Origin of the sequence: Acinetobacter sp. ANC 5414 (genome assembly GCF_013004295.1) — a bacterium.
Taxonomy (GTDB): domain Bacteria; phylum Pseudomonadota; class Gammaproteobacteria; order Pseudomonadales; family Moraxellaceae; genus Acinetobacter.
On record NZ_JABERM010000017.1, the window covers coordinates 1 to 57,671 of the forward strand.

General features: G+C 40.8%; 51 protein-coding genes (1 of these 51 running past the window's edge). 26 read left to right on the forward strand and 25 right to left on the reverse strand.

Annotated elements, in window-relative coordinates:
* Positions 1-82: 82 nt before the first annotated feature.
* The 3 genes from HLH18_RS10600 to HLH18_RS16255 all read right to left on the reverse strand — a co-directional run bounded on the left by HLH18_RS10600 (position 83) and on the right by HLH18_RS16255 (position 4,116).
* A complete protein-coding gene (locus HLH18_RS10600) occupies positions 83-643 on the reverse strand; it encodes an AbiTii domain-containing protein (RefSeq protein WP_350643065.1) in 561 nt (186 codons plus the stop codon).
* Between the two features lie 131 nt (positions 644-774).
* The gene (gene acnD / locus HLH18_RS10605) at positions 775-3,381 is read right to left on the reverse strand and encodes a Fe/S-dependent 2-methylisocitrate dehydratase AcnD (RefSeq protein WP_171546802.1); all 2,607 of its coding nucleotides are present in this window, start codon (positions 3,379-3,381) and stop codon (positions 775-777) included.
* A 351-nt stretch (positions 3,382-3,732) separates the two neighbouring features.
* Positions 3,733-4,116, reverse strand: coding sequence for a hypothetical protein (locus HLH18_RS16255; RefSeq protein WP_350643069.1), 384 nt, complete (start codon positions 4,114-4,116; stop codon positions 3,733-3,735).
* Between the two features lie 91 nt (positions 4,117-4,207).
* On the opposite strand from HLH18_RS16255, the gene HLH18_RS10610 reads away from it, so the two are divergent.
* Positions 4,208-6,073 (forward strand): multicopper oxidase family protein, encoded by a 1,866-nt coding sequence (locus tag HLH18_RS10610; RefSeq protein ID WP_350643072.1) that lies wholly within the window; start codon positions 4,208-4,210, stop codon positions 6,071-6,073.
* Between the two features lie 120 nt (positions 6,074-6,193).
* On the forward strand, positions 6,194-6,919 hold the full coding sequence (ygfZ, locus tag HLH18_RS10615) for a CAF17-like 4Fe-4S cluster assembly/insertion protein YgfZ (RefSeq protein ID WP_214647323.1): 726 nt from the start codon (positions 6,194-6,196) through the stop codon (positions 6,917-6,919).
* 54 nt (positions 6,920-6,973) lie between these two features.
* Here the strand turns inward: ygfZ and HLH18_RS10620 are convergent, their stop codons facing one another.
* A complete protein-coding gene (locus HLH18_RS10620) occupies positions 6,974-7,225 on the reverse strand; it encodes a hypothetical protein (protein ID WP_171546804.1) in 252 nt (83 codons plus the stop codon).
* Between the two features lie 350 nt (positions 7,226-7,575).
* On the opposite strand from HLH18_RS10620, the gene HLH18_RS10625 reads away from it, so the two are divergent.
* Entirely contained in the window at positions 7,576-8,382 is an 807-nt protein-coding gene (locus HLH18_RS10625; RefSeq protein ID WP_171546805.1) for a tetratricopeptide repeat protein, read from the forward strand.
* 75 nt (positions 8,383-8,457) lie between these two features.
* Here HLH18_RS10625 and HLH18_RS10630 read toward each other — a convergent pair whose 3' ends face one another.
* The 4 genes from HLH18_RS10630 to HLH18_RS10645 form a co-directional block, all read right to left on the reverse strand.
* On the reverse strand, positions 8,458-9,384 hold the full coding sequence (locus HLH18_RS10630) for an AEC family transporter (protein WP_171546806.1): 927 nt from the start codon (positions 9,382-9,384) through the stop codon (positions 8,458-8,460).
* Positions 9,385-9,476: 92 nt separating this feature from the next.
* The gene (locus HLH18_RS10635; protein ID WP_171546807.1) at positions 9,477-10,586 is read right to left on the reverse strand and encodes an NADH:flavin oxidoreductase/NADH oxidase; all 1,110 of its coding nucleotides are present in this window, start codon (positions 10,584-10,586) and stop codon (positions 9,477-9,479) included.
* Positions 10,587-10,597: 11 nt separating this feature from the next.
* Positions 10,598-12,739: a TonB-dependent receptor domain-containing protein gene (locus HLH18_RS10640; protein WP_171546808.1), complete on the reverse strand. Its 2,142-nt coding sequence runs from the start codon at positions 12,737-12,739 to the stop codon at positions 10,598-10,600.
* A 20-nt stretch (positions 12,740-12,759) separates the two neighbouring features.
* Complete coding sequence (locus HLH18_RS10645; RefSeq protein ID WP_171546809.1) at positions 12,760-14,034, reverse strand: carbohydrate porin; 1,275 nt, start codon at positions 14,032-14,034, stop codon at positions 12,760-12,762.
* A 398-nt stretch (positions 14,035-14,432) separates the two neighbouring features.
* On the opposite strand from HLH18_RS10645, the gene mutM reads away from it, so the two are divergent.
* Both mutM and HLH18_RS10655 read left to right on the forward strand, forming a co-directional pair.
* Positions 14,433-15,287 carry a bifunctional DNA-formamidopyrimidine glycosylase/DNA-(apurinic or apyrimidinic site) lyase gene (mutM, locus tag HLH18_RS10650; protein WP_171546810.1) on the forward strand — a complete coding sequence of 285 codons (855 nt, stop codon included), beginning with the start codon at positions 14,433-14,435 and terminating at the stop codon, positions 15,285-15,287.
* Complete coding sequence (locus HLH18_RS10655) at positions 15,284-15,565, forward strand: peptidylprolyl isomerase (protein WP_171546811.1); 282 nt, start codon at positions 15,284-15,286, stop codon at positions 15,563-15,565. The genes mutM and HLH18_RS10655 overlap by 4 nt, the downstream gene beginning before the upstream one ends.
* A gap of 62 nt (positions 15,566-15,627) precedes the next feature.
* Here the strand turns inward: HLH18_RS10655 and HLH18_RS10660 are convergent, their stop codons facing one another.
* The 3 genes from HLH18_RS10660 to typA all read right to left on the reverse strand — a co-directional run bounded on the left by HLH18_RS10660 (position 15,628) and on the right by typA (position 18,494).
* Positions 15,628-15,912, reverse strand: coding sequence for a hypothetical protein (locus HLH18_RS10660; protein WP_214647324.1), 285 nt, complete (start codon positions 15,910-15,912; stop codon positions 15,628-15,630).
* A gap of 93 nt (positions 15,913-16,005) precedes the next feature.
* Positions 16,006-16,437: a large conductance mechanosensitive channel protein MscL gene (mscL, locus tag HLH18_RS10665; RefSeq protein ID WP_171546812.1), complete on the reverse strand. Its 432-nt coding sequence runs from the start codon at positions 16,435-16,437 to the stop codon at positions 16,006-16,008.
* A 218-nt stretch (positions 16,438-16,655) separates the two neighbouring features.
* Positions 16,656-18,494, reverse strand: a complete 1,839-nt coding sequence (gene typA / locus HLH18_RS10670; RefSeq protein ID WP_171546813.1) for a translational GTPase TypA — start codon at positions 18,492-18,494, stop codon at positions 16,656-16,658.
* Between the two features lie 173 nt (positions 18,495-18,667).
* Between typA and HLH18_RS10675 the strand changes: the two genes are divergently transcribed.
* The 3 genes from HLH18_RS10675 (at position 18,668) to HLH18_RS10685 (ending at position 22,604) form a co-directional block, all read left to right on the forward strand.
* A complete protein-coding gene (locus HLH18_RS10675; protein WP_171546814.1) occupies positions 18,668-20,038 on the forward strand; it encodes a uracil-xanthine permease family protein in 1,371 nt (456 codons plus the stop codon).
* 65 nt (positions 20,039-20,103) lie between these two features.
* Positions 20,104-21,138, forward strand: coding sequence for a methyltransferase (locus HLH18_RS10680; protein ID WP_171546815.1), 1,035 nt, complete (start codon positions 20,104-20,106; stop codon positions 21,136-21,138).
* Positions 21,138-22,604 carry an amino acid permease gene (locus HLH18_RS10685; protein WP_171546816.1) on the forward strand — a complete coding sequence of 489 codons (1,467 nt, stop codon included), beginning with the start codon at positions 21,138-21,140 and terminating at the stop codon, positions 22,602-22,604. Before HLH18_RS10680 ends, HLH18_RS10685 begins: the two co-directional genes overlap by 1 nt.
* A 59-nt stretch (positions 22,605-22,663) precedes the next feature.
* Here the strand turns inward: HLH18_RS10685 and HLH18_RS10690 are convergent, their stop codons facing one another.
* Positions 22,664-23,491 (reverse strand): alpha/beta fold hydrolase, encoded by an 828-nt coding sequence (locus tag HLH18_RS10690; RefSeq protein ID WP_171546817.1) that lies wholly within the window; start codon positions 23,489-23,491, stop codon positions 22,664-22,666.
* A gap of 141 nt (positions 23,492-23,632) precedes the next feature.
* Positions 23,633-24,769, reverse strand: a complete 1,137-nt coding sequence (omp38, locus tag HLH18_RS10695) for an outer membrane protein Omp38 (protein WP_171546818.1) — start codon at positions 24,767-24,769, stop codon at positions 23,633-23,635.
* A 378-nt stretch (positions 24,770-25,147) separates the two neighbouring features.
* Here omp38 and HLH18_RS10700 point away from each other — a divergent pair, with 378 nt between their 5' ends.
* The 3 genes from HLH18_RS10700 to HLH18_RS10710 all read left to right on the forward strand — a co-directional run bounded on the left by HLH18_RS10700 (position 25,148) and on the right by HLH18_RS10710 (position 27,621).
* Complete coding sequence (locus HLH18_RS10700) at positions 25,148-25,669, forward strand: GspH/FimT family pseudopilin (protein ID WP_171546819.1); 522 nt, start codon at positions 25,148-25,150, stop codon at positions 25,667-25,669.
* A 114-nt stretch (positions 25,670-25,783) separates the two neighbouring features.
* Positions 25,784-26,959, forward strand: coding sequence for a thiolase family protein (locus HLH18_RS10705; RefSeq protein WP_171546820.1), 1,176 nt, complete (start codon positions 25,784-25,786; stop codon positions 26,957-26,959).
* 212 nt (positions 26,960-27,171) lie between these two features.
* Positions 27,172-27,621, forward strand: coding sequence for a VOC family protein (locus tag HLH18_RS10710; protein ID WP_171546821.1), 450 nt, complete (start codon positions 27,172-27,174; stop codon positions 27,619-27,621).
* A 76-nt stretch (positions 27,622-27,697) separates the two neighbouring features.
* Here the strand turns inward: HLH18_RS10710 and HLH18_RS10715 are convergent, their stop codons facing one another.
* The 6 genes from HLH18_RS10715 to HLH18_RS10740 form a co-directional block, all read right to left on the reverse strand.
* On the reverse strand, positions 27,698-28,183 hold the full coding sequence (locus HLH18_RS10715) for a DUF934 domain-containing protein (protein ID WP_214647325.1): 486 nt from the start codon (positions 28,181-28,183) through the stop codon (positions 27,698-27,700).
* A complete protein-coding gene (locus tag HLH18_RS10720; RefSeq protein WP_171546822.1) occupies positions 28,176-29,819 on the reverse strand; it encodes a nitrite/sulfite reductase in 1,644 nt (547 codons plus the stop codon). Before HLH18_RS10720 ends, HLH18_RS10715 begins: the two co-directional genes overlap by 8 nt.
* Positions 29,820-30,136: 317 nt before the next feature.
* The gene (locus HLH18_RS10725) at positions 30,137-32,542 is read right to left on the reverse strand and encodes a glucose/quinate/shikimate family membrane-bound PQQ-dependent dehydrogenase (protein WP_171546823.1); all 2,406 of its coding nucleotides are present in this window, start codon (positions 32,540-32,542) and stop codon (positions 30,137-30,139) included.
* A gap of 350 nt (positions 32,543-32,892) precedes the next feature.
* Positions 32,893-35,301, reverse strand: coding sequence for a glucose/quinate/shikimate family membrane-bound PQQ-dependent dehydrogenase (locus HLH18_RS10730; RefSeq protein WP_171546824.1), 2,409 nt, complete (start codon positions 35,299-35,301; stop codon positions 32,893-32,895).
* 165 nt (positions 35,302-35,466) lie between these two features.
* On the reverse strand, positions 35,467-36,729 hold the full coding sequence (locus HLH18_RS10735) for a carbohydrate porin (protein WP_171546825.1): 1,263 nt from the start codon (positions 36,727-36,729) through the stop codon (positions 35,467-35,469).
* A gap of 124 nt (positions 36,730-36,853) precedes the next feature.
* Positions 36,854-37,972 carry a CaiB/BaiF CoA transferase family protein gene (locus HLH18_RS10740; RefSeq protein ID WP_171546826.1) on the reverse strand — a complete coding sequence of 373 codons (1,119 nt, stop codon included), beginning with the start codon at positions 37,970-37,972 and terminating at the stop codon, positions 36,854-36,856.
* Between the two features lie 243 nt (positions 37,973-38,215).
* Between HLH18_RS10740 and HLH18_RS10745 the strand changes: the two genes are divergently transcribed.
* The 4 genes from HLH18_RS10745 to HLH18_RS10760 all read left to right on the forward strand — a co-directional run bounded on the left by HLH18_RS10745 (position 38,216) and on the right by HLH18_RS10760 (position 43,301).
* Positions 38,216-39,226: an AraC family transcriptional regulator gene (locus tag HLH18_RS10745; RefSeq protein WP_171546849.1), complete on the forward strand. Its 1,011-nt coding sequence runs from the start codon at positions 38,216-38,218 to the stop codon at positions 39,224-39,226.
* A gap of 163 nt (positions 39,227-39,389) precedes the next feature.
* Entirely contained in the window at positions 39,390-40,595 is a 1,206-nt protein-coding gene (locus HLH18_RS10750; protein ID WP_171546827.1) for an acetyl-CoA C-acetyltransferase, read from the forward strand.
* Between the two features lie 11 nt (positions 40,596-40,606).
* Positions 40,607-42,742 (forward strand): 3-hydroxyacyl-CoA dehydrogenase NAD-binding domain-containing protein, encoded by a 2,136-nt coding sequence (locus HLH18_RS10755; RefSeq protein WP_171546828.1) that lies wholly within the window; start codon positions 40,607-40,609, stop codon positions 42,740-42,742.
* A gap of 289 nt (positions 42,743-43,031) precedes the next feature.
* Complete coding sequence (locus HLH18_RS10760; protein WP_171546829.1) at positions 43,032-43,301, forward strand: hypothetical protein; 270 nt, start codon at positions 43,032-43,034, stop codon at positions 43,299-43,301.
* Positions 43,302-43,386: 85 nt separating this feature from the next.
* On the opposite strand, the gene HLH18_RS10765 is transcribed toward HLH18_RS10760, so the two are convergent.
* Both HLH18_RS10765 and HLH18_RS10770 read right to left on the reverse strand, forming a co-directional pair.
* Positions 43,387-43,818, reverse strand: a complete 432-nt coding sequence (locus HLH18_RS10765; protein WP_171546830.1) for a GNAT family N-acetyltransferase — start codon at positions 43,816-43,818, stop codon at positions 43,387-43,389.
* A gap of 57 nt (positions 43,819-43,875) precedes the next feature.
* On the reverse strand, positions 43,876-45,102 hold the full coding sequence (locus tag HLH18_RS10770; RefSeq protein WP_171546831.1) for a class I SAM-dependent methyltransferase: 1,227 nt from the start codon (positions 45,100-45,102) through the stop codon (positions 43,876-43,878).
* A gap of 102 nt (positions 45,103-45,204) precedes the next feature.
* Between HLH18_RS10770 and trhA the strand changes: the two genes are divergently transcribed.
* Together trhA and HLH18_RS10780 are read left to right on the forward strand one after the other, a co-directional pair.
* Complete coding sequence (trhA, locus tag HLH18_RS10775) at positions 45,205-45,846, forward strand: PAQR family membrane homeostasis protein TrhA (RefSeq protein WP_171546832.1); 642 nt, start codon at positions 45,205-45,207, stop codon at positions 45,844-45,846.
* A gap of 144 nt (positions 45,847-45,990) precedes the next feature.
* Positions 45,991-47,307: an MFS transporter gene (locus tag HLH18_RS10780; protein ID WP_171546833.1), complete on the forward strand. Its 1,317-nt coding sequence runs from the start codon at positions 45,991-45,993 to the stop codon at positions 47,305-47,307.
* Positions 47,308-47,364: 57 nt separating this feature from the next.
* On the opposite strand, the gene HLH18_RS10785 is transcribed toward HLH18_RS10780, so the two are convergent.
* On the reverse strand, positions 47,365-47,709 hold the full coding sequence (locus HLH18_RS10785; RefSeq protein WP_131290164.1) for a hypothetical protein: 345 nt from the start codon (positions 47,707-47,709) through the stop codon (positions 47,365-47,367).
* A gap of 87 nt (positions 47,710-47,796) precedes the next feature.
* A complete protein-coding gene (locus tag HLH18_RS10790) occupies positions 47,797-48,807 on the reverse strand; it encodes a metallophosphoesterase (RefSeq protein ID WP_171546834.1) in 1,011 nt (336 codons plus the stop codon).
* Positions 48,808-48,918: 111 nt separating this feature from the next.
* Between HLH18_RS10790 and HLH18_RS10795 the strand changes: the two genes are divergently transcribed.
* Complete coding sequence (locus tag HLH18_RS10795; protein WP_171546835.1) at positions 48,919-50,553, forward strand: phospholipase D family protein; 1,635 nt, start codon at positions 48,919-48,921, stop codon at positions 50,551-50,553.
* 37 nt (positions 50,554-50,590) lie between these two features.
* On the opposite strand, the gene HLH18_RS10800 is transcribed toward HLH18_RS10795, so the two are convergent.
* Positions 50,591-51,400, reverse strand: coding sequence for a lysophospholipid acyltransferase family protein (locus HLH18_RS10800; protein WP_171546836.1), 810 nt, complete (start codon positions 51,398-51,400; stop codon positions 50,591-50,593).
* A 386-nt stretch (positions 51,401-51,786) separates the two neighbouring features.
* On the opposite strand from HLH18_RS10800, the gene hflX reads away from it, so the two are divergent.
* The 8 genes from hflX to HLH18_RS10840 all read left to right on the forward strand — a co-directional run bounded on the left by hflX (position 51,787) and on the right by HLH18_RS10840 (position 57,184).
* Positions 51,787-53,118 carry a ribosome rescue GTPase HflX gene (hflX, locus tag HLH18_RS10805; RefSeq protein ID WP_131290177.1) on the forward strand — a complete coding sequence of 444 codons (1,332 nt, stop codon included), beginning with the start codon at positions 51,787-51,789 and terminating at the stop codon, positions 53,116-53,118.
* A gap of 43 nt (positions 53,119-53,161) precedes the next feature.
* Positions 53,162-53,533 carry a hypothetical protein gene (locus tag HLH18_RS10810; protein WP_171546837.1) on the forward strand — a complete coding sequence of 124 codons (372 nt, stop codon included), beginning with the start codon at positions 53,162-53,164 and terminating at the stop codon, positions 53,531-53,533.
* A gap of 10 nt (positions 53,534-53,543) precedes the next feature.
* Positions 53,544-54,218, forward strand: coding sequence for an LrgB family protein (locus HLH18_RS10815; RefSeq protein ID WP_171528895.1), 675 nt, complete (start codon positions 53,544-53,546; stop codon positions 54,216-54,218).
* An 86-nt stretch (positions 54,219-54,304) separates the two neighbouring features.
* Positions 54,305-54,751 (forward strand): DUF2147 domain-containing protein, encoded by a 447-nt coding sequence (locus HLH18_RS10820; RefSeq protein WP_131290182.1) that lies wholly within the window; start codon positions 54,305-54,307, stop codon positions 54,749-54,751.
* 160 nt (positions 54,752-54,911) lie between these two features.
* Positions 54,912-55,358, forward strand: coding sequence for a DUF2147 domain-containing protein (locus HLH18_RS10825; protein WP_131290185.1), 447 nt, complete (start codon positions 54,912-54,914; stop codon positions 55,356-55,358).
* Positions 55,359-55,519: 161 nt separating this feature from the next.
* Positions 55,520-55,969 (forward strand): DUF2147 domain-containing protein, encoded by a 450-nt coding sequence (locus HLH18_RS10830; protein WP_171528893.1) that lies wholly within the window; start codon positions 55,520-55,522, stop codon positions 55,967-55,969.
* A 160-nt stretch (positions 55,970-56,129) separates the two neighbouring features.
* Positions 56,130-56,579 (forward strand): DUF2147 domain-containing protein, encoded by a 450-nt coding sequence (locus HLH18_RS10835; RefSeq protein ID WP_171546838.1) that lies wholly within the window; start codon positions 56,130-56,132, stop codon positions 56,577-56,579.
* 155 nt (positions 56,580-56,734) lie between these two features.
* Positions 56,735-57,184 (forward strand): DUF2147 domain-containing protein, encoded by a 450-nt coding sequence (locus tag HLH18_RS10840; RefSeq protein ID WP_214647326.1) that lies wholly within the window; start codon positions 56,735-56,737, stop codon positions 57,182-57,184.
* Positions 57,185-57,245: 61 nt separating this feature from the next.
* Here the strand turns inward: HLH18_RS10840 and HLH18_RS10845 are convergent, their stop codons facing one another.
* A protein-coding gene (locus HLH18_RS10845) for a symmetrical bis(5'-nucleosyl)-tetraphosphatase (RefSeq protein WP_171546850.1) crosses the window boundary here: on the reverse strand, positions 57,246-57,671 show its 3' portion. It continues 408 nt past the right edge of the window; only the last 426 of its 834 coding nucleotides appear in the window; its start codon lies off the right edge, out of view — the gene reads right to left on this strand; the stop codon is at positions 57,246-57,248.

Consider the following 57,671-nt stretch of genomic DNA (forward strand, 5'->3'; position numbering starts at 1 on the left):
GTGATGTACTGAAAAGGCTGCCGACACATAAAGTGACCCAAATAGAAGAATTACTGCCACACCGTTGGAAACCTGAACCCCGTTAAAACATAGCAATGGGGTTCAGCGGATGCTTACAAACAAAATTTAAAATTTTAGTTTTTATCGTATCCACTATTCCTATTACAACTGAAGTTGGGATCACTTTCCATGCTTGTAAACAAGAATAGCCTTGGTACATTTGCATACCATATTTTGCCAGAATTATAGGCTGCCAAGGCTGAGATAATTCACTTTCACTACTAGCCAAATCTTCTAATGCCGCAATAGGTTGATGAAAAATTATTGTTGATACAATTTCCTGTAAATTTTCAGGCAGATTATAAATCGGTATATCAGCATTTCTTATTCCTGAATCAAAAGGACCTGAAAAATGCCCTTTTGAATTCAAATTTTTTAAAACTCTATACTGTGGTAATTCTTCTTTAAATTCAGGATATCCATTTAATTCATTTTCAACCCAGCTCTTAAAATCTTCATTGCCTAGTCTATAAGCTAAAATTTTACATTTTCTTAATAAATCAGAAACCTTTACACTCGCATCTACTGCATCATTTTGAATTTGTCGTAATAAAGATATTTTATTCCCAAATAAAAACCCCACTTCACAGTAGGGTTTTTTTCAAACAATATCAATTACTTTTAATCTTTAATCCTCCCCGACCCTCCTTTTTCTAAGGAGGGAGTTCCCCTCTTTGATAAAGAGGGGTTAGGGGAGATTATCTAAGTAAAAGTTTAAGCCACTTGCCCTTCTAAAAAATCCTGTGCAAAGCGTTGCAATACACCACCCGCTTCATATACAGAAACTTCTTCTTCGGTATCTAAACGGCAAGTTACAGGCACTTCAATAATCTGTTCCTTACCATCATCTGTAGCACGTTCAATCACTAAAGTTAAAGTCGAACGTGGCGCGATGTTACCAATTACGCTATACAACTCAGTACCATCCAGCTTTAAAGTTTTACGGTCTGTGCCCGGCTTAAATTCAAGCGGCAACACGCCCATACCGACCAGGTTAGTACGGTGAATACGCTCAAAACCTTCAGCAACAATCGCTTCCACACCTGCAAGACGAACACCTTTCGCAGCCCAGTCACGGCTAGAACCCTGACCATAATCCTTACCTGCGATCACAATCAAAGGCTGTTTACGGTTCATGTAGGTTTCAATCGCTTCCCACATACGCATCACTTCGCCTTCAGGCTCTACACGCGCTTTCGAACCTTGCTTCACCGTACCATCTGAACGAACTACCATTTCATTAAACAGTTTCGGGTTTGCCAAGGTCGCACGCTGTGCAGTTAAGTGATCGCCGCGGTGAGTTGCGTAAGAGTTAAAGTCTTCCTCAGGCACACCCATTTTCGCCAAATATTCACCTGAAGCGCTGTCCAACACAATCGCATTCGATGGAGATAAATGGTCGGTGGTGATGTTGTCACCTAAAATCGCAAGCGGACGCATATTGCTTAAAGTACGCGGTGCAGCCAGTGCCCCTTCCCAATATGGCGGACGGCGAATATAAGTACTTTGCGGACGCCAGTCATACAGTGGGCTTACCGATTTTTCTCGCTCGCCCAAATCAAACATTGGAATGTAGACTTTACGGAACTGTTCAGGCTTCACTGATTTTTGAACCAATGCATCAATTTCAGCATCCGATGGCCAGATGTCTTTTAAGTAAATTGGATTACCATCTTTATCATTGCCAAGTGAATCTTTTTCGATGTCAAAACGAATGGTACCGGCAATCGCATAAGCAACCACTAACGGCGGAGATGCCAAGAATGCCTGTTTTGCATAAGGATGGATACGACCATCGAAGTTACGGTTACCTGACAGTACTGCAGTTGCGTACAAGTCACGGTCAATAATTTCTTGCTGAATTTTTGGATCAAGCGCGCCAGACATCCCGTTACAGGTGGTGCATGCATAGGCCACAATACCAAAGCCGAGTTTTTCTAAATCGTGCAATACACCTGCTTCTTCAAGGTAAAGTGCTGCTGTTTTAGAACCCGGTGCAAAAGATGATTTCACCCAAGGTTTACGGGTTAAACCCAGTTCATTGGCCTTACGTGCAAGCAAACCGGCTGCTACGGTGTTACGGGGGTTTGAAGTATTGGTACAAGAGGTAATGGCCGCGATAATCACCGCGCCATCCGGCATTAAACCATCGGTACGATGTTCAACCACACCGGCAATGCCTTTTTCTTTCAGGTCAGCAGTCGATACACGTGCATGTGGATTTGATGGACCGGCAATATTACGGGTCACAGTCGACAAATCGAAACGTAGTACTCGCGGATATTCCGCTTGGGTCATATCCGATGCCCAAAGACCAATCTCTTTGGCATAAGTTTCCACCAGTTTGACTTGCTCAGGCTCACGACCGGTTAAAGTTAGATAATCAATGGTGTTCTGGTCAATGTAGAACATCGCAGCCGTTGCGCCATATTCAGGGGTCATGTTGGAAATCGTTGCGCGATCACCTACCGACATGCTGTCTGCACCTTCACCAAAGAATTCAAGATACGCACCGACCACACGTTCTTTACGCAAGAATTCAGTTAAAGCCAATACGATATCAGTTGCAGTAATACCCGGCTGACGCTGACCAACCAGTTCCACACCAATAATATCTGGCAGACGCATCCACGATGCACGACCCAACATCACATTTTCAGCTTCCAAGCCACCCACACCAATGGAGATTACACCAAGTGCATCGGTATGTGGGGTATGCGAGTCTGTTCCTACGCAAGTGTCTGGATATGCCACGCCATCACGGTTTTGAATCACCGGAGACATTTTCTCCAGATTGATCTGGTGCATGATGCCGTTGCCTGCAGGAATCACATCGACATTTTCAAATGCGGTTTTGGTCCATTCAATAAAGTGAAAACGGTCTTCATTACGACGGTCTTCAATGGCACGGTTTTTCTCAAACGCATCAGGATCGGAACCGCCGTACTCCACTGCCAATGAGTGGTCGACAATCAGCTGTGTTGGCACCACCGGATTGACTTTTGAAGGATCGCCACCTTGATCAGCAATCGCATCACGCAAGCCCGCCAAGTCGACCAGTGCGGTCTGCCCCAAAATATCATGACAGACCACACGTGCCGGATACCAAGGGAAATCATGGTCCTGTTTGCGTTGAATAAGTTCGTTTAATGACTGCTCTAAAATGGCTGGATCACAACGGCGCACCAACTGTTCTGCAAGCACTTTTGAGGTATATGGAAGTTTGGCATATGCGCCTGGCTGAATATCTTCTACGGCTTGGCGCACGTCAAAATATTCGAGCTGGGTGCCTTGCAGTGGTTTACGGTAGTTGTTGTTCATAGCTTACCTGCCTCTTGAATCATTTTTCTTTACTACGTAATTGTTGTTGACGAGTCACAATCGTTTCGATGGCATTGTACGCTGTGAAAAAGCCATTTCCCAAATCCTATATATTTCATTAACTTAACCTACAAAAAACCCTTTTTTGAAATATTTGGTTACATAAACATTGGAATATTTGCTCTAAAGATGCTTTTTTGGGAAAAATAGCGAGAAATCAGCCTAATTCTTTAGTATTAGATATGTTTTTTAGGACAAAAAACAACCTGGAGTTGTATTTTTATTATGTTACTTAAAATTTTCTCACTCACACACATTGTTTAGCACTCCTAAACCTATCTTTATAAAATATCAGATCATTTTAATAAAATTATTGCCCCCTTTTCTAACACACCTTAAGACTACGCTGTCACTCGTCGTATCGTTTGAACACCCCTCTTTTTTAGTGACTTGGCTCTCAATATAATTAAGAATCGCTAAACAGTTAAAATATTTTTCAAAAAAATATTCCAAGTACAAAAAAAGATAAAGGTGAAATAAAATGTTACAGATAGCCATTATTGGAGTCATAGCTGCGGTTATAGCAGCATTAGTATCGAGTTGGAATGGAGGTAAAACCCCCTCTAATCCCTCTAATCCCTCTAATCCCTCTAATCCCTCTAATCCCTCTAATCCCTCTAATCCCTCTAATCCCTCTAATCCCTCTAATCCCTCTAATCCCTCTAATCCATCCAACCCACCTCAACCCGCTCCAACAGCATCGGACACAGTGATTAGCAACCCGCCCTTATTACAAAAAAATGCCAAGGGCAAGCATGAACTTATCGTGGCTTATAAACTTAATAAGTTATATAACCCCAATACCAAATTATGGGATCCTGTGTTTTTACGTGGCTATTTAACCAAACCCAGTTTATTTGATAAAAAGAAAGCATATGCCGAGGATATTCTGGTAGGTCCACAGATTCGGGTAAAACAAGGTGAAACACTTCAAATCAATTTAAATAACCAGCTCCCCCTTGAATCAGAAGAAAGCTGCCCACATGACATAGCAGATGTGAACGTCCCGCATTGTTTTAATACCACCAACATACACACCCATGGTCTTTGGGTCAGTCCGCAAGGCAACAGTGATAATGTTTTCCTGAAATTCACCCCTCAAGAAAAATTTGATTATCAATACAAAATTGAACCTAACCATCCGGCAGGCACCTATTGGTATCATGCACATCTGCATGGTTCAACCGCCATTCAGGTTTCAAGCGGTATGGCTGGTCCCCTTATTGTCGAAGGTTCCCGGGTACCCAAAATTAAAAATGGCAAAATCACTGAAACCGGAGATATGGACATATTATGGAAAGATAAAACCAAAAACAGCACTCAGAATGAAAACATCCTGTTATTCCAACAAATTCAATATAAAAAATGTACCCAGTCAGATAATGCTAGTTGTGTCCCCGGCACTCTGGAAGATTATGTTGGTCTTGCCAATCCTGGATCTTGGGGAGCAGGTGAATATTACACTTCCATCAATGGCAAAATTTTGGGAGAAATGAAAGCAGAACAGAATCAGTTTAACCGCTGGCGCATGATTCATGGCGGTGTTCGCGATACGATTGGCTTAATGATTAAAGAACTGCCGAACTCGAATAAATACACTGCTGAACAGACCATTAAAGCTTGTTCAGAATATCAAACCAACGAAAAAAAAGCAGAATTTACTAAGCTAAAAAGTTTAACCGTACATACCATTGCTCAAGATGGTTTAACCATGAATCAGGCACAGAGCAGAACACTTTCCGTCTTCCATCCCGGTTACCGTCAAGATGCTATGGTTGCCTTCCCGAACACCAATAAATATTGTATTTTTGACACGAAATTAAATGTGGATGATCAAATCAATGTACCTTTGTCGACGGGACAAATAACACCACAACTTGCCCCATCAAACCCGTTAAATGCCCAACTGATCGGCTGGGTCAATGTCAGTGCCAGCAAGTCGAAACAACAGACCGCTGCACAGTTCCTGAAAAATCAGGCACAAAATATGGGTTTAAGCAAAGAGATTCAAACCCAGTTATCTCAACTCAACCTTGCTGCTTTTACCGATCATGAGTCCTTAATGACTACAGAGGTGGATAAGGCGATTGAAAACCGACCAAAACAATTTAATGCATTTATTCTTGCCTTTGGAGGACCGGGAGGTGTCAAATTTGGGTTCCGTCATGATGAAAAAGATCTAACGCCAATCAGTTTTGCAGATCTTTATAATGGACCTGGCTCGATTAATGGTCATTATGTGCGCCAATTACAAATTGGACAAACGGATGAGTGGGAACTCACCAGTGATAATATTGGCATTGGACATCCTTTTCATATTCACGTTAATCCTTTCCAGATTGTTAAAATTTTAGATCTTAACGGGAAGGATGTCAGTGGACTGGCACCTGATCCAGACAATCCGGTTAATCTGGATGACGTGCAATACCGGGGCTTAAAAGGACAGTTCAAGGATACAATCTTTGTGAAAGGTGGCTATCGGGTGATTCTCAGAAGCAAGTACAAAAAGTTTGAAGGTGACTTTGTCCAGCACTGTCACATTCTGGATCATGAAGATCTAGGCATGATGGAATTTGTCCGCCTCTGTGGTAACAAGTTTGACTGTAATACTCCACCACCGGCACATCACTGACATTAAGTTCCCTCTTTAATATTCCAAGCCCATAGCAATATGGGCTTTTTTATTTGCCTCTGTTTAGTGCTTGCTGCACAATAGCTTGATTGATTTGTGGTATTGAAACTGAGGCCAAGCATGATAACGTCTACTGCTTTTACACTATTCACTTTAAATGGTGTAGATGCGCAAAAATTCCTTCAAGGTCAAGTGACTTTAAATACCGAAGCCTTAGCGGAAAACCTGACTCGCTATACAGCAATCTGTAGTTTAAAAGGCCGTATTCTGTTTGGTTTATGGCTTAAAAAAATCAATCCGGAAAGTTTTGAAATTGTGACTACTCAAGATCAGGCTGAAGAATTCTCCAAACACATTAAAAAGTTTGGTGCATTTTCGAAAATGAAACTGCAAGAAGGTAGTCAAGTGTTCCCTACTCTAAATGGCGATACTACGGATTTTTCTACCACTGAAACCGATATTGCAGCTTGGCAACTTCAAGCAATTGAAGCAGGTCAGGCCTGGATTGAAGCTGCAACTTCACAAGAATTCCAGCCGCAAGAACTTCGTTTGCATCAGCGTGAAGGCGTTCATTACGACAAAGGTTGTTATTTGGGTCAGGAAATTATTGCGCGTCTTTGGTTTAAAGCAAAACCAAAACACTGGTTGCATCTGGTTCAAGGCACAGGTGACACCCCTGCTGTTGCCAGCAAATTGAGCAATGATGTAGAAGTGGTGAATAGCATTGCTATTGATGGTGGTTATAAAGCACTTGTGGTTGCAAAACCTGCGGCACTTGAAGAACTTGGTTTACAGGTTTTAGCTTTACCGGAAGCTTTAAATGGCGATGTGGCACGTCCGCAATAATATTCAAGTTCAGAAACATCATTAAAAAGCCTCCAAAATCGGAGGCTTTTTCAATCACAAATTAAAATCGTGAAAAAGTTTGTTCATGTCTTTAATGACATACTCTTTAAAATGGAATGCACGCGCATGTTTTGCATCAATACGCGCAGTCTTTCCCTCGTGTTCAAAGATATAAACACGGTCTTCTTTGCTCACCAAAAAGTTTTTGCCTAATCTCATCAACAATGCATCAAATTTGTCTTCATCCGGAATGCTTTCATCCAGATTAATCTGATCATATGCCCGTTTAATACCTTTGATGAACATTCATCTACTCACAATTTTATTCAGCCGAGATTTAAACAAACATTGACGAAAAAGCAAAGTGAAGTTGCTTTCTCGATGCCTTTGTATGTCATGAAATTTCACTTTAACTAAAATTTCAACTATAGAAAAACAATTCATGTTAAAACCAATAAGCACTTAAGGCTGATTTAAGCTGCTCATTATTTACTTAAACCCTTATTATGCAAATATCAACAAAATTTTATTGCAATACACAAATCATATATTTACATTCACATAATTAAACTTATGATGTTGTATTGAGTCTTCCACATACATTCTTAAACACATAAATGGAATTATGTGCATGTTTATAAAAAGGTTTTAAAACTATGAAAAAAATTATACTTGCCAGCATCATCGCCTTATCTTCACATCTTGCAATCGCAGAAATGGCAACCAATTCAGTTGATCCTGCATTTGCCAAAATTGAAGCATTGGTCAAAGCCAACAATATGAAGGGCGCATACGAAGAGCTGGAAAAATTAGCCAAAGCGGGTAATCCTCAAGCAATTTATAACTTGGGCTACCTGACTCAAACCGGTCAAGGTACAACCAAAGACGAGAAAAAAGCCATTAAGCTGTACGAAGAGTCTGCAAGCAAAGGTTACCCTGTTGCCAACTATGTATTGGGTAAAAACTACATAGGAGGAACATTAGGTCTTAAACAAGACACTAAAAAAGCCAAACAGTATTTAGAAAAAGCATCTGCCCAAGGGTTTGCTGATGCGACTGTCGATTTAGCCGTGTTACTTTTTGCTGAAGGCACACCTGCTTCAGATAAATTGGCATTGCAAAAATTAGATCCTTTAATTAAAAAAGATAACTATCAAGCGATTCATGCCAAAGCCTTATATGACATTAGTCTGGGTTTTAAAAATAAAAATGAAGCTCCGATTAAACAAGGTTTAAAAAGCATTCAAGACTTAGCACAAAAAGGCTATATTCCTGCCTTGATGGCGGTGGGCAATATGTTCGCGAATGGTAACATTGTTCCGCAAAACCTGCCTGAGGCGAAAAAGATTTTCTCTACCCTTGCAAAAGAAAATATACCGCAAGCCAAGGAATCTTTAGCAGTTGTGGACAAAATGATTGCTGAACAAGCGAAAAATCCAGCAAAAGCTGCAAAGAAAAGTTAAATTTTCTTCAATAAAAAAGCCTCTAAATTAGAGGCTTTTTTATGAGTTTGATAAATATTACAGATATTTAAAAAATTAAGCCCACCACACGCTAATTAAAATACTGGTCACCACAAAGCCTAAAATTGTACTCATCAGTAATGGCGTTAAGGTTTTTTCATTCAATCCATAGGCCTGGCCTAACATTCCAAAAATGGTCGGCATCGGTAAGGCCGCAATAATTGTCCCGGCATAGACCATTTCCTGACTAACATCCGTTAAATACGTTAAGCCTAAAAACATCAGTAAAGGCATGATCAAGTTACTGGAAATTACCAGATACCAGCTCTGCACATTTACATATTTTAAGGTTAGGCCAACAATGCCGCCGCCAATGGAAAATAACGCCAGTGGTGATGCAGTTTGTCCCAGCAGTAACAAGACCTGATCTAACCGTTCAGGAATATGTATCTGAAAAACAGCACAAGCAATCCCCAGCATGACCCCCATAAACAATGGATTTTTTAATAAGGTCAATAATGTACTTTTAACAATGACTGCAACATTTGCCTTTTGCCGGGTACCCAATTCTGCCAAAATCAAAACTGCGGGAATAAGCAGGACACTTTCAATAATCACTACTAAAGAGGTGTAAGTCATTGCCCGATGTCCCATCAGCAAAGACAACACTGCTGTACCAATGAGTCCGGTATTGGACATCGCAGCGCCTAAGGACAAAACCGATGACTGAGAGTGATTGTTTTTGAAATACTGCGAAACAATGAAAAATGCTGAAATATATAAAATGAAAGTCACACCGGTATAAATAAAGAAATATTCCGGATACCAGATTTCACGTAAATCTTTTGAGGCCAAAGACTGGAAGAATAACGCAGGTAACGCGATTTTAATGACAAAAGCACCGATCGCATTGACCTGTTCTTTGGTTAAAAGTTGCAGTTTTACGGACAAATAACCTAAAGCTAATAGAAAAAAGATAGGTACAATGACCGCGAAGACCATATTAAAAATGTCCTGTAAAAATGAACTATCAACGAAATATATGAACCTTAGTGCTCATATATTCGTTGATGGCGGTTGAAAAATTGATGTAATTAAAAGGCTTTAAACAGCTCTTTCAGCCCATGCGGCTGACAACGTAAATACTGTGGCGCAATTTCGATATTCGCACCCAATGCTGCCGCAGCATGCCAAGGCCAACGTGGTTCATAAAGCATGGCACGAGCCAGAGCAATCGCATCGGCTTGCCCGGATTTTAAAATACTTTCAGCTTGCTGCGCTTCTGTAATCATTCCCACTGCAATCACTGGAATGAGAACCACTTTCTTTACTGCTTCAGCAAAAGGCACCTGATAATTGGCACCAATTTTAATCTTTTGCTTCGCATGCAAACCGCCACTTGAAACATGGATATACACTGCACCCAACTGCTCTAAAGCTTTTGATAAGCCGACAGAAGACTCAACATTCCAACTGTCTTGTCCATCCATCCAGTCGGTTGCGGAAATACGCATTCCAATTGGATAATCATGAGGTACAGCATTTTTGATCGCCTGAAAAACTTCAAGGGTTAAACGAATACGGTTTTCAAAACTGCCGCCATATTCATCAGTACGCTTGTTCGACAGTGGCGACATAAATTGATGCAGTAAATAACCATGTGCTGCATGCACTTCAATTAAATCAAAACCTGCATCCACGGCGCGAACAGCTGCATCGGCAAAATCCTGAATCACTTTTTGAATTTCATCTTGACTCAGCGCATGCGGTGGGTGATCAGTTGGGTTAAATGGCAGATCACTGGCAGAAACAGTTTGCCAGCCATGTGCTTCTTCCGGCTTAAATTGATCCCTTCCATTCCAGGGTTTATCGGTAGATGCTTTACGACCCGCATGTGCCAATTGCACAGCAAAAGGCATAGGCGAAAGTGTCTTTATTTTTTTCAGTAATGTCTTGATCTGATCACGCTGTGCATCATTCCAAAGCCCTAGATCTGCATAACTGATACGACCTTCAGACTGTACCGCTGTCGCTTCGATAATGCATAAGCCCGCACCCGATAATGCGTAATTCGCCCATTGCTGTTCGTGCCAATACGTCACTTCGCCCTGTTCAGTTGCTGAATACTGGCACATTGGTGCAATGATAATTTTATTGCTGAGTTTTAATTTTCCAAACTGAATCGATTCAAATAATAAAGACACACTTTCTCTCCTTAAAATGCTTTAGTGACACTTAAACCTGCGCTCCAGTTCACGCCATCTGCAGGTTCAAAGAAACGACCATTACCATCATTGACAATCACAGAGCCTACATAATCTTCATCAAAGAGATTATCGACTCGGGCAAAAGTACGCACTTTCCAGTCTGCATTTTTCCAGACATACCCGACATTGGCACTGGTTAAAGTATAGCTTGGCGCTGCATCAGAATTGATGTCATCGACATATAATTTATCAATATAGCGAACATCCAGTCCGGCATTAAAGCCTGTTTCAGGCTGCCATGCCAAAGCCACAAAAGCCTGATTTTTAGCGACACCGGGAATGTAATTTCCAGATTGAATTGCTGCTACTTTCGGTTGAGATGGGTTTTGAGGATTTTCAATTTCAGCAACAAAAGCATCAAAAGTAGCATCAATAAAGCTATAACTGGCTTGAGCAGTCAAATCACGCCATAGGTTTTTATTCCATGATAGCTCTAACCCTTGGCGTAAAGTTTTATCGGCATTACGATAGGTCGCACGACCATTTTCAGTTCCAGCAGAAACAATGTCATCTTGGGTATTGCTCTTGAAAATTGCGGCAGTGAAATTTCCTAGCTGATTTTGACTTTTTAAACCCAGTTCATAGTTATCACTATTTGCAGGTTTTAAATCAAAATTCATTCCGTCATTTTTCGAATAAGCCATTTCTGTAAAAGTGGGTGTTTCAAAACCTTTGGCATAACCGATATAGGTCGAGAATTCTGGACTAATTTCCCAACTCAATGCGGCGGAAGGCAAAAGTTTTTGATAATCCTTTTTCCCACTGTCATCACCATTTCCAACAACAATATAATGATCTTTAGATTCATAATGCACATTGCTATAACGCAGACCAGTATCTAAGGTCCACTTGGGTAAAAAATCCCAAGATGCTTGGACATATGGATCTAAATTCCACAGCGTATTTTTTTCATCACGGCGTATATCGCCTTTTAAGCCGAATTGATTATTGGCATTAAAATTTTCATAACCTTGACGGTCTTCATCCATATAGTCAAAGGCCAGCCCTGCAGTGAACCGGGTATTGGGCAATAAATCTTTGCCTGTCCAGCGCAGGTCGGTACCGTAATAATTACGGCTAAAATCAATCACCCCACCTGCATGCCTTGGGTTATTTTGAGGTGCCTGAGGAATCGATTGATATTGTGTGACTTCACGATCCCCCAGATAGGCCATCACATTGATTTCATGCTGGTCATTAATGGGTTTCGACCAGGTTAATCCGGTTTGAGTCTGATTAATCTCTTTACGCACATCATAAACATTTGCGGCATCATTAACTTGTTTAGGATTGGCTTTCCATTGCGCTCGGGTCAAACCCTGAGGATCATCGGCATTAATATCCACATGATTCACAATCAAGTTCAGTTTAGAATCATCATCCATGTTCCAAGTCAGTTTGGCATTGCTGAGAACTTTACGTGCTGCACTGTGGTCACGGTAACCATCGGTATCAAAATAGGAAGAGCTTACGATATAACTCGGTTCATTGGGTTTCTCTGCCCCGCCTTGCAAGACAATATCTGCATGACCTTTGTTATGACTCCCCCCCGAGTAGCCTAACTGGATAGAGTCACGACCCTCACCTTCTTTAGTGGTGGTTAAAATTGTCCCGCCAGAAGAATTGCCATACAGTGATGAAAATGGTCCACCCAAGACTTCAATATGATCCAAACTTCCTAGGTCAATATTTGAAGTTTGCCCCTGTCCATCAGGCATTGTGGCCGGAATGCCGTCAACATATAAACGTATGCCACGCACCCCAAAAGTTGAACGTGCGCCAAAGCCACGCATCGAGATTTGTAAATCTTGTGCGTAATTTTCACGATTATTCAGTTGTAAGCCCGGCACACCTTTTAAGGTTTCCGATAGATTGATCCCTAGATTATTTTCATTGTTGTTTTGATCGATTCGATACACCGAAGCCGGTGTTTGCAACCAGTCTGTATCCGTACGTGTGGCTTCAATTTTTAAGGTAGGCAACAAAACAGGTTCCGTAGAACCTGTTTCAGCATAGAGGTTTTGGCAGATACACGCCGTCAGGCAAAGTAAAGTCATATTGATGGGCATCACGTGATATTTACCTTGCATAGGCTGTTCTCTATTTTATATTAGAATAATACTTTAGAGCTTAAACCAAGTACCAAGGCATCGTCTATGTTATTTGTAGCGCCTGGGTTAATCACATATTGAATATTCGGACGAAGCATTAACCATTTGGTTGGGTAATAGCTGTAGTTCAATTCAACATTGTATTCAGCACTGGCATTAAATGCGGCATTATTGATACGGTTATTCACATGCACACGGTTTACACCCAGACCTAGAATGTCATTTGGTTGCGAATCCAGTAAACCAATATATTTCACACCGATTTGTTGTGAATTATCAACTTTATTGGTGGTACTGTCATGCCAGGTGAAATTGGCAAAGCTATGCAAACCCTGTTTACCTAAACCTGTCGAGGTCAATTGCTGTTCTACAGCCAACCAGCCCCCATAGGTACGATTTTTACCGTCGATGCCTACACCATTCTTTTTACCTTTAGCAATGTCAAATTGATTAGCTGCGTCATCCGCCGTGTTGTATATTCCACCTACACGGTAGCTCCCCGGCAAACCATTCACAAATGATTTCGGCTGCCATACTACTTCGACAGGAATGGTTACCCCATCAGCATTGTTGGTATCCAGGTTCCAGCCATAACGCTCCAAGGCATTTTCAGGGTTATATTCATAGACACCCACTTGAGTAAACACTTCAGGAGTTACCTGATATTTCACACGACCACCCCATTGTGAAACAGGCGTGTTCATCCAGATATTACCTTGCCATTTCCCCATTTGTGCTGCACAAAATGCGGTACTTTGGAAATCACACGCCATCACGTTAAAGTCCATACCCATACCTAAACGACCGACTTTGACACTTACACCCTGTGCTTTGAAATTCTTTTCAATCGACAGTTCACTTAGACGTGTTTTTTGATTACCACGACCAAAGTTTGCCTGAACATTGGCAAGTTGCGGCACCTCACCCTGTAAATCATCGACTGTGGTACTTTGCCCTTGACGTGCACTCACCGCAGCACGAATCGTCACGCCATCCCAACCGGCAAGTTTTTCCATATCGAAAGTCGAACCTAACCACAATTGGCTTGCTACAGTCGGATCATTCCCCTCAGCACGCCCGCCATCAGCTAAATAGGCAACATCAGCAGCAATATTGGCATCAAATTTCACCCCTTGTCCAGCCAGTTCAGTACGTTTACCGTTCCAGTCCCCCAATAAATATTGACCATTTGGATCAAAAGCATTTTCAGCGTGAGTGTGTGTCATGGCAACCAACAGCAAGGTCGGTAATAAAGCAAGACTAAATTTTTTCATAAGGAAAATCACAGCAAGGTTCGAGAGACTACAATTCAAATAAATTGTATATATTGTGTGAAAATTACATAATTTTCAGGCATTAGTCTCATCATTTTTTTTATCATATAAACAATAAAAAGTTATATATAAAGTAAATTAAATAACAATTAGTTTAATTTAAATTAAATATATTAATATTTTTCAATATATTAACTAAAAATATTAAATTTAAAAAATAATTTCCACTGTTGAAAATGGCATTTCAAATTATACCAATTGATATATTTACAACTAATCCTAAAGATAGATATCTATAGTTAAATTGGAAATTTTACCCGCTGCCATTCAAAATAAAAACTTGCATTCATTCCCTTGCAACCCGATATTAGCTTTATCTACTCACACTAGAATCCAACATGCCCGAATTACCAGAAGTTGAAACCACCAAAACCAGTTTATTGCCTTTAATTGACCAAAAAGTGATTTCTGTTCAAGTCCGTGAATCCCGTTTACGTTGGCCTATTCCTGACGATATTGAAAAACTGACAGGGCAAAAATTATTAAAACTCACCCGACGTTCTAAATATATTTTGGCGGAGTTTGAGCATGACAGCATGTTATGGCATTTAGGCATGTCGGGCAGTTTTCGTCTTTGTGATGCCAACACAGAATTGCGCAAGCATGATCATTTGATTATTCAGTTTGAAGATATAGAACTGCGTTATCACGATCCGCGTCGTTTCGGCTGTGTTTTATGGTTAGATTCCAACTCACAAAGCAAGCTGATTGATACTTTAGGACCCGAACCCCTAAGTGAAGCTTTCAATGCTGAATATTTAGCGGAAAAATTTAAAAAGAAAAATGTCGGCGCCAAAGTGGCGATTATGGATAATCATATTGTGGTCGGTGTTGGAAATATCTATGCCACTGAAAGCCTATTCAATTTAGGCATTCACCCTGCCCAGCCCGCATCAAGCTTGACCCGTGATCAAATTGAAAAGTTCGTGATTGAAGTTAAACGGATTTTAAAACAAGCGATTGATTTAGGTGGCTCTACCCTGCGTGACTATAGTAATGCGATGGGTGAAAATGGTTATTTCCAGCAAACCCTGTTGGCTTATGGCCGTGCTGGCGAGATGTGCGTAAACTGCGAAACTACTTTGGAAAATTTAAAGCTTGGACAACGCACTAGTGTATTTTGTCCACAGTGTCAGCCTTTAAAAAACGTTAAAATAGCGACCAAGACTCCATCTAAAGGGAATAAAGCATGAAATCTGCCATCGTCCGTCATATTTTAGTCAAAGATAAAGAACTGGCTGAACAGCTGAAAAAGAAAATTAAAGCCGGTGCAGATTTTGCGAAAATTGCCAAACAGCATTCCACCTGTCCATCCGGTAAAAAAGGCGGTGAACTCGGTGATATTAAAAAAGGACAATTGGTTGGTCCAATTGATAAAGCTGTTTTCACTTTATCTGAACGTGAATTGCATGGGCCGATTAAAAGTCAGTTTGGCTGGCATTTATTGGAAATTAAGTTCCGGATGGATTAGAAAAGTATCTAATATGATCCCTCTTAAAAAAGGGATCATTTCTAATTATTAAACTCTAAATTTTAATCAAAATAAGCAAGAGCATTTTTAATTTTATCAATTTGAAGCGGCTCTTTCAGTGCTTCTGCTTGAGTCAATAATCCTCTTAATATGATGTTTCTCGTATTCTTAGGAATTACACATGGACTCAAAATTCCTCTTGATTGTGGATATGTTTGCCAATGAATCCCTAAGGCTTTACTTCCACCATCATTACTGTTTTTATGATCATAATAACCAATAATAAATGTACATTCACCGTCTGAGTAAATCTCTTTTACTTCCTTCCAGTATGAAATCATTTTCAAAAAATGCGCTCCTGATAAATCCAATTATATTTTTAAAATTTTTTAAGTATATAAAAAAACGGCATCTCAAGATGCCGTTTTTTATGAATAAAATTACAGTTGTGGACGTTTTTTCAATTCATCACGAATTTCACGTAATAATGCAACATCTTCAGGAGTCGCTGCTGGAGCTGCCTCTTCAGTTTTACGGATACGGTTTAATACTTTAACCATTAAGAACACAACCCACGCTAAAATCAGGAAGTTTAAGAGTACGGTTAAAAAGTTACCGTAAGTCAGTACGTTTACACCCGCCTTAGTTAAGGCATCTAAAGATTGTAAATTATCGGGGTTCTTTCCTAATACAAAGAATTTCTGTGTAAAATCCACACCACCACCGGTGATCACCGTGATTAAAGGCATAATAATGTCTTTAACCAATGAATCAATGATTTTACCGAAAGCGCCACCAATGATGACACCAATTGCTAAATCCATCATATTGCCTTTAATGGCAAATTCTTTAAATTCTTGAATAATACTCATATCTTTTCTCCAGTTTATCTTTAAAGCATTCTTTATTAATATATTTTTAGAACTGTCTGATCCGGTAATGCATTTATAACAGCTCATAATTCCCTTTAATTTACTCGGAATTATGTATGTTGAATATATTGGATTGCTAATTGTAAACAAAAAAAATGCTATCAACGAATTGATAGCATTTTTTCAATCATTTAAATCAGTTCAAACTGATTAAATCATTATTTACCAGAACGGTTACGTTTACGTTCGTTCTCAGTCAAGTAACGCTTACGGATACGAATTGACTTAGGAGTTACTTCAACTAATTCATCATCTTCAATGAATTCAAGTGCTTGTTCAAGCGTATATTCTACAGCAGGAACTAGAGTTAACGCTTCATCAGTACCAGATGCACGTACGTTTGTTAACTGTTTCGCTTTAGTTGGGTTAACTGTCATGTCGTCAGAACGTGAGTTAATACCAATGATCATACCTTCGTAAACTTCTAACTGAGGTTTAGCGAATAGACGACCACGGTCTTGCAGTGTGAATAATGCATAGCCAAGGCAAGTACCTTGAACCATAGAGATCAACACACCGTTTTGACGTTTCGCAACAGTACCTTGTTTCATTGGACCATAATGCGAGAAGCTAGACGTCATGATACCCGTACCAGAAGTCATCGTTAAGAATTCTGAACGGAAACCAATCAAACCGCGTGAAGGAACAGTTGCTTCAATACGGATACGGCCTTTACCGTCAACTTCCATATTGGTCATTTCGCCTTTACGGTGACCCATTTGTTCCATTACAGAACCTTGGTGTTGTTCTTCAACGTCAAATGTTACGTTTTCATACGGTTCTTGTTTTACACCATCAACTTCTTTCAAGATTACTTGAGGACGAGATACCCCCATCTCGAAGCCTTCACGACGCATGTTTTCAATAAGAACTGAAAGGTGAAGTTCACCACGACCAGAAACTTTGAAACGGTCTGGAGAATCAGTATCTTCAACACGTAATGCTACGTTATGAATCAATTCGCGGTCTAGACGTTCACGAATGTTACGTGAAGTTACGAATTTACCTTCTTTACCAGCAAACGGTGAGTTGTTTACCTGGAAAGTCATGGTTACTGTAGGTTCGTCTACAGACAATGGCGGTAAAGCTTCAACAGCTTTTGGATCACAAATGGTGTCAGAAATGTTAAGTGCATCGATACCTGTTACACAAACGATGTCACCAGCATTTGCTTCTTCAACGTCAACGCGATCTAGACCATGGTAACCCATGATTTTTAAGATACGACCATTACGTGTTTTACCGTCTTTGTCGATCACAGTAACAGGCGTGTTTAATTTCACAGAACCACGTTGAATACGACCAACACCGATAACACCTACGAAGCTGTTATAGTCAAGTGAAGACACTTGCATTTGGAATGGACCATCAACGTCAACTGCTGGTGGTTCAACGATGTCTACGATTGTTTGGAACAATGGAGTCATGTCGTCAGCAAGTTCTTCTGGAGAAGGACCAGCAACACCACGAAGACCAGATGCATAAACAATTGGGAAGTCTAACTGTTCGTCAGTACCACCAAGGTTGTCGAACAAGTCGAATACTTGGTCAATTACCCAATCAGGACGCGCGCTTGGCTTGTCAACTTTATTGATAATCACGATTGGTTTCAAACCACGTGCGAACGCTTTTTGCGTTACGAAACGAGTTTGTGGCATTGGACCTTCTTGTGAATCGACAAGAAGCAATACACAGTCAACCATCGACATTACACGTTCAACTTCACCACCGAAGTCGGCGTGTCCCGGGGTGTCCACGATATTAATGCGGTATTCAGTGTTTGTACGAGCATCAGTCCATTTAATTGCAGTGTTTTTTGCAAGAATGGTAATACCACGTTCAGACTCGATAGCGCCCGAATCCATGACACGTTCGATCTCGCCCGCGCGATCGCCAAGAGCACCTGATTGCTGTAAAAGTTTGTCTACAAGAGTCGTTTTACCATGATCGACGTGCGCAATAATGGCAATGTTACGGAGAGTTTTAATATCTGACATGTATAATTCGATACGTATTAAATTTGAGGGCAAATTATACAGAAAAATACAAAGTTTTAGTAGTGACAGTTCATTCACAGTTACAAGTTTTTTTGACAAATCACTCTTTTTTTCATTTGTAATGTCCTGTAACTCGATTAGAATAACGGCAAATTGCTGCTGTACCTTCTTACATGTCTGATTTAAATAACTCTCCCGAGCAACAAGAGCACCTTGATTTGGTCTATGGATTGAACGATCGTCCTCAACCCTTCATCGCTTTTTTAGCTGCACTGCAACATTTACTTGCAATTATTGTCCCGATTGTCACGCCTGGTTTACTGATTTGTTTAGCCCTCGGTGTTTCAAAACAAGACACCAATATGATTCTTTCAATGTCATTGGTGATCTCGGGTATTGCCACCTTTCTACAATGTAAAAAAGTCGGTCCTTTTGGTGCAGGCTTGCTGATTGTTCAAGGCACTAGCTTCAACTTTATTGGTCCAATTATTGGTATTGGTTCAGCAATGGTCGCTGCGGGCACCCCTGTTGAAGCGGTAATGGCCTCTATTTTTGGGGTGGTGATTGCAGGTTCATTTATTGAAATGGGTGTTTCACGCATTTTACCGTGGATCAAAAAACTGATTACACCATTGGTTACGGGGATTGTCGTACTGCTGATTGGTTTAACCTTAATTAAAGAAGGTTTAATCAGTATGGGCGGCGGTTATCAGGCCATGAGCGATAAAACTTTCGCTAACGCTGATAACTTGATCATGTCATGTACCGTACTGGCGATCATTATTATTTTGAATCGTATACGTATTATCTGGGTAAAAAGCTCGGCGATTCTGATTGCCTTAATTATTGGCTATACGCTTGCCGGTTTTATGGGACATCTGGATTTCTCCGGCTTGAAAGATGCACCGATTGTTCAGATTCCAACCCCAATGCACTTTGGTTTAAGTTTCTCTTGGAGCTTATTTATTCCAATGGCCTTTATTTACCTGGTGACTTCTTTAGAAGCGATTGGTGATATCACTGCAACTTCCAAGATTTCAGACCAACCGGTAGATGGTCCGAAATGGATGGAACGTATTAAAGGTGGTGTACTTGTAAATGGTGCGAATTCATTCTTAGCGGGTATTTTCAACACTTTTCCAAGTTCTGTATTTGCACAAAATAACGGTGTGATTCAACTGACTGGTGTTGCCAGCCGTTATGTGGGCATCTGGATTGCCGCATTATTGGTGATTCTTGGCTTGCTTCCTGCAGTTGCCGGTGTCATTCAAGCAGTTCCTCAAGCCGTTCTGGGTGGGGCTGTTATGGTGATGTTTGGTGCTGTTGCAGCTTCGGGGATTAACATCCTTTCAGGTGTGCAATTAGACCGCCGTGCATTATTGATTATTGCCATCTCGCTTGCACTGGGTTTAGGTGTTGCACAAGTCCCACAAATTCTTGAACACCTACCTGAATTATTCCGTAACATCTTCAGTTCTGGTGTTGCGACTGGTGGTATTGCAGCATTGTTATTAAATATTATTCTTCCTGAATCGAAGAAATAATTTCATTTCAGCATCAATTCTGCCCAGCATTGTCTGGGCAGAGTTTTTCAATGGCGAGATAAAAAATGGATCCAAGAAGTGAAGTTGTCATTCGACAGCACGAATATCTTTCTGGACGTGTGTTGCTTGTTAACGCACCGACGGATGACTTACTTTCCAATTTAGAGAAAGACATCACTCCATGTTTGTGGACATGGAATTATAATGAATTTCAATATTTTCAGTCGCAACAAGCCCATGTACATTTTGGTGTCGACCTTCCTGAAGGCAGTTTTGATCAAGCGATCATTTTTGTGCCTAAGTCAAAAGAATTATTAAATTACATCTTACATAATGTCGTAAGCCGTTTAGGTCTAGGTGCTTCAATCTTCCTGGTGGGTGAAAAGAAAGCGGGTGTCGAACGTGCAGCCAAGCAATTACAGCCTTATGGCAAAGCACTCAAACTCGACAGCGCACGCCATTGCCAAATGTGGCAAGTCACCATTGACTCTACCGTGACTGCGAAAGCTTTGGCAGATTGGGCGCAGCAATATACCGTAGCGACACCTAACGGTGATTTAACCATTTGTGCCCTTCCGGGTGTATTTAGTCAAAATCATTTAGATGTGGGTACAGCCGTATTCTTGCCTTTTTTATCACAAGTGACTTCAGGTAAAATTGCCGACTTTGGCTGTGGTGCCGGAGTAATTAGTGCTTATCTCGCCAAACTGAATCCGAAAAATCGAATTTTTGCGATGGATGTTGATGCATTTGCTTTGGCTTCTACCCGAATGACCTTTGAAAAAAATAGTCTTGCGCCAGAGCAACTTGAAATTACCGCAGTGACAAGTATTGAAGATGCGCCGCTATTTTTACATGCCATCGTCAGTAATCCGCCTTTCCATCAGGGCATCCATACCGATTACAACGCCAGTGAAAGCTTATGTAAAACTTCACGACGCCATTTAAAATCGGGCGGTGAATTATGGATTGTGGCAAACCGCTTTCTGAATTATCCATTATTAATCGAGCAGAATTTTGGTCAGTGTACGACTAAAGCAGACCAACAAGGCTTTAAAGTGTTGTTCGCCAACACGAAAAAAAATGTTAAGGAACAATGATGAGCGAAACAGATCAACCACACCTACAGCGTAAGCTTGGTGCTCGCCATCTTAATATGATCGCCATTGGTGGTTCCATCGGTACAGGTTTATTCTTGGCTTCTGGTGCAACCATTGCCAATGCAGGTCCCGGTGGCGCATTACTGGCTTATGCTCTTATTGGTTTAATGATTTATTTCTTAATGACGAGTTTGGGCGAACTTGCCACACATAACCCCACTTCAGGTGCATTTTTCACCTATGGGACTAAATATGTGGAAGGTGGTTTTGGATTCGCATTAGGCTGGAACTATTGGTACAACTGGGCCATTACCGTGGCTTTTGAACTGGTTGCCGTACAGTTTATTATGAAGTTCTGGTTCCCCGATATTCCAGGTTTCTACTGGAGTGCCATTTTCCTTAGCATTATTTTTGCTATTAATGCTTTGACCGTCAAAGGCTTTGGTGAAACTGAATTTTTATTCTCTCTTGTCAAAGTAGTTGCGATTATTGTCTTTATCATTATTGGTATTGCCATGATTGCAAAAATCATGCTGACCCCGAATATGGTGACCTTTGCCAACTGGACCAAAGGTGATGCACCTTTCGTGGGCGGTTTACAAGCCATGATTGGCGTTGCAATGATTGCCGGATTCTCGTTCCAGGGAACTGAGATGGTAGGTGTTGCAGCGGGTGAATCAAAAGATCCGAAGAAAACCATTCCAGTTGCGATTAAGCAAATTTTCTGGCGCATTTTATTGTTCTATGTAGTGTGTATTTTTATCATTGGTACATTAGTTGCCTATGATGATCCTCGTCTCTTACAAGCTGCTGCAAGCGACAACATTACCCTTTCACCCTTTACATTGTTGTATGAAAAAGCAGGTTTTGCTTTTGCTGCAAGCTTAATGAATGCGGTGATCTTAACGGCTATTTTATCGGCAGGTAACTCGGGCATGTATTCATCCACCCGTATGCTGTTTGATATGGCACGTCAGGGGCGCGCACCAAAATGGTTTGCAAAACTTGACCCACGTGGCGTACCAATGAATGCGCTTTACGCCACCACTGCGATTGCTGCACTCTGCTTTTTAACCACATTTATTGGCGAACAACAAGTTTTTAACTGGTTGCTGAATATGTCAGGGATGTGTGGTTTTATTGTCTGGTTGGGCATTGCCATTTCACATTACCGTTTCCGTAAAGGCTATTTAGCGCAAGGCTATAAACTCGAAGATTTAGCTTATACAGCCAAATTCTTCCCTTTTGCACCATGGTTTGCTTTTATCCTTTGCTCGATCATTATTCTAGGTCAGAACTATGAAGCACTGATTGGCGGAAAAATTGATTGGTTAGGTTTACTTTCAACCTATATCAGTATTCCATTATTTCTTGCGATCTGGTTAGGTTATAAATGGAAATATAAAACCAAACTTATTCCATATAAAGAAATGGATGTTCAACCTATGAACGTAGAACGTGATTAAGCTTCTATTCTATTTAAATAAAAAACAGCCTTCAGGCTGTTTTTTTATTCCTATAATAATCAATCTTCTGCAAAAAATTGTTTTAAAGCAAAACTAACTTCATTTTTATGGGTGGTACATAAACCATGCGGCGCGCCTTTAATTTGCTCTTCCACTCCATACTTTAAAAGCTTTACCGCCTGCTGACTACAAATTTCGGGTGGTACAATTTCATCTGCGGTTCCATAAAGCACCAAAGTCGGCACAGTGAGCTGTTTTAAATCTTCACGTAAATCTGTTTCGGAAAAAGCCTCAATACAATCGTAATGTGCTTTGATTGAACCTTGCATAGCAATACGCCAAAAATTTTGCACCACACCTTCAGATTTTTTATTGAGCAATTTGTCGTAACCATAAAATTTTTTAGCAAAATCCAGATAAAAATCAGCTCTGTTATCCAATAAATTTGCACGCATTTCATCAAATACTTCTGGATCAACTCCGTCTGGATAATCATCTCGCTTACTCATTAACGGAGTAACAGCCGCAATCAATGCAAGTTTAGTGACCTTCTGCTGTCCATATTTTGCAGTATAACGTGTGACTACCGCCCCACCCGTGGAATGCCCGACCAACGCAAAATTATCCAAATTTAAATGTTCAACCAATTGATGTAAATCTTCTGCATATTGATCAATGCTATGTCCAGCCCAAGGTTGACTGGACCTTCCATGCCCACGCCGATCAAATGCAATAACTCGATAGCCATGCTCAGCTAAAAATAACATTTGGTCTTCAAAAGCATCACTCGATAAAGGCCATCCATGTGAAAAAACAATTACAGCACCACTGCCCCAATCTTTATAATAAATTGAGGTACCATCTTTGGTCATTAACATCTGGCTCATTGCTTGACCCTCTTTTTATTGTTTAGGGTGTTTATTAGAACAAGATAAAAATGAAACAGTGTATTAAACAAGTTATGCTTATGTAGCGAACATAAAAAAAGCAGCCCTAAGGCTGCTTTTTTAGATTAGATCAATAATTAATTATTGAGCTGCAGGAGCTTGTTGAGCAGGTTCTGCAACAACTGTACGGCTACCAGAAATTGTCGCGAATACACGACGGTTCATAGCACGGCCTTCTTTAGTGTTGTTGTCAGCAATCGGTTGATCCCAAGCGAAACCTTGAGTAGACAAACGAGCTGGATCTACATTGTATTCATTTACAAGTGAAGATTTAACAGAGTTAGCACGAGCTAAAGATAAACGTTCGTTCAATGCACGTGGACCAGTGTTATCTGTGTGACCTTCGATGCGAGCAGTAGCGTTTGGATATTCAACTAACTTCTCAGCAACTTTAGCGATTTCTGGTTTGTATTGATCTTTGATGTTTGATTTGTTTGTATCAAAGAACACACGAAGTTCCATGTTAAGGTCTTCAGTCAACTCTTGTGGAGCTGGTTGAACTGGAGCTACAGGTTCAACTGGAGCAACCTCAACTACAGGAGCAGCCGGTTTCAAGTGACCACCAAGAACTACGTTAAGACCAGCAAGGGCTGTATAGTTCCAGAACTGTTCGTCAAAGTGGTAAGTACCACGTGCTTCAGTACGTAGAGATAGAGCATCGTTCAAACGCCAGAAAGCACCTACACCCGCATTTGCCAGTGTACCTTCTTCAGTGTTACCACGATCGATAGCTGTTGGTGCGGTGATAGAGTTTTCACGACCTACGCCAGAGAGTTTATATTTGTAGTGACCAGCACCACCAAGTAGGTATGGCTTGATTTTGCTGTCATAGTTTTGAGTAATCAAATCAGAAGTAACATAGAAGTTACCGTTAATTTGAGTTGACTTGTACTCTGCACCTGGATCAACTTGAGTAAGTGGACGTTGTTCACGAACACGTGAACCATTCATTTGGCTAACGTCGCCTTTCACTTGGTTATATTCAGCTTCGAAACCTAACCATGGAGTTAATTCAACACCAATCGCAGCGCCAACGAACAAGTCGTCTTTCATTTCGCCTTGACCAAGTTTAGAAGATAACAACTGTGATTGACCATTGTTATGTTTAGTGTCTTGCCAAGTGTAACCCAGCATTAATGGTGTAATAGTTACGCCAGCGTTAGCAGCAGCCAAAGGTGCAGCAACGAGCATTGCTAATGCAATACGACTCATTTTCATGGAATTATCCTCCAGAGATAACAATTGTTTTCAAGTTCAAGCTCAAGTCTAAATTTGGGCTATTCTGAGATGGGCTTTCTAATACCCCAGTTTTATTTTTAAGCCATTCACTTTGAATCATACAAACACTTTATTTTTTTTCCAAGTGCTTGATAATTTTAATCAAGTAAATTATTGACAAAATTACTTACAATTTCCGTTGTAATTCGGTAATTTTTTACTCAATTTATTCTTGTGAATAGCTTATTGTCACTTGCCGATTATTTTAACAGCTTTCTTAAAAGTTGAGTAATAAATCTTACTCGCAAAAAAAACCATTAAAAACAAAACATTAATAACATAAACAATTAAAAAAAAATACACTACAAGGTTAATTTAATGATTTCCAAACAAAAAACGGGTTTTACACTCATTGAACTCATTGTTACGCTTGCTATTTTAGCGATTATTACTTCCATAGCCTTACCTTATTTTCACGAAACAATGGCTAAACAAGAAATCAAAAAAATTACCAATACACTGGTTTCAAGTATTCAATTGGCAAAATCACATGCTGCTATACACCACACCAATGTGGTTATTTGTCCCAGTCCAAATAAAGTGAATTGCCAGGCAAGCCATTGGAATTCAGGTTTTATGATCTTTTTAGATACAAATAAAAACAGACAGGCAGATACTGGTGAAAAAATTATCTCTACAGAATCAACTGAGCTGAAATATGGAAATTTAGATTGGAGAGGTACTTTAAGTATTCCCAGCTTAACTTTTCAAGCTGAAAATGGGCTTCCGAACGGATCAAATGGCAGTTTCTATTATTGCTCTATTTACCAACAACCTCATTATAAGATTGTTCTTAGTCGTATGGGACATACCCGTATTGAGAATCCACTTAGCTGCTAAAAACTTATCAGTCTAAAGGTGGAGAACAAACAGACTTTATTCCTGTTGATTTTTCAATATACTGCTTATGTTTGGAAAAAAATCTACTAAAAAGTAAATCTCGGAGAGAAAAAAATGACAGACATCGTAATTGTAAATGGCGCACGTACAGCTATGGGCGGTTTTCAAGGTAGCTTAGCGGATGTAACAGCACCTGAACTGGGTGCAGCTTCAATTAAAGAAGCCATTGCTCGTGCAGGATTACAACCAACGGATGTCGAAGAAGTCATTATGGGCTGCGTACTCCCTGCCGGTTTAAAGCAAGGTCCTGCACGTCAGGCAATGCGTCAAGCAGGTCTGCCTGATTCAACGGGCGCAGTCACCATCAACAAACTTTGTGGCTCAGGCATGAAAGCCGTGATGCAAGCTGCCGATATGATTAAAGCAGGTTCTGCTGAAATTGTGGTTGCAGGGGGTATGGAATCAATGAGCAATGCACCTTATATATTAACTAAAGCACGTGCAGGTTACCGCATGGGGCATGGTGATGTGAAAGATCACATGTTCCTTGATGGCCTTGAAGATGCTGAAACAGGTCGCCTCATGGGTTCTTTTGCACAAGATATGGCAAATACACGCGGTTATACTCGCGAGCAAATGGATGATTTTGCCATTCGTTCATTAAAACGCGCACAAACTGCCGTCAATGAAGGTTACTTTGCCGATGAAATCATACCTGTGACGGTGAAAACGCGTAAAGGCGATGTGGTCGTTGATAAAGATGAACAACCATTCAATGCAAATATCGAAAAGATTCCAACACTTCGTCCTGCTTTTGCGAAAGACGGTACCATTACAGCTGCCAATGCCAGCTCTATTTCTGATGGTGCATCTGCACTTGTACTTACTTCAGCAGATAATGCAACAATAAAAGGTTTAAAACCTTTGGCGAAAATTGTGGCTTATGCATCAAATTCACAACATCCTTCTGAATTTACGATTGCACCTGTAGGGGCGATCCAAAAAGTGTTGAATAAAACTGGCTGGGATGCACAAGATGTTGACCTTTGGGAAATCAATGAAGCATTTGCCATGGTGACCATGTGTCCTATGGATGATTTCAAACTAAATCCAGAAAAAGTGAATATTAATGGTGGTGCTTGTGCACTTGGCCATCCTGTTGGTTCAACAGGATCACGTATTATCCTGACATTAATCCATGCCCTTAAGCGTACGGGTGGTAAAAAAGGGATTGCTGTACTGTGTATCGGTGGTGGTGAAGCGACTGCTGTGGCGATTGAACTGCTTTAATAAAGTCTCTCTTTAATAAAGATGAGAAATACATTCCGCAAGAGGGAGAGTATCTTTTCCCTCTCTCTAACTCTCTCCCATAGGGAGAGAGGACAAAAAATCCCTCCACATAGAGGGATTTTTTATACTTACATTTTTATAAGCTTTCTTCATGTAAAAATAAAATAAAGCTGGTTAGATTAAATGGAGTAGAACAAAACAGAAGTTCTATCATGCAACTCAATCACTACCTCAATTTCCAAGGTGAAACTGAAGCTGCCTTTAACTTTTATAAATCAGTTTTTGGAGGCGAATTTTCGAATCTGACCCGTTATGGTGAAATGCCACCTGCAGAAGGCATCACGCTATCTGAAGCAGATAAAAACCTTATTCTTCATATTTCGCTACCAATCAACGAATATACAGAACTGATGGCGTCAGATACCAATAATCAATTCTGTGCGCAAACCAATACGGTTTTCACCAAAGGTAATAATCACTATATTTCAATTAATCTCAACGCCAATGAACAAACGGAAGCACAACGTTTATTTGAGGCTTTATCTGTGAATGGACAAATTGAAATGCCCTTAGAAAAAACCTTTTGGGGCGCACTGTATGGGGCTTTTACCGATCAGTTTGGAATTAAATGGATGATCAATTGTCAATTAGAAGCAATGTGATATTGAATTTCCCTAAATACCACGCATAAAAAAAAGCCGGAATCAATCCGGCTTTTTTACAGCAACTTAATTGAAATTAAGCACCTGTTTGATAATGTGCCTGTGCAACCGCAGTCGATGCCTGGTACGGATGTTTAAAATCATTTAAACCCGCAGCCGCTTCCTGAATATCTTTACCTTCTTTAATCACGAAAGTGTCGAAGCCTGAACGTTTTAAATAGTTCAACACATCTTTAAAGATATCGCCAGTTGCACGAAGTTCACCTTGGTAACCTTGACGACGTAACAATGCTGCAAATGAATAACCGCGACCATCGTTAAAGCCTGCAAACTCAATAAAGATTGCATCAAGCTGATCTAGCGGGAATTCATTGACTTCAGGAGAAGCATCAACTGTAATATACAAAGCTTTTTTACCTTGTACATTTTCTAATTGATCAAGCTGCTCTACAGTCAGAACAACATCACCTTGCGGTAAAATACCATCTTCACCAATCAATTGATAAGTGTTGTCTGCAATTGTGCCATCTTTAGAGAGCACTGATAGTGCGGGATTAAGCATATGCACGCTCCTTAAATGGTTGAATTCCAACACGACGGTAGGTTTCGATAAACTCTTCACCTTCATTACGTAGGTCAAGATATGTATTTAAAATTTCTTCAACAACGTCGGGTACACGATCTGCCGCAAATGATGGTCCCAAGATGTCACCGATTGAAGCATCATGATCGGCATTACCACCTAAAGTAATTTGGTAGAATTCAGCGCCTTTTTTATCGACACCTAAAATACCAATATTACCCACATGGTGATGACCACAGGCATTCATACAACCTGAAATGTTCAAGTCGATGTGACCGAGATTATAAACCGTATCTAAGTCATCGAAACGGCGTGAAATTGCTTCAGAAATCGGAATTGATTTCGCATTCGCGAGCGAGCAAAAATCACCGCCCGGGCAGCAAATAATGTCGGTCAAGAAACCAATGTGCGCACGTGCCAAATTGTTTTGCTCAAGAATTTGCCACAATTCAAACAAGTCTTTTTGCGGAACATCAACCAGTGAAATATTTTGCTCATGCGTAGTACGAAGTTCACCGAAAGTGTACTTGTCTGCCAAATCAGCAATCAAATTCATTTCTTCAACGGTCATATCACCTGGTGCAATACCGGCACGTTTAAGCGAAATCGTTACAATACGATAGCCTTTCACTTTATGTGCATTGGTGTTGATGTTGAACCATTGTTTGAATTTTGGATGTGCAGCAAACTGTTCAGCGAAATCTTGATCTGCATAATCTTGATAATCAAATGGCGTGAATTCTTCGTCCAGTTTTTTCAAGATTTCAGGCTGAATTTTCAAAGTCTGAATGGTATGAGCAAATTCAGCTTCAACTTTTTCAGCAAATACTGCTGGCGTTAAAGCTTTTACCAAAATTTTAATCCGTGCTTTATATTTGTTGTCACGGCGACCATGCAAGTTATAGACACGAAGGACTGCTTCAAGATAAGCAATTAAATCTTCACGTGGCAAGAACTCACGAATAAAGCTGCCAATTACTGGGGTACGCCCCAAACCACCACCGACTTTAATTTTATAGCCGATCTCGCCTACTTCATTTTTCACGATATACACACCGATATCATGGAATGAAACCGCTGCACGGTCTGTTTCAGCCAATGCAGACACCGCAATTTTAAATTTACGCGGCAAGAAAGCAAATTCTGGATGGAAAGTTGACCATTGACGAATCAATTCACAGGTCGGACGCGGGTCAGCAATTTCACCGGCAACCACACCTGCATATTGATCCGTTGTGGTATTACGAATACAGTTACCCGATGTTTGAATGGCATGCATTTGAACTGTTGCCAGTTCTGCCAACATGTCAGGCACATTTTCTAGTGCAGGCCAATTAAACTGAATGTTTTGACGTGTTGATACATGTGCATAACCACGGTCATATTCTTTTGCCAAATCCGAAATTTTACGAAGTTGGTTCGAGTTCATCAGACCATAAGGCACAGCAACACGTAACATTGGCGCATAGCGTTGGACGTATAAACCATTTTGGAGACGTAGCGGACGGTATTCATCTTCCGTCAATTTACCCGCTAAATAACGTTCCGTTTGGTCACGGAACTGTGCAACACGTTCATTGATCAGTTGCTGATCGAAATCAGTATATAAATACATGGCGTACAGCTAGTAGGTTCATTATAACGGCTGACAGCATAACGAGATTTAAACTATCAACAAAATGCGTTTTTTACATATTTAATAGCGGTTTTATTGATAAGCATGTCGGGATTTCACTGGTATAGCCAGTTACAGCCGAATCATGCGGCTTTTAACCAGATTTGATGTTGTTTTCATTTGTTTATCATTATTTTTCATATAAAGAATAAATGTGAAAATCTAAGTGAATAAACTCCTCTACTTTTTATATTTAAAAATGATTAAATTTACCCAATAAAAAAGCCCGACGAATCAGGCTTTTTTAATTTTAAGGATTATTTCTTTCGATCAGGTAAAGCATACGCCACTAAATAGTCACCCATTTTAGTACCGAATGAACCATGACCACCAGCCATAATCACCACATACTGTTTACCGTTGATTTCATAAGTCATCGGTGTTGCTTGACCACCTGCTGGTAAACGACCTTTCCAAAGTTCATCACCATTAGTGACATTGATGGCACGGATGTAATCATCTTTTGTTGCACCAATGAACATTAAGTTACCCGCTGTAGAAATAGAACCACCCAACATTGGCACACCCATTTTAAATGGAGGTAAGGAAATACCAGATATACTGTCACGTATGGTACCAATACGACGTTTCCAAGCCGTTTCATTCGTATTCAAATCCACACCAGCCACATAACCCCAAGCCGGTTGTGTACAAGGTAAACCCAATGGTGACAAGAACGCTTTAACTTCTACTCCGTAAGGCACACCGTACATGGGTTGTACACCAGCTTCACTCTTTGCACCTTTAGTAGTTTGTTTACGGTCTGCATCTCGTGGAATCAATTTAGATACAAATGGCAAGCCAATCGGGTTCATCACTGCAATTTGACGGTCTGGATTCACAGACATACCGCCCCATTCAAACACACCCAAGTTACCTGGAAACACCAAAGTACCGTTTTCAGAAGGTGGTGTGTAAATACCATCATAATTCAATGATTTGAAGTAAACACGACACATCAACTGGTCAAACATGGTTGCACCCCACATTTGTTTATCAGTCAATTTATCTTTAGGCCCCATGTTAAAATCAGAGAACGGTTGAGTAGGTGAATAACGTTCACCTTTGGTTTGAGAACCACGTTTTACAGTTTGTGGAACTGATTTCTCAGTAATCGGTACGATTGCTTCGCCGGTACGGCGGTCTAAGACAAAGACATTACCTGTTTTAGTCAATACATAGATTGCAGGAACGATGTTGCCAGATTTGTCTTTGATGTCAGTCAATGTCGGTTGAGACGGTACGTCCATATCCCACAAATCGTGATGAGTGGTTTGGAAATTCCAGACCAATTTACCTGTGGATGCATTCAATGCAAGCATAGAATTTGCATAACGTTCGTGTAACTCGGTACGGTATCCCCCCCAGACATCAGGAGTACCTACACCCGTTGGAACATACACGATATCCAATTTAGCATCATACGCCAAAGGAGCCCATGCGTTTGGTGAGTTATGAACAAATTTTTGACCAGGCGCAGGAATCGCGTTTGGATTTTCAGCACCCGTATCAAATACCCAAAGAAGTTCACCGGTATTGACGTCATAACCACGGATCACACCTGAAGGTTCTTCAGTAGAATAGTTATCTGTCGTAGAACCACCAATGATGATGGTTGTACCTGTGACCACGGGAGGAGATGTGGGGTTGTATCCACCTGGATACGGGAATGGCATGTCTTTTTGCAGATCAACTTCACCATTTTTACCGAAGTCCGTACAACGTTGACCATTGTCCGCATTGATTGCCACCAAGCGACCATCATTCACAGGCAAGATCACTTTACGTGGGCAAAGCGCGGATGATGATTTTTTGTTTTGCAAGCTTGCTTCGAAACCAGCCGTGTTGTTGGCATCATAGTAAGACACACCACGACAGGTTAAATGCTGAAACGTATTATCCGCTTTGAGTTTAGGATCAAAGCTCCATTTTTCTTTACCTGTGACTGGGTCTAAAGCAACTAAACGTTGGTGCATGGTACAGAGATAAAGATTGTTCCCCACTTTAATGGGAGTCACTTGATTGGTTGTTGAACCAGAGTCATTTTCAGTTTTGCTTTCACCAGTACGGAAAATCCAAGCGACTTGTAAATCTTTAACGTTGTCGCTGTTAATTTGATTTAAAGGAGAATAACGCAAGCCAGACTGGGTACGACCATAAGCTGGCCAATCACCATCTTCAACACCCAGAATAGGTTGTGATATTGCGGGCTGTTTGGTGCTTAATTCACCATGAATTTCTTGAGGATCATTAAATATAGAGTAGATCATGACGGCAATGGTGATTGCCAATGTACCTGTAAGCGCAATCTTTGCACCTTTGGTATTTTCAAATCCGCGAGTCACTGCAGGAATGAGTAAGAAAAGACCAAATATACCCAAAATATCTAACCTAGGCGCTAACGCGAAGAAGTCAGAGCCAACTTCCCAAAGTCCCCATACCACAGTACCCAATACAAGAGTTGCATAAACAAGAAGTGCTGAACTTTTTAATTTTTGCAATAAAATTGCAGTAGCGATGAAGAATAAGCCTGCGAGGATGTAATACCAAGACCCACCAAGTACTGCAAGATATATTCCTCCAATCAGCAGCACTAAACCGAAAATGATGGCCACGATAACCAAAATCGTTTTTAAAACTGAACCTGAAGATGGAATAGCCATATTATCCCCTATTTTTAAGATTCTTTTTTTAAAGCTCATACTTAAAGTTAAATATAAGCACCTTTTTTGTAATTTTTAGATGTTAAAGATCTGAGTTAAACCAACCTGCATAAAGAGACTTATCCTCTAAGCAGCTGTTGTAGAATTCGATTGTACTCTTCTAAATCAGCTGAAGTACTATTGTCTTCAAGCAACAAAAAACTCTCATAGTTTTTTTGAATTTTTTCTATTTAATTTACATCTAGTTATCTTTATAAATATAGATTATCACAATACTATCTATTACAACCCCAATTTTTTTATTTTGACAATAAAAAGCCTGACGAATCAGGCTTTTTTAATTTTAAGGATTATTTCTTTTGATCAGGTAAAGCATACGCTACTAAATAGTCACCTATTTTAGTACCGAATGAACCATGACCACCGGCCATAATCACAACATACTGTTTACCATTGGCTTCATAAGTCATCGGTGTTGCTTGACCACCCGCAGGTAAACGACCTTCCCATAACAAATCACCGTTTGTTACATTATAAGCACGGATATAGTTATCCTGAGTACCAGCAACGAACATCACGTTACCCGCTGTAGAAATTGAACCACCTAGACCAGGAACACCAATTTTAACTGCCGGTAACTGGAACAATTTAGGTAAGCTGTCACGGATGGTCCCGATACGTTTTTTCCAAACCACTTCATGCGTATTGAGATCAACACCCGCTACAAAGCCCCAGCTCGGTTGTTTACAAGGTAAACCCAGTGGTGACAAGAAGGCTTTAATTTCTACACCGTAAGGCACTCCGTACATCGGTTGAACACCCGCTTCTGTACCTGCACCTTTAGCGGTTTGTTTACGGTTTGGATCTTCAGGGATCAGTCTAGACACAAATGGCAAGCCGATTGGGTTCATCAACGCAACCTGACGGTCTTGATTGACAGACATACCGCCCCATTCAAATACACCCAGGTTACCCGGGAACACCAAAGTACCATTTTCAGAAGGTGGTGTATAAATGCCATCATAGTTCAATGATTTGAAGTAAACACGGCACATTAACTGGTCAAACATGGTTGCACCCCACATTTGTTTATCCGTCAGTTTTTCTTTTGGTGCAAGGTCAAAATCAGAGAACGGTTGAGTTTTAGAGTAGAACTCGCCCTTGGTTTGTGGACCACGTTTGACTGTTTGAGGTACTGGTTTTTCCGTGATTGGAACAATCGCTTCACCGGTACGACGATCTAGTACAAACGCATTACCTGTTTTAGTCAACACATAGATTGCAGGCACAATATTGCCCGATTTATCCTTAATGTCAGCTAAAGAAGGCTGTGACGGTACATCCATATCCCACAAATCGTGATGGGTGGTTTGGAAATTCCAGACCAATTTACCTGTGGATGCATTCAAGGCAAGCATAGAGTTTGCATAACGTTCATCAAGTTCAGTACGGTGACCACCGAAGATATCCGGAGTACCTACACCGGTTGGCACATATACGATGTCTAATTTTTCATCGTATGCCAGTGGTGCCCAAGCATTTGGCGAGTTGTGAACAAATTTTTGACCTGGAGCAGGCATCAGATTTGGATCTTCTGCACCGGTGTCAAATACCCAAAGTAGTTCACCTGTATTTACATCATAGCCACGGATCACACCTGAAGGTTCTTCAGTAGAGTAGTTATCTGTTGTAGATCCGCCAATGATGATGGTCGTACCAGTAATGACTGGAGGTGAAGTTGGGATGTAACCGCCTGGATACGGAAATGGCATGTCTTTTTGCAGATCAACTTCACCATTTTTACCGAAGTCAGTACAACGTTGACCATTGTCCGCATTGATTGCCACCAGGCGACCGTCATTCACCGGCAAGATTACTTTACGGGGGCAAAGTTCAGAACTAGAACGTTTGCTTTCTAAGCTTTTTGCAAACTGTACAGCATTGCCAGCATCATAATAAGAAACACCACGACAGGTTAAATGCTGAAACGTATTGTCTGCTTTTAACTTAGGATCAAAGCTCCACTTTTCCTTACCCGTCGCCGGATCAAGCGCGATAAGTCGTTGATGTGTGGTACACATAAACATGTTATTGCCGACTTTGATTGGCGTTACTTGATTGGTGGTTTCGCCTGAGTCATTCTCAGTTTTCATTTCGCCAGTACGGAACGTCCAGGCGACTTGTAAATCTTTAACGTTGTCGCTGTTAATCTGGTTTAAAGGAGAATAACGTACACCAGCTTGAGTACGGCCATAAGCAGGCCAATCTTCAGCTGCTACACCAGGAATGGCTTGCGCCTGTTTAGGCTGTGCAGTTTTAATTTCACCATTAATTTCTTGCGGGTCGTTAAAAATTGCATAGATCATGACCACAATGGCAATGATCAAAGTACCAGACAATGCAATTTTAGCTGTTTTCACCTCACTGATTCCGCGAGAAACCGCAGGAATCAATAACCATAAACCCAGTAAACCCAAGATATCGAAACGTGGTGCGAGTGCCCAGAAATCAGTGCCTGCTTCCCAAACACCCCAGATGATAGTACCCAGCATTAATGCTGCATACACCCAAAATGCTTTAGAATCCGATTTCTTCAGAAGAACTGCTGTTACCAACAACAATAAACCGGCAACGATGTAATAAATTGAACCGCCTAGTACCGCTAGCCAGATACCGCCTATCAGCAGGATCAACGCAAATATCGCCAAAATAATGACGCTAAATGTACGTATTCCTGTTCCTGTAGATGGATTATTCATATCAACCACCTTAATCTTTGATTTTCAGTAGGGTTAATCAAAAGGATTCTTCATCCCCCTTTTGATTAACAGTATGTACATCAGCTACAAAAACGAGTCCCTCTAAAAAAATGAGAGGTAATCACTGCTGACTACCTCTCTACGTTTTCAGTCTCTAAATAAACCTTAAAATGCTGTCTGGAACTTGAGACCACCCACCCAAGCATTTTCGCCGTTCTTATACGCACCGACATGGCGAATATATTGAACGTTTGGACGGATCGTTAACCAATTGCTTACATGTAAACCATAGTAAAGCTCTGCATCATATTCTTCGCTACGGCCATCATTCAGATCATCATTCATGTTGATGCGCGCAACACCGACAGCAATTTCATCTTTAGGACGTAAATCCATCGCGCCTTTATAAACCAGCCCGATGTTTTGCATATCACTCACATTGTTGGTTTCTGAATCATGAACAGTCGCGTTGATAAAACCAGATAAACCACGAGACACATCAGCTTGATGCGCAGTCAATTGTTGCTTCGCAACAATCCAGCCACCCTGATGATGATCTTTTTCAGCTTTGTTAATTACTTGCGCGTCAGCGGTGCTGTAGTAATAACCGGCACGGTATTCACCCAGTAGTTTTTGTTCACCCAGTTTCGGTGTCCAAACCACTTCTGCAGGAATAATCGCACCATGAGAACCATTAGTGCTGAGATTAAAGCCTTTACCGCGTTCTAAATTTTCCGGGTTGTATTCGTACACGCCCACCTGTGCATAAAGCTCTGGAATGAGGTTATATTTCACACGTGCAGCCCACTGGCTTACAGGCCAGTCGTACCACTGGTCACCGACCCAGTTACCCACTTGTGAACCACAAAGTGCCAGGTTCTGGAAGTCACAGTCAAAACTATTAAAGTCTTCACCTTCACCAAAACGACCGACTTTCACATCTAATTTTTGCTCTAAGAATTTTTTCTTGATCCAGAAATCAGTTAAACGCCATGTTTGACCACGACCCCAGACTTCTTGCGTAGAGCTTAAATGACCATTTGCTCCACCTGTAGATTGACCATCTAAAGCATCTGAAGTATTAGACAGTGAACGGCCATTACGCTCGGTAATATTAATTTGGGCTTCAGTATCTTTCCAACCGGCAATCTTTTCTAAATCTAAATGCATACCAATTTCAAACTGGTCTGCGTATTCAGTTCCGTGACTTGAGGCATATTTTGCATCGAGCAAAGTTGCCATTTCACAGGTATAACCGAAACTGAAATCGTAACCTTGTTTTTGCAATGCAGTACGCTGACCATTCCAATCACCGAACATCCACGGGCTTTCTGCAGCAAATGCATCACTCGCATGTGCTACAGAAAAACTAGATAAGAAAGCAGTGAATATAACTAAAACTGCCTTTACTTGAGGAGATAAGTGCATATAAGGCCCCATAATTATATTTATAAATATTTCGCCTACTTATTATTCAATTGGTCAATTTTTTCTGCACAATTGACCGCACATCCCGTTCTTTTTTTAACTCCTCAATAAGGAATAGAAGAAATCACCATTTCCCTTCTCCGAGTCGCTGTCCAGCGAAGTTATAGACATTTTTTGATCGGGAGAACTTGATTGGACAGCTTAACTGTTGTTGTGTCTGTTCTGAATTTGTATCCAGAGGCACCTCGACTGTCCATTGTCTTTGTTGGGCAAGTTCCGAATCAAGAGCCTCATCCAAATACAGTACAGGTTCAACGCAAACGTCTTGTTCTGCGAAAATTGCCTGCCACTCGACAAAAGCTTTGGATTTTATTTTGTCTTGAATGGCTTGCTTGACCAGTTGCCGATCTGACTCATCAAAGGACGCACCTTTTTCCAGAAGCACTGGAAGTTCTAAAATGGTGGCTAAGCCCGACATAAATTGAGGTTCTAAACTCCCGACAGATAAGTAACGACCATCTTGGGTGAGGTAATAATCATAAAAAGTTCCGCCATTTAAATGCCCTTTTTCAGCATATTGTTTAGTTTTTCCAGCCAGTACTGCTGCTGCTGCCATATTGTTTAATGTCACCACACAATCGGTCATCGAAATATCAATATATTGCCCTTTTCCACTACGTTGACGTTCAATCACCGCAGATAGAATTCCAATCACTGCATGTAAAGAACCACCGGCTACATCTGCAATTTGAATGCCCATCGGGGGCGGACCACTGTCTTGTCGACCGCTATGTCCTGCAATTCCGGAAAGTGCCAGATAATTGATATCATGACCGGCTTTATCTTTATAAAGTCCGGTTTGCCCATAACCGGTAATGGAACAATAAATCAGTCGCGGGTTAATTTCGGCAAGGGTTTGATAGTCCAAACCCAGCCGTTGCATGACCCCGGGTCTAAACTGCTCAATCACAATGTCAAATTCAGAAATTCTCTGCTTAATGGCAGCAATATTCTCAGGATCTTTTAAATCCAAGGCTATGGATTGCTTATTTCGATTCAAATAGCTATGCGCAGTCGCTTGTCCATGTACATAAGGTGGCAATAAACGAATTAAATCCGGACGTGTTGGCGATTCCACATGAATGACTTCTGCCCCCAAGTCAGCCAAATATAATGTGGCGAATGGTCCAGGCAAAAGCGTGGAAAAATCGAGAACTTTTAATCCTTTTAAAGCAGCTTCCATGTTATTTTTACTCACTTTATGTTGGTTTTTCACCCATGTTAGAAATATAAACGCAACAAAACAATGTCATGTTCAGCCATTTACCTTGATCATTTCGGCAATTTAAGATGTAAATAAGGCAAAACACCTATTGTAAATTGCCACCCAAACATTTTTTAGTGTCATTTAGGTCAACTACAAGTGAATGTAAAATTAGGTCAACTACAAGTGAATATAAAAGATAAAGAAACTGAAGAGTTTAATATAAGTCGCGATACGATTAGTATTCACTTCGTGAATGCGGCTTTAACAGGCGTAAAACGTCTAGATATGGACGTCGAAACTTTATTGTCACATGTAGGCATTGAACCCGATTTATTACGTCAACCTAAAGCACGTATTTCTCCTGAGCAATACACCCGCTTTATTAAAATGTTGTGGATGGTGACCCAAGACGAACATATGGGCTTTGATTTACAGCCACGTCGCTTGGGCACTTTTGCCATTATGTGTCAGTTGATTATTCACGCGAAAACGCTAGGAGACGCTTTAGATCTTTCTGCACAATTCTATAAACTGTTTGGTGATGAATGGTCAGTGACTATAGAACGTGATAAACACGAAGCACGTCTGGTTCCTCATGTTCCCCAAAGCATGGACCCCGACCATTTCATTACTGAAAGTATGCTGATGATTTGGCACGGTTTGGCATCATGGTTGATTGAACGCCGTATTCCATTGGAACGCGTACATTTCGGTTATCCACGTCCTGCCCATGCCGATGAATATGACGCATTGTTCTTTGCACCGGTGATGCAGTTTGATACGCCACGTACTGAAATTACCTTTGCAGCCGATTATCTGGATTTACCAATCCGTCAAACTGAAGAAAATCTGGAAGAATTCTTAAAAGCGGCACCGGCTCAATTACTGGTTAAATTCAAAAACACCAACTCTTTAACTTCACGTATTCGTGATGTGCTCAAGAGCCAAATTGGTGAAGAAATGCCAACCTTGAATGATGTGGCATCGATGCTGTACTTGTCTCCGCAAACCTTGCGTCGTCGCTTGGCTGCTGAAGGCAAAAGCTATCAAGGGGTTAAAGATGCATTACGTCGTGATGCGGCCATTCACCTTTTACTCAACCCGGGTTTAACCTTGGAAGATGTGGCACAACAGGTCGGTTTCAGTGAAACCAGTACTTTCCACCGTGCCTTCAAGAAATGGACTGGAGTAACACCAGGACTGTATCGCCAATTACACGGTTATCATTAATCTTTTAGATTGATTGCAGTTTCTCCGCCCAGACTCAGGTCTGGGCTTTTTTTATTGGCAAAAAACCTCATTTGATCTGATCCGTTCTCGTCATTGCACTTCAAAAATTAATCATTAAACTCGAAAAGTATAACAATTTAAAAGTCATAACAAAGGAACAGCTATGAGCGAGGCCTACATCATTGATGCCATTCGCACACCACGCGGAAAAGGAAAAAAAGATGGTTCACTGCATCAAGTGAAACCGATTACCCTACTGACCATTTTGCTCAATGAACTAAAAGACCGTCATCAACTAGATACATCAAAAGTCGATGACATTGTACTGGGCTGTGTCACTCCAATTGGTGATCAAGGCGCTGATATTGCCAAAACGGCGGCCATTACTGCAGGTTGGGACAATGATGTCGCGGGTGTGCAGATCAACCGTTTCTGTGCATCAGGACTTGAAGCTGTGAATATGGCAGCCATGAAAGTCCGTTCGGGTTGGGAGGATATCGTGGTTGCCGGTGGTGTGGAATCCATGTCGCGTGTGCCGATGGGTTCAGATGGCGGTCCTTGGGCACTTGATCCAGAAACCAACATGGCCTGTGACTTTATTCCGCAAGGGATTGGTGCTGACCTGATTGCCACCATTGACGGTTATAGTCGTTCAGATGTCGACACATTCGCAGCTGAATCACAACGTAAAGCTACCGCTGCACAAACCAATGGCTATTTCAACAAATCGATTGTGCCGGTTAAAGACAAAGCTGGGGTAACAATTTTAGCCCAAGACGAGTTTATTAAGCCAACCACCACCGCGGAAAGTTTAGCCAAACTTAATCCCAGTTTTGCCATGATGGGACAAATGGGTTTTGATGCCATCGCCCTACAAAAATATCCTGAAGTCGGTCAAGTCAATCACGTGCATCATGCAGGAAATTCATCCGGCATTGTCGATGGTGCTGCGCTGGTTTTGATTGCTTCAGAAAAAGCGGTGCAAGAACAAGGTTTAAAACCACGTGCCAAAGTTTTAGCAACGGCATTGGTTGGCTCCGACCCCACCATTATGCTGACCGGGCCTGTTCCTGCAGCGCGTAAAGCCTTGAAAAAAGCAGGTCTAACGATTAATGACATCGACCTGTTTGAAGTCAATGAAGCTTTTGCAGCGGTGGTGATGCGCTTTATTACCGAACTCAACGTTGACCCGGCTAAAGTTAATGTTAACGGTGGGGCAATTGCGATGGGACATCCACTGGGGGCAACCGGTGCGATGATTTTGGGCACACTGCTGGATGAACTGGAACGTCAGGGCAAAAAACGCGGTTTAGCTACTTTATGTGTTGGTGGTGGTATGGGCATCGCAACGATTATTGAATTGGTATAAGGAGAACAACAATGAGCGCAATTCAATTTGAAAAAAATGCCGATGACATTGTCATACTCACACTAGATTCTCCCAACCAGTCTGCCAACACCATGAATGCGGATTTCCGTGCTGCACTGGAAGACATTGTTGCCAAACTACAGGCAGATGCAGAAATTTCAGGGATCATTTTCCGTTCCGCGAAAAAAACCTTTTTTGCCGGTGGTGACCTGGATGAACTGATTGAGGTAGAGCCGGATCATGCCACCGCATTCTTTCACATGGTTGAAGAGATGAAAGCCAAACTGCGTTATATCGAAACGCGTGGTATTCCTGTGGTTGCCGCACTCAATGGCACGGCGCTCGGTGGTGGCTGGGAACTGGCTTTGTGTTGTCACCATCGTATTGCACTGAATGACCCAAAAGCCAAGTTCGGTTTACCTGAAGTGACTTTAGGATTATTGCCGGGCGGTGGCGGAATCGTGCGTATGGTGCGTCTGCTTGGTTTACAAAATGCATTTCCACTGTTGATGGAAGGCAAACAGTTTGGGGTAGAGAAAGCCAAATCTTTAGGTCTGATTCACGATATTGTGGAAACCGAACCAGAACTGTTAGACAAAGCCATTGCCTGGGTCAAAGCCAATCCCATCTCTCAACAACCTTTTGATGTAAAAGGCTACAAAATTCCAGGTGGCTCGCCTTCAACGCCGGCAGTCGCTCAAATGCTTGCGATTACACCTGCGATCCTGCGTGACAAGACCAAAGGTTGCTACCCTGCCCCTGAAGCGATTATGGCCGTAGCCGTTGAAGGTGCACAGGTGGATGTCGATACCGCACTGACCATTGAATCGCGTTATTTCACCTACCTTGCGACCGGTCAAATTTCCAAAAATATGATTGGTACATTCTGGCATGGTTTGAATGCAATTAAATCAGGTGCAAACCGTCCGAAAGACATTGCCAAATGGAAAGCCACTAAAGTCGGTATCTTAGGTGCCGGGATGATGGGTGCAGGGATTGCTTATGCCACAGCATCTAAAGGTATTCAGGTTGTTCTAAAAGATATATCTATAGAAGCGGCTGAAAAAGGCAAAGCCTACAGCCAAAAGTTGCTGGATAAAAAAGTATCTCAAGGTCGTCTTAGTACAGAAAAACGTGATCAGATGTTAAGTCTCATTACAGCAACTGCCGATGCTGCCGAATTACAGGGATGCGACCTGATCATTGAAGCCGTGTTTGAAAATCCAGAACTCAAAGCCAAAGTCACCCAAGAAGCTGAAAGCTATTTGGTAACTGGCGGTGTGATGGCATCAAATACCTCTACCCTGCCAATTACAGGACTCGCTAAAGCTTCTAAGGATGATAGCCATTTCATTGGTCTGCATTTCTTTAGCCCGGTCGATAAAATGCAACTGGTGGAAATCATCAAAGGACAAAATACATCAAATGAAACCTTAGCCAAGGCTTTTGATTTTGTACAACAAATTGGAAAAACCCCGATTGTGGTGAATGACAGTCGTGGTTTCTTCACCAGTCGTGTGTTTGGTACTTTTGTGCAAGAAGGTTTACGACTGCTTGCTGAAGGGGTTCATCCTGCCAAGATTGAAATGGCAGCGCTCAAAGCCGGTATGCCTGTTGGTCCCCTTGCGATTCAGGATGAAGTATCTTTATCCTTGTCTGACCATGTCGCGAATGAGACGCGTAAAGCCCTGCAAGCAGAAGGCAAAGACCTGCCACGTTCCGCTGCAGATGATGTGATTGAAAGCATGATTCATCAATTTAACCGTAAAGGTAAAGCTGCGGGTGCGGGTTTCTATGAATACCCTGAAGGGGGTAAAAAACATTTATGGGAAGGTTTAAGCCACTGGAAAAAAGACGTGGAGATATCCGAACAGGAAATGATTGACCGCTTCCTGTTTGTTCAAGCGCTGGACACTTTGCGCTGCTATGAAGAAGGCGTGTTGGAATCAGTTGTAGATGCCAATGTTGGTTCGATCTTTGGAATTGGTTTTGCGCCATGGACAGGTGGAGCCATACAATACCTAAACCAGTATGGTCTGGAAAAAGCCTTGATCCGTGCCAATACACTTGAAGCTAAATACGGTGAGCGTTTTAAAGCGCCACAATTGCTGAAAGATAAAGTGCACACTGGCGAGAAAATTTCATAACACCACTTAAGCTATAAAGCATTAACGCCCTTTCTTTTTATTGAAGATAAGGGCCTTAATACATTTAAGGTTTTTTGAGTAATAAAAATATGTACCCACCTTCTAAGCCTTCCTACCTAAGCCCGATATAAACGTCGAGCTCACTTAAACAAAGATCCATCTGTTAAAATTAATTTTTAATCCCTTATTTAAATGAATGGTTTAGTCAGTTATGAGTCGGTTTTCATTCTATTCTGTGTTATAAAGTTACATAGATTCTGATTTATTTTTATCCATTTTGGTGTTTTCTATGACTGACAATTCTTCTCCTGAAAAATCCCCTTGGGGTTGGAAAGCCCTGATTATTGCTTGTATTTTAGGCGCTTTTTTCATGGGATTTTTCTATCTTGCAATAAGCAACGAACCTGATTACATGCCGAGCCAAAAACAAAAGCAGGCACAACAAGCTGCGACGTCTGCTGCATCAGAACCGACTACAGCTGAAATGAATATGACTGAAGCAGAACATGCTGCAATGACAGAAACTGAAAAATCAGCTGGACATGGGGCTGGTCACTGATTCCGAGCATCATGGTCGAATCCTGAAATAAAAAGCCACTTTGAGTGGCTTTTTATGTTTTCAAAACTGAATTTTTTTTTAATGGCTACATGCCAGTCAATACCAGTCGCATATCAATATGTGGAATACCACAATCCAGATATTGCTCACCTTCAACTTTGAAACCCAAAGCTGCATAAAACTGCATGGCATGCACTTGTGAAGACAACTTTAAAAATTCGCGCTGTTCATATTTGGCTTGCTGAATAATCTGTTGCATCAGCAATTTTCCAATGCCTAGACCACGATGCGATTTCAGCACCGCCACACGCCCGACGCTGTTATTTTGCAATAATCGCGCTGTCGCTATTGGCTGATCTTGATCGTAAACCACAAAATGCAATGAAACTGCATCTTCCGCATCCCATTCATCTTCAGCCGCAATCTGCTGTTCCTGAATAAACACCTGCTCACGAATCAGTTTGGCATCATTTTGCAATTCATCCCAACTGCCTGTGCGTATTGTAAATGGGGGCATCAAAAATCATCTTCCTAAACATAAAAGCAGCCTTAAGACTGCTTTATCCATTTTAAATTAGCACTTACAGCCAATATCCTGCTGATCCCACTGATTATTCAACAACAATTCAAGCGAATGCTTTTGAATGCCATACATCTGTTTTAAGGCTTGAATCTGAGCCAAAACCGCCTGATCGGGTTGTTGATAATCTTTACGTTTGGTCGCCAAAATCATTTTGTTTTTACTGGTATGTTCGAGTGCTACAAACTCAAATACTTTGGTTTCATAACCGTAAGCTTTGAGTAGTAAAGCGCGAATGGTATCGGTGAGCATTTCCGCCTGTTGACCTAAATGAATGCCAAATTGCAACATCGGCTTCAACACTTCCGGACTTTTGAGCTGAGGACGCAATTCTTTATGACAACACGGCGCACACATAATCATTTGTGCATTTAAACGAATACCGGTGTGAATGGCAAAGTCAGTCGCCACATCACAGGCATGCAAAGCGATCATCACATCCAGGTGTTCAGGTTGATAGGTGCGTACATCACCCTGAAAAAAATCCAATTGCTTAAAATTAGACGCTGTCGCTACATTTTGGCAAAACTCTACCATTTTCGGATTCAGCTCAACACCGGTAACAAATGGCGTTTGACCCTGTTTTTCCAGATAATCGTATAAGGCAAAAGTGAGATAGCCTTTACCCGAACCAAAATCGACCACACGCAAAGCATGATCTTGCTGTGTAATTTGATCCAAAGCACCCGAGAAAATTTCTACAAATTTATTAATCTGTTTCCATTTACGCGCCATGCTTGGAATAATTTGCGCTTTCGCGTCAGTAATGCCTAAGGGCTGTAAAAAATAACTATCTTGATCGACATAACGATGTTTCGTGCGGTCATGCCCTTGCTGATTTTCTATATTCTGTGCCTTGGCTGCAGATTTATTTTTACTCACCGTCAGCATGGCTTTTTTCTTGTTCTTTTTAAGTTGCAACTCTTCTTCAGCCGTAAACAGATTGGCTTGTTTACAGTGTGCCAATAAATCTTGAACGAGCTGGCTGGCTTCCGCTAAAGGATAGTTTTTGGTGACATCTTGAGTCTTATAACGATACAAACAACTCAAAACCGACTGTCCTTGCAGTGAAATGACTCGCAAGGTCATTTTCTCCAGGTTTTCAAGTTCGCCTTTATACTGGCTAAGAATAATTCGATCAAAACTTTGTGTTTCAATGGCTTGCTGAAAAGCATCTAAGAATTGTTGTTCCTGAATAAAAGGAGAAGCCAATTGAGACATACAGATCACTCGAATAAATTAAGTTATCAGTGTAAAACTTCTTACTTTAAAGGTAAAACTTCATTACTATACAAGTGTATTTTTAATTACAGAAAATAAGCAATGAATACATCTAACTTGCAGACCTACGATCCACAAGAAGAAAAAATAAATGCGATTAGTCATGCACTTGGCGCAGTTTTAGCAGCCATTGCCAGTATTTTCATGCTGATTAAAGGCAGTTATTTACCGCTAGGACAATTTATTGGTCTATGTGTTTATGCATTGAGCCTGATTTTACTTTTTGCCGCTTCAAGCTTATATCACTATGCCGAATCACCACAGCGTCGGGGCTGGTACAAAAAACTGGATCACACTGCAATTTATTATCTGATTGCTGGAACCTATACGCCCTTCTTGTCTATCGCGCTTCCAACGGCAAAAGCACAATACCTGTTAATTGCACTTTGGGTAATTGCTGTAATTGGTACACTATTCAAGTTAGTTTTCATTCATCGTTTCCAGAAAATTTCACTCATCGCCTATCTGGCTATGGGATGGCTTGCATTACTGGTAATGGATGATATGCAACGCTTTTTAAGCGATCAAGCATTGACCTATCTCATCATTGGTGGACTGGCTTATACCATTGGTGCGTTGTTTTATGCATTAAAAAGAGTAAGATATACGCATGCTATCTGGCATGTATTTGTATTGATTGGCGCTGGATCACATTTCTTAGCGATCTGTCTTTACGTGATATAACCTTCTATTTCTACATTTTTTAGTAACCCTAAATCCGTAGACATGAGTCGGTATTTCGTATTTTTTTAAGAAATTACGCCTTTTTTAAAAAGATTACGCTTTTAAAACTAAGTTTTTTTATTTTTAGTAAGTGTAAGGTTTCTCATGGCGTCTTCAGATTCTATTGCTGCTACTACAGAAGTAGCTACAAATTCAAAATTCCGCGTACTAACTGCGAGTCTTGTTGGTACCACAATCGAATTCTTCGATTTTTATATTTACGCAACAGCGGCAGTTCTTATTTTTCCTCATTTGTTCTTCCCTGCAAGTACAGATCCAACGACTGCAACCATTCAGTCTTTAGCAACCTTTGCTATTGCCTTTATTGCCCGTCCAATTGGTGCTGCCTTATTTGGACACTTAGGTGACCGTATTGGTCGAAAAGCCACACTGGTTGCTGCATTACTCACTATGGGTATTTCAACCGTATGTATTGGCTTACTTCCAACCTATGCACAAATTGGTATTGTTGCCCCATTACTACTCGCACTATGTCGTTTAGGACAAGGGCTTGGTCTGGGTGGCGAATGGAGTGGTGCAGTTCTGCTTGCAACTGAAAATGCGCCTGAAGGCAAACGTGCCTGGTATGGCATGTTCCCGCAACTCGGTGCACCCATCGGCTTTATCTTGGCCACAGGTTCATTCTTGACCTTGGGCGCATTTATGTCTGAAGCAGACTTTATGCAATGGGGCTGGCGTATTCCATTTATTGCAAGTTCTGCACTTGTCATTGTAGGTCTTTGGATTCGTTTAAAACTTCACGAAACGCCTGCATTCCAAAAAGTATTGGACAAGCAAAAAGAAGTCAATATTCCCTTTAAAGAAGTAATGACCAAACACTGGCGTATGCTGATTCTAGGCACGATTGCTGCGATCTGTACCTTCGTAGTGTTCTATTTGACCACAGTATTCGCATTAAACTGGGGCACAACAAAGCTCGGTTATACCCGTGCTGAATTCCTTCAATTGCAATTGGTTGCAACCCTCTGTTTTGCTGCATTCATTCCACTTTCTGCAGTTTTTGCCGAGAAGTTTGGTCGTAAGACAACTTCAATTGGAGTATGTATCGCTTCAGCGTTGTTTGGTTTAGTGTTCGCAAGCATGCTTGAATCTGGCAACACAGTTATCGTGTTCTTATTCTTGTGTATTGGTTTAGCGATTATGGGTTTAACCTATGGTCCAATTGGTACGGTACTTTCTGAAATTTTCCCGACTTCAGTGCGTTATACTGGTTCTGCATTAACCTTTAACCTTGCTGGTATTTTTGGGGCATCTTTTGCACCCCTAATTGCCACTAAACTTGCAACCACTTATGGTTTACAAGCGGTAGGTTATTACTTAACAGCTGCATCAATCCTTTCACTGCTTGCTTTCTTAGCGATTCGTGAAACCAAAAATGATGATGTAAATAACCAGGTTTAATTTCATCAAATAATAAAAAAACCAGCGTCATAACGCTGGTTTTTTTATATTGTTTCTTCAAATCTGTTCATCACTTAACATTTCTTGATAGAGTTCTTCAAATACCTGTCGATCGCCACCGGCATTGTAATAACTCGGAACAATGTAAGTCACCAGTTGACGGTATCTTTCTGTTCCATATAAATGATCCAGAAAAGCTTCCACATTATTTTCATCAATACCAAATGCCGTGACCAGTTGCTGAAACTTTTGATAAAACCTGCCGGCAAATGCCGGTGTATTGACCACATCACTTTCGGCTTGCTGAAAAGCCTGTTCTAAAGCAACTAAACCGGCTTCAAGCTGTGCCGATTGAATATCTGTTAAAGCAAAAAACTGCCCCACCTCGTCTGCAAAAGACATACTCTTCTCCTGTTTTGTTCTCATTGTTATAAATCAATCTTGCTTTAGGGTATGTCAAAAATTGTTCCAGAAATTGATCTTCAACATTTAAACCAGCTCAATGATATCGATCGTTGGGGGTACCCGAAAACGAAAAGGTACACCCACCATTCCTGTTCCAACCGTGACAAATACATCGGCATGTTCATGCTGATATAAACCTTTTTTATGTCCCAGTATAGACACTTTTTTCATGATGTAATTGGTCAGCCAAGGCAGTTCAACCTGTCCCCCATGCGTATGTCCAGACAGCATTAAAGGACGTGTCGGCAATTGCGGCACCATATCCACGGTGTCAGGATTATGCGACAAAATCACCCAGGGTTTGTCTTGCGGCAAATCTGGCATATAACGCATATCAGTTTTTCCGGCCCATAAATCTCCTACGCCCAGCAATCTGAATTCATCAAATTCAACAATTTGACCTTCAATATCAATCACGTTGTTGACTTTTAACGCATGCCGCAACAGGTTTTGAATCGGTGGTCCCGGGTACTGTTCATCATGATTGCCATTGACTGAATAAACCGGAGCATTAATGTTCTGTAAAATGGCCAGTTCATCGGCAAGTTTGTTTTCAGGTTCATAGGTCCAGTCCCCGGCAACAACGACCAGATCCGGATTCTGCTGATTAATTTTATCGACAATAATTTTCAGTTGACGCTCATGGCCGGAAAATAGACCAATATGTAAATCGGCAATCAATGCCAGTTTGACTGGACGCTGTATTTTCTGTTCAGGATTCAACTGATATTGTAGGGTTTTAACCATGATATGCTGCGGTTCAATAAAGCGTGCATAAATCAGCACGCTACTCAGCAGGAAGATGAAAATAGATTCGTGAATGGAGTAATAGCCACTCCAGCCGGCATAAAGGCTAAAGAAAAATAAAGGAAACAGTAAGTAAGATAAGTAAAATGCCAGTAAATGCACAAAAGCTTTAAATGGGTGAATGGTTTCGGTGCGCGTTTGACTCAACCATGCTTGTGCCACACCCCAAACCCCAAGCACAAAAAAAATGCTATAAAAATAAACAACGACCGAGTCTGTATCCCACATAATAATTTCTCTAACGATAACGAAGATATGACATCATTCATCTATTCTGATATTTATCTTTTCACAGCTGGCAATTATACTCAAACCCAATTTTGGTATTGTTTATAACTTATGGCGCGATCTTCCCCTCCTACAACTCAACTCGATACTGGTAAATTGCATCGCTCCTCTACTTATAAAACTACAGTATTGTTAAGTTGTAGCCTGATTATAGGGATTCCCGCCTGTACCACCCTGCCCAAGCAAACACCGCAACCGATTGAATATGCGTTTGATACCGAAACCAAACAAACCTCATTGGCGCAAATTATTTTACCGTTAAGAGAACAAAACCCCAATCTTACCGGTTATCATGTTTTGTACGATCCGCTGGAAGCTTTAGCAGCACGCATACATCTTATTGATAAAGCAGAAAAAACTCTAGACTTACAATATTACATCTGGGACAACGATAAAATTGGCTCACTGGCACTGCATTCCATCATTAAAGCAGCAGACCGTGGTGTAAAAGTCCGTTTGTTGATGGATGACAATAATGCCAAAAAGATGGAAGGCATTTATCTGGCACTCGATCAGCATAAAAATATTGATGTCAGACTGTATAATCCTTACCGTTTTAGACATTACCGTGCCATGGACATGGTGCTGGATTTAAAACGTATCAACCGTCGCATGCATAACAAAAGCTTTATTGCAGACAACCAGATTGCTTTAATTGGCGGTCGCAATATGAGTAATCAATATTATAACGTCAGCGACAATTATCAATTTTCTGATGTCGATGTGATGCTGGTCGGCTCTGCATCCGATGAAATTGTTCATTCTTTTGATGAATACTGGAATGATGATTATGCATTTCCGGTCAAACAGATTGTCAATCCTCGGCATTATGCATTGCGTTTTGAGAGTCTAAAACAGCAACTCGAGCAACATTCACAAAAAATTACCGTTCAGAACTATCTTGATTTAGCCACACGCTCACATGCCTTTGAAAAATGGCTGAATAGCAGCATCCAATTTGATTGGGTCAAAGCGGAAATCGTGAGTGATTCACCGAGTAAAATCAAGTCTAAAGCGAAAAAAGAGCAACACCTGAATTTTCAACTGCTGAATCGTTTAGAAAAACCGGAACAAAGCGTCGATATTATTTCAGCTTATTTCGTTCCTGAAAAAAAAGGCGAAAAGCTGCTGAGTGAGCTGGCTCAAAATAATATTCAGGTGCGTGTACTCACCAACTCTTTTAAAGCCAATGACGTGTTTTTAGTGCATGCTTTTTATGGCAAATATCGAAAGAATTTATTAAAGGACAATGTCGAGTTATATGAGTTTCTATCTGTACCTGAAACTGAAAACTTGAATGCCAACACCCAGGAAATCGCTGAAAAAGCCAAAGTCAGCTTAAAAGGTTTAAGCCGTTCCAGCCTGCATGCCAAACTGATGGCGATCGATCAAAAACAGGTCTTTATTGGTTCTTTCAATTTTGATCCACGTTCTGCCTATTTAAATACGGAAATTGGCGTCTTGCTGGATAGTCCGAATTTAGCCAGAGCTGTGCACCAGACCATGGATCAGAATTTATCTAAATATGCCTACAAACTGGTTTTAGATGCCAACAATAAAATCAACTGGAAAATTAAACGTCAGGATGGCAGCATCAAAACCTATCTCAAAGAACCGAAAATGAAATGGTGGCAAAAGGCAGGAGTTAAAGTCATTTCATGGTTGCCAGTCGAAGGCTTTATGTAAGCCTTCGCTTTGTCAGGGATTCATTTTTATTGCCCGTTCACGTTGGACTTTTAAGCGCTATTTGATGCAACTGTACTAAACCTTCGATCATTTTGGTGTGAACTTCCTGAGTCAATGTTTCGACGGTATGCCCTTCAGGCGATATTGCCGGCAATGCCATTAAATGCGCTTTCACTTTAGGCATTTCCAAGACCTTTTTAACATGATCGGCAAAGCTTATATCATTAATAAACGGCGCCACCAGATCCAGTTGTCCATCCTGATTAACATAACAAATCAGACATATTTGTACAGGACGGTTGGCTTCTATGGCTGCAGCTAGAATTCGTCCATAGATTTTTTTTATTCTTAAACCATCTGAAGTGGTCGCTTCAGGAAAAAACAACACCGGAATATCTTGTTTTAAAAATTCGGTAATTTGCTGTTTAATTTTAACCGAATCGCCAGACCCACGTTGAATAAACAGTGTTCCACCACCCTTTGCCAGTTTACCGAGTAAGGGCCATTTTTCAATTTCCGCTTTGGCCAAAAAGAACACTCGAGCACCAGAACCCAAAACGGCGACATCGAGCCAGGAAATGTGATTGCTCACCCACAGCGCTGGCTCACGTGGAATTACGCCATGTACATGAATTTCAAGATTAAAAACTTCGCATAATTGACGGCAAAAATGCTGTACATAACGCGTATTCGACGGATTATTCGGATCTTTATATAAACGGTGACGAAAAACCAGATAAAATCCTTGTGTAATTGCAGCTACAACCGCCAATAACTTTTTACTATATAAGAAAAACTTAGACATACTATTTAACGATGAACTTTCAGTTACAGAGGATTGAGTCATAGATTGATCACTAATTACCGGACACAGCGTTTAATCATTTATTTTCTGCCATTCTATACTGTTCATTTTGATCTTGCATTGATCATAAAAACCGAATCCTGCTTTTTTTTAATTAAATAATTAAACCCAATCAACCCGCTACTTTGATCTAAAACATAAATGATACGAATAGCTCTATATCCGTTAGCAACCTGATCCCCCAGAAAAATAATAAACTTTATCAATATCTTATAATTATTCCAAGGATGATAACTTTTGTATTTAGGCAAAATATTTTTATTTGTTCAGGGTTTTATTCCCTTAGTTTGGCAAGTCTGATCTATTTTTCACTATCCGTGCTTATTTTCTACTAAAATGAAGTTTTAACGTAGTTGAGATAGCATTTAGTGGAATATTTTGAGCGACATCAAGGTGGCGAACGCGCCCTATTAGTAAGTGTCTCTGTACAACTTTTAGATGACCTTGATGCAGAAGAATTTCGCTTATTAGCCCAGTCAGCGGGTGCTGAAATTGTAGAACATATGACCGCTCAACGGATCAAGCCGGATCCAAAACTATTTATTGGTTCTGGAAAAGCAGAAGAAATCGCGGAGCGAGTTAAAGAATTAGAAATAGATTTGGTCATTTTTGATCATGCCTTAAGTCCTTCCCAAGAACGTAATTTAGAACGAGTCATTCAATGCCGCGTGATTGATCGTACCCGGCTCATTCTGGACATTTTTGCCCAACGTGCACGTACGCATGAAGGTAAGCTTCAAGTTGAATTAGCACAACTGGATTATCTGTCTTCACGACTGGTCGGACGCGGCATCAGTTTAGATAGTCAAAAAGGCGGTATTGGTTTACGCGGACCGGGTGAAACCCAACTGGAAACGGATCGTCGTTTACTTCGTCTACGTATTGGACAACTCAAAGACAAACTGGAAAAGGTGCGTCAAACCCGTATCCAAGGTCGTTCTGCACGCCAGAAAGCCGCTATTCCCACAGTATCTCTTGTCGGTTATACCAATGCGGGGAAATCGACACTATTTAACCTATTGGCGCGCTCTGATGTTTATGCGGCAGACCAACTGTTTGCAACACTAGATCCAACCTTACGCCGTTTAAATTGGGATGGGATCGGGGCTTTGGTTCTGGCCGATACTGTAGGTTTTGTCCGTAACCTCGCCCATGCCTTGGTAGAATCCTTTAAAGCCACACTTGAGGAAACGGCTGAGGCCACCTTGCTGCTGCATGTCATCGATTCCAGCAGTCCAGATATGCTGGAACAAATTGAAGCCGTAGAATCGGTTTTAAAAGAAATCGGTGTCGATGTTCCGGTACTGCGCGTCTATAACAAAATTGATCTTAGCGGTGAAGATGCCAAAATTGTGTATGCAAAACCGCATTTGCCTGATCGTGTCTATGTCTCTGCGCATGCCAATCAAGGCTTAGACTTGTTACGCCAAGCAGTTCAAGAATGCTTGATGGGACAATTGCAAAGTTTTGAGCTGGTGTTAAAACCTGAATATGGAAAATTGCGTACTCAATTGTATGCGCTCAATGTCATTCAGACTGAAAATCATGATGAAGAAGGCAACCTGCATTTACACGTCATTATTGCGCCACAAAAGCTGGAACAATTGATTAAACAAGCACATTTGCCGATTGATGAAATTCTGGGAAAAAAAGCCATACAATTTAAAAGGCCATTAGAGGAATTTGAAATCAAAAGATAAATCGGTTAAAACGTGATAAGTATAATTTTAAAGTTTGGTAAAAATGGACTGGATAAAAACAATCGACTGGCCAGCATGGATTGGTACACTGGCATTAATCATCTGCTTTCGTGAGGGAGCAGTATGGTTAATGACGCAATTTAATCATCCTGAACTGGGTAATTTGGTCGGCTTGATTAGCTTGTTGCTGACTCTGCTTATCTGGAGAAATGTCCACAAATTACCTGCGCGTTTAGTCGACACCAACAATAAAATCATGAAAGAAAGTGCCTTTGCTTTTTTACCGATTAGTGCCGGTTCTCTGATTATGTTGGTACACATGGGAAAGGAAATTCCTGTTTTTCTTGTAGTGATGTGTATCAGTACTCTGATTCCATTATGGGTCTACGCAAAAATGGCCAAGCGCTGGTTATAGGGGAAATATGATGTTAGCAGTACTCTACGGTTTTATATTAACCCTGTTCGCCTATCTGATTGCCAAACCTTTAAATAAAAAACTTCCACAAGTGCCGGTCATTGTCATCGGCATGTTTTTCATTATTGGATTGCTGTTTGTATTTGGGATTCCTTACGAATCTTATATGACACAGGTCAATCCGCTATTTAATCATTTACTCGGCTATGTCACCGTTGCCTTGGCTATTCCGCTTGCAGCCATGCGTTATGACGACTTACCACTCAAGGCCATTGTCGGTATTTTGGTGTTTGCCAGTATTAGTGCTGTAGCTTTACCGATGGGACTTGCCTATTTACTGCATATGTCTGATGCAAGCATTATGGCATTTGCAACTCGAGCGGTAACAACTCCAATTGCCATTAATATTGCCACACTTTTACATGCACCACTCACCTTGGTAATTTTAATTGTCATTTTATCCGGTGTGATTGGCGCTGCTTTTTCTCCTTTTATCTTGCGTCATATTCACGATGAAAGAGCCTCTGGTCTGGCCTTGGGCTTGGCTGCACATGCCATTGGGACTGCACAAGCATGGCAACGAGGCAGTGTGGCAGGACGTTATGCGGCTTTTGGCATGGCAGTAAATGCCGTGTTTACAGCTATCTGGTTACCAACCTTTATACTTTATTTGCAGAAAATGTGACTGAGTAATCATTAATAAACATTTATATAGTCAAAATTTGACCTTATGATAAAAATTGTTCATAAAGTTATCCTAAGGTTTTTTTGATGAGAAATTTTAAAATTTTAGCAGCCCTACTTCTTTCTACCAGCAGTAGTGCTGTTTTTGCTGAAGACATTGCGGGAACCTGGAAAAATATTGATGATAAAACCGGTTCTTCAAAAGCGATTATTGAAATTCGTCAAGAAACCAACGGCACTTATACCGCAAAAATTGTAAAAGTAACGCCTCGTCCAGGTTACACGCCCAAAGAAACCTGTATGAATTGCCCTGCTCCTTATACCAACAAGCCTATTCTAGGCATGGATATTTTGAAAGGTTTAAAACCAGCGGAAGGATCCAATTTTACTCACGGTAAGATTATTGATCCACTTAGCGGTCATATCTACAGTATGAAAGCGAAATTAAGTCCGAATGGTAAACGCTTAACCCTGCGTGGTTATGTCGGGGTTTCAGCATTGGGCCGTAGTCAAACCTGGATTAGAAACGACTAAATATGACAAAAAGTCACACTATGTGGCTTTTTTATTCACTATTATTCAAATAATTCACATTATTTTTCATTTTTATGAAGCAATAGGTTGACTGATCTCTAAACGATGATTATATCTTTATATAGATAAAAAAAATATTTTCCAACTCACAGGAATTGATATGAAGAAGAATATATTATGTGCTGCTTTTGCAAGTGTAGTTTTCAGTGGGAATGTATTGGCAAATGATATTACGGGAACCTGGAAAACGATTGACGATAAAACAGGCTCGTCAAAAGCGATTCTTGAAATGCGCCAAGAAAGTAATGGTACTTATACCGCGAAAATTATCAAAGTAACGCCACGCCCGGGTTATACCCCGAAGGAAACCTGTGTAAATTGTCCAGCGCCTTATACTAATAAACCTATTTTAGGCTTGGATATTTTAACCGGGTTGAAAGCTGCCGATAATAACCACTTTGTAAATGCCAAAGTTCTTGACCCCCTCAGCGGTAAAATCTACAGTGGAAAAGCAAAATTGAGTGCCAATGGTAAACGTCTCACTCTACGTGGTTATGTGGGTGTTTCCGCACTTGGTCGCAGCCAAACATGGATTAAAAGTGACTAATTCTGACAAAAAGCCACACTATGTGGCTTTTTTATTCCGAGTGATTTAAATATTTCACATTATTTTAATTTGTTATGACGCAATATATTGACTAATTATAAAACGCTCATAATATGTTCTTATGGATAAAAAAACTACAATCCACAATCGAAGGAATTGATATGAAAAAGAATATTTTGCTTGCTACTTTCGTTGGCTTATTTTTCAGTGGAAATCTATTGGCACAAGATCTGTCGGGGACTTGGCAACAAATTGACGATAAAACAGGCTCACCTAAAGCGCTTATCGAAATTCGTAAAGAAGCCAATAACACCTATGCAGGTAAAATTGTCAAAGTGACTCCTCGTCCAGGTTATACACCTCAAAAGTCATGCAACAATTGTCCAACACCATATACCAATCAACCGATTCTGGGTATGGATGTTCTCACTGGTTTAAAACACGTGCCGGATACAAATAACTATGAAAAAGGGCGTGTCATTGATCCGCTTGCAGGCAAAATTTATGATGCTAAAGTCAAGCTAAGTGCCAATGGTAAACGCTTGACCTTACGTGGCTATGTCGGTATCTCCGCACTAGGACGCAGTCAAACTTGGCTTCGCGCAGAATAGCCAGGATTCGACTTAAATAAAAGCCACAGTGATGTGGCTTTTTTACCTTCATCAATATAATAATTTCATTTTTTGCACACTCTCCAGAATGTTGACTAATCACATAATCAGTCTAATATACCGACTCAATAAAAAGTGTTGCGTTATGGAAAGGTTTTTTATGCAAAAGAATATATTGCTTGCAACTTTGGCGAGTGTGCTTTTTAGTGGCAATGTTTTTGCTGAGGATATTTCTGGAATTTGGCAGCAGATTGATGATAAAACAGGTGCTGCTAAAGCCATTATTAAAATTGATAAAGAAACCAATAATACCTATACAGGTAAAATTATTAAAGTTACACCCCGTCCTGGCTACACTCCTCGTGCAACATGTAATAAATGTCCCGCTCCATATACCAACGATCCAATTTTAGGCATGGAAATCCTTAAAGGTTTAAAACACATGGAAGGGAGCAATAACTACGAAAATGGTCGTGTCATCGACCCGCTTGCCGGGAAAATTTATGATGCCAAAGTTCGTTTAAATGCCAATGGCAAACGTTTGACTTTACGTGGCTATATGGGTGTATCCGCATTAGGACGTAGTCAAACCTGGATTAGACTGAACTAAATAAATACCCATATAAAAGCCACATGATGTGGCTTTTATACATTCGTCAATAAAATAATTGAATCTTTTGTAGACTCCCCAGAATATTGACTAATCACATAATCAACCTAAGATACCGACTCAATAAAAAATAATGAGTTATGGAAAGGTTTTATATGCAAAAGAATCTGTTACTTGCAACTTTGGCGAGTGTGGTTTTTAGTGGCAATGTTTTTGCTGAGGATATTTCTGGAACTTGGCAGCAAATTGATGATAAATCAGGTGCAGCCAAAGCGATTATCAAAATTCATAAAGAAGCCAACAACAATTTTACCGCCAAGATTATTAAAGTGACCCCTCGACCGGGTTATTCTCCGCGAGAAACCTGTAATAACTGCCCTGCACCATATACCAACCAGCCAATTTTGGGTATGGAAATCATTAAGGGCTTAAAACATGTGGAAGGAACCAATAACTATGAAAAAGGTCGGGTGATTGATCCTTTAGCAGGCAAAGTCTATGATGCCAAAATTAAAATGAATGCCACCGGTAAGCGCCTAACCTTGAGAGCCTATATGGGAGTTTCAACTTTAGGACGTAGTCAGACCTGGATTAGACTGGACTAAAAAATTACAAAATAAAAAAGCCACATCATGTGGCTTTTTTATTTTGTAAATCATCCAAACATTACATCACTGGATTATTAACTTTAAATATTTCTTTATCTTCCAGGCGATAGGCAATCAACTGCTTACCCCAAACACAGCCACCATCGACATTCTGAATCTGTGGATTAATGGTTTTACCCTGTAATGCAGCCCAATGTCCAAAGATCAGTTGATGGGTTTTCGCAGCTTCCGATTCAAATTCAAACCACGGTTTAAAACCTTGTGGCATTGGATCATCAAGTGAATCTTTAAAGCTGAACTCTAGACGACCTTCGCTGTTGGTTAAACGCATACGGGTTAAATAGTTGGTAATACAACGTAAGCGTGCATTACCCTCCAGATCATCTGACCAAAGATCAGGTTCTTTGCCGTACATCTCGGCTAAGAAAGCATCTAGCACAGCAAAGTCTTCATGACTGATGATCGCTTCAACTTCTTTAGCCAA

Coding starts and splice junctions, on each gene's coding strand:
- HLH18_RS10675 (WP_171546814.1), top strand. CDS start 18,668: ATGTCTGATTTAAATAACTCTCCCGAGCAACAAGAGCACCTTGATTTG.
- HLH18_RS10700 (WP_171546819.1), top strand. CDS start 25,148: ATGATTTCCAAACAAAAAACGGGTTTTACACTCATTGAACTCATTGTT.
- HLH18_RS10790 (WP_171546834.1), bottom strand. CDS start 48,807: ATGTGGGATACAGACTCGGTCGTTGTTTATTTTTATAGCATTTTTTTT.
- HLH18_RS10720 (WP_171546822.1), bottom strand. CDS start 29,819: ATGTATTTATATACTGATTTCGATCAGCAACTGATCAATGAACGTGTT.
- HLH18_RS10820 (WP_131290182.1), top strand. CDS start 54,305: ATGAGAAATTTTAAAATTTTAGCAGCCCTACTTCTTTCTACCAGCAGT.
- HLH18_RS10655 (WP_171546811.1), top strand. CDS start 15,284: ATGAAATCTGCCATCGTCCGTCATATTTTAGTCAAAGATAAAGAACTG.
- HLH18_RS10685 (WP_171546816.1), top strand. CDS start 21,138: ATGAGCGAAACAGATCAACCACACCTACAGCGTAAGCTTGGTGCTCGC.
- HLH18_RS10625 (WP_171546805.1), top strand. CDS start 7,576: ATGAAAAAAATTATACTTGCCAGCATCATCGCCTTATCTTCACATCTT.
- ygfZ (WP_214647323.1), top strand. CDS start 6,194: ATGATAACGTCTACTGCTTTTACACTATTCACTTTAAATGGTGTAGAT.
- HLH18_RS10740 (WP_171546826.1), bottom strand. CDS start 37,972: ATGGAAGCTGCTTTAAAAGGATTAAAAGTTCTCGATTTTTCCACGCTT.
- HLH18_RS10715 (WP_214647325.1), bottom strand. CDS start 28,183: ATGCTTAATCCCGCACTATCAGTGCTCTCTAAAGATGGCACAATTGCA.
- HLH18_RS10830 (WP_171528893.1), top strand. CDS start 55,520: ATGAAAAAGAATATTTTGCTTGCTACTTTCGTTGGCTTATTTTTCAGT.
- HLH18_RS10810 (WP_171546837.1), top strand. CDS start 53,162: ATGGACTGGATAAAAACAATCGACTGGCCAGCATGGATTGGTACACTG.
- HLH18_RS10825 (WP_131290185.1), top strand. CDS start 54,912: ATGAAGAAGAATATATTATGTGCTGCTTTTGCAAGTGTAGTTTTCAGT.
- HLH18_RS10765 (WP_171546830.1), bottom strand. CDS start 43,818: ATGCCCCCATTTACAATACGCACAGGCAGTTGGGATGAATTGCAAAAT.
- acnD (WP_171546802.1), bottom strand. CDS start 3,381: ATGAACAACAACTACCGTAAACCACTGCAAGGCACCCAGCTCGAATAT.
- HLH18_RS10750 (WP_171546827.1), top strand. CDS start 39,390: ATGAGCGAGGCCTACATCATTGATGCCATTCGCACACCACGCGGAAAA.
- HLH18_RS10725 (WP_171546823.1), bottom strand. CDS start 32,542: ATGGCTATTCCATCTTCAGGTTCAGTTTTAAAAACGATTTTGGTTATC.
- HLH18_RS10690 (WP_171546817.1), bottom strand. CDS start 23,491: ATGAGCCAGATGTTAATGACCAAAGATGGTACCTCAATTTATTATAAA.
- HLH18_RS10705 (WP_171546820.1), top strand. CDS start 25,784: ATGACAGACATCGTAATTGTAAATGGCGCACGTACAGCTATGGGCGGT.
- HLH18_RS10640 (WP_171546808.1), bottom strand. CDS start 12,739: ATGCAAGGTAAATATCACGTGATGCCCATCAATATGACTTTACTTTGC.
- HLH18_RS10800 (WP_171546836.1), bottom strand. CDS start 51,400: ATGACTCAATCCTCTGTAACTGAAAGTTCATCGTTAAATAGTATGTCT.
- HLH18_RS10760 (WP_171546829.1), top strand. CDS start 43,032: ATGACTGACAATTCTTCTCCTGAAAAATCCCCTTGGGGTTGGAAAGCC.
- HLH18_RS10680 (WP_171546815.1), top strand. CDS start 20,104: ATGGATCCAAGAAGTGAAGTTGTCATTCGACAGCACGAATATCTTTCT.
- HLH18_RS10730 (WP_171546824.1), bottom strand. CDS start 35,301: ATGAATAATCCATCTACAGGAACAGGAATACGTACATTTAGCGTCATT.
- HLH18_RS10710 (WP_171546821.1), top strand. CDS start 27,172: ATGCAACTCAATCACTACCTCAATTTCCAAGGTGAAACTGAAGCTGCC.
- HLH18_RS10770 (WP_171546831.1), bottom strand. CDS start 45,102: ATGTCTCAATTGGCTTCTCCTTTTATTCAGGAACAACAATTCTTAGAT.
- trhA (WP_171546832.1), top strand. CDS start 45,205: ATGAATACATCTAACTTGCAGACCTACGATCCACAAGAAGAAAAAATA.
- HLH18_RS10780 (WP_171546833.1), top strand. CDS start 45,991: ATGGCGTCTTCAGATTCTATTGCTGCTACTACAGAAGTAGCTACAAAT.
- HLH18_RS10785 (WP_131290164.1), bottom strand. CDS start 47,709: ATGTCTTTTGCAGACGAGGTGGGGCAGTTTTTTGCTTTAACAGATATT.
- HLH18_RS10620 (WP_171546804.1), bottom strand. CDS start 7,225: ATGTTCATCAAAGGTATTAAACGGGCATATGATCAGATTAATCTGGAT.
- HLH18_RS10645 (WP_171546809.1), bottom strand. CDS start 14,034: ATGAAAAAATTTAGTCTTGCTTTATTACCGACCTTGCTGTTGGTTGCC.
- HLH18_RS10735 (WP_171546825.1), bottom strand. CDS start 36,729: ATGCACTTATCTCCTCAAGTAAAGGCAGTTTTAGTTATATTCACTGCT.
- HLH18_RS10755 (WP_171546828.1), top strand. CDS start 40,607: ATGAGCGCAATTCAATTTGAAAAAAATGCCGATGACATTGTCATACTC.
- HLH18_RS10840 (WP_214647326.1), top strand. CDS start 56,735: ATGCAAAAGAATCTGTTACTTGCAACTTTGGCGAGTGTGGTTTTTAGT.
- mscL (WP_171546812.1), bottom strand. CDS start 16,437: ATGAGTATTATTCAAGAATTTAAAGAATTTGCCATTAAAGGCAATATG.
- typA (WP_171546813.1), bottom strand. CDS start 18,494: ATGTCAGATATTAAAACTCTCCGTAACATTGCCATTATTGCGCACGTC.
- HLH18_RS10795 (WP_171546835.1), top strand. CDS start 48,919: ATGGCGCGATCTTCCCCTCCTACAACTCAACTCGATACTGGTAAATTG.
- omp38 (WP_171546818.1), bottom strand. CDS start 24,769: ATGAAAATGAGTCGTATTGCATTAGCAATGCTCGTTGCTGCACCTTTG.
- HLH18_RS10815 (WP_171528895.1), top strand. CDS start 53,544: ATGTTAGCAGTACTCTACGGTTTTATATTAACCCTGTTCGCCTATCTG.
- mutM (WP_171546810.1), top strand. CDS start 14,433: ATGCCCGAATTACCAGAAGTTGAAACCACCAAAACCAGTTTATTGCCT.
- HLH18_RS10835 (WP_171546838.1), top strand. CDS start 56,130: ATGCAAAAGAATATATTGCTTGCAACTTTGGCGAGTGTGCTTTTTAGT.
- HLH18_RS10630 (WP_171546806.1), bottom strand. CDS start 9,384: ATGGTCTTCGCGGTCATTGTACCTATCTTTTTTCTATTAGCTTTAGGT.